This is a genomic window from Streptomyces kunmingensis, assembly GCF_039533535.1.
GTDB lineage: Bacteria > Actinomycetota > Actinomycetes > Streptomycetales > Streptomycetaceae > Streptomyces > Streptomyces kunmingensis.
In genome coordinates, this window is record NZ_BAAATS010000068.1 from 1 (window position 1) to 45,115 (window position 45,115).

A 45,115-nucleotide genomic window follows, 5' to 3' on the forward strand; every position below is an offset into this window, starting at 1 on the left:
GCCCAGCAGGATCCAGAGCATCGTCCGGACGTCCGGCGGAAAGTCGATCTCCTCCACTTAGTGCCTGCCGCCCCCGGTGGAATCCCCGCCCGGTCCGTCGAGGCGCGACTGCTGCTTCGCGATCTCCTCATTGGCGTAGGACTGCACGCCCTCGATCTCCCGCGCGTTGTTCAAGACCGCCTGCCGGAGCGACGAGAACACGAGACCCACAGAGTCGATAAATTCGAGGCACGCGTTGTTGTTCGCGTCGTACTTCGGCCGGACCTCGAGGGCGAAGTCGTCGTTGTAACCCGCCCAGGGCCGGTAGGTCTGCATGTCGGAGACGAAGTCGTCACGGATCTTGTTCGCCCGGTCGGGCAGATCCGCCATCATCTCACCACCCCGCCGCACACGGCCGGGGTCCGCTATGAACTTGCCCATGAATTACCTCCCTTGATCGCTCCGTGGAAAGGAAAAGTCAGTCGCTGTGGAAAGTCAGTCCTCATGAATCTCGTCGTGCAGACGCGACCTCGAGCGCCTGTCCCCGCCGTCCGGGCCGCCGAGTGCCGACCCGAAGGCCCGGTCCCAGTCGATGTCCACACCCCGGATGCCCGTCGGGCCGCCGCTCACCTGCGTCAACGGCGCGAAGACGTCCATCACTCTACGGGCCATCTGCTCACGCCCCTCCTGCACCGCTTCCATGACCGACGCCGCGAGTTGAGGGCCCGTCATGTTCCGGTACTTGTTGTCCGGGAACTTCAGACCCGTCAGCTCGCCCTGCGCGCCCACGGTGACCTCCACCGCGCGGTCCCGTGAACGGATCGTGGCCGATGCCTGGCCGAGTTCGTCCTCGGCGCGTGCCACGGCCTCCTGCACGGCCTCCAGCTCGGCCATGGCCTGGGACAGCTTGTTCTCCATCGACTCGCTCAACGGTCACCTCTCCACCTGCTCGTACGGGATTCTGCCGTACACGTGTGCGTCATGCGAACTCTTCCATGTGCGCCCGGTACGGGGGCGGTTCGAGTGCCGCCCCCGTACCGGCCGTCATCCGGTCGCCGCCGTGCCGGTCATCGTCCGATCACCGCGGGCGCGCCGCCCTCGTCCGTACCCCATACGTCGTCGTCCTCCGGCACCCAGGATTCGCGGGCGCGGTCGCCGCTCTGCGTCTGGGTCTGCTGGCCGGGCGCGCCGCCACCGCCGCCACCGGCCATCGGCGGGAGGAACGGCGTACCGCCCGCGGTGGGACCGCCGGCCGCCACGCGCACCTCGTCGTCCGCGTACCGGCCGTTCCTGGCGGGAGCGCCGGCGCCGGGCCTCGTGCGGCGGTTGTTGACCACGTTGCCGTCGATGACGTTACGGACGCGCTCGCCGGAGTCCGACTGGCCTCCGCCCGCGCCACCCATACCGCCCATGCCGCCACCCATGCCGCCGCCCATGCCACCGCCCATGCCACCGCCCATGCCGCCCGTTCCGGCGCCCGCGCCGGCCATGCCCGCACCCGCGCCGCCCATACCGGCACCCGCGCCGGCCATGCCGGCACCCCCCTCTCCGGGGAGGCCGGGGAACGGGCCGCTGTTCAGGAACGGGCGGTTGTGGCTCGGAGTGTTCGACTCGGCGGACGTCCCGCTACCGGCCAGGGGCGACTCGTAGGGGTTCTCGTCGAACAACTCCTCCTCGTAGGAGGGGAAGTCGTAGGAGGGGATGTCGTACGACGGAGGCGTGGGGAGCGAGCCGTTGTTGAGGTGGCCGGAGCCGAGGGAGGACGGGTTGTTGTCGTCGAGGTAGCCGGAGACGGACGAGCCGTCCGGGCGCGTGATCGTGGTGGTGCCGGTGTCCGGGTTGATCTTCTGGGTGGTGCCGTCCGGGTACTCCGTGACGACATTTCCGCCGTCGTCCAGGTGCGTGGTGCTGCCATCGGGGTTGGACAGCAGGTCACCGGGGTTGAGCGGGCCGGAGATGGTCGAGCCGTCGGGGCGGGACAGGGTCGAGGAGTGGGTCTCCGGGTCGATCGTGACAGTGGAGCCGTCGGGCAGGTCGGTGATCACCCGGCCGTTGGAGTCGATGCGCGACTCGCCGCCGCCGGGGACGTCCAGGAGGCCGTCGTTGACGGGGCCGGAGACGCGGTTGGACTGCAGATCGGACAGGTCGGGCAGGTCGCCGTTGCCGTTGCCGAAGAGGTCGCGACGGGTGGTGTCGAACTTGGCCTCCGCCTCGGCCTGCTTCTTCTCCTGCTCCTGCCGGAGTTCCTCCTGCTTGGCCTCGGCCTCGTTCTCCTTCTGCTCCTGCTTGGCCTCCTGCTCTGCCTGCTTCTGCTCGGCCTTGGCCTCCTGCTCCGCCTGCTTGGCCTCCTGCTCCGCCTGCTTGGCCTCCTGCTTCGCCTGCTTCTGCTCGGCCTTGGCCTCCTGCTCGGCCTGCTTCTTCTCCTGCTCGGCCTGCAGCTGCTCCTGGCGGTCTTCCGACTCGGTACGGATGCGGTCCTGCTTGGCCTCCTGTTCGGCCTGCTTCTGCTGCGCCTCCTTCTCCTTGGCCTCCTGCTCCGCCTTGGCCTCCGCCTCCTTCTGCTCCTGCTTGGCCTCCTGCTCGGCCTGCTTCTGCTGCGCCTCCTTCTCCTTGGCCTCCTGCTCCGCCTTGGCCTCCGCCTCCTTCTGCTCCTGCTCCTTCTTGGCCTGGTCCTGCTGAACCTTGGCCTGGTTCATCTGCATAACCTGCATGTTCTCGGCACGGGTCTGGGCCTCGGCCTGCTTCTTCTCCTGCTCGGCCTGCTTGGCCTCCTGCTCCTTGCGGATCTCCTCCTGCTTCTGTTCCTGTTCGGCCTGCTTCTGCTCCTGCTTGGCCTCCTGTTCGGCCTGCTTCTGCTGCGCCTCCTTCTCCTTGGCCTCCTGCTCCGCCTTGGCCTCCGCCTCCTTCTGCTCCTGCTCCTTCTTGGCCTCGGCCTCCTTTGCCTCCTGCTTGGCCTCCTGTTCGGCCTGCTTGGCCTCGGCCTCCTTCTCCTTCTCCGCCTGCTTGGCCTCGGCCTCCTTCTCCTTCTGCTCCGCCTCGGCCTTGGCCGCCGCCTCCTTGGCCTCGGCCTCCTTCTCCTTCTCCGCCTGCTTGGCCTCGGCCTCCTTCTCCTTCCGTTCCTGCTCGGCCTTGGCCTCCTTCTCCTTACGCTCCTGCTCTTCCTTCTCCTTCTGCCGCTCGGCCTCCGCCTTGGCCGCCTGGTCCTTCTGCCACTGGATGAACTCCTCCTGCTTCTTCGCGGCGTCCTCTGCGGCCTTCTTGGCGTCGTCCTCCTTCTTCTTCGCCTCCTCCTCCGCGACTTCGGCCTTGTCCTCCTTGTAATCCGACGCGAGGGTGCCGCTGGTGCCCCGGGATTTCACGGACCCCAGGTCGAAGTTGCTGTTGCTCCAGCTGTTCTTCACCTTTTCCATGGCCGAGATAGCGGCCGCGTCGAGATTGTCGACGACGGTCTGCCGCCACATCTCAACGGCCTTGTTACCGATATTCAGCCAGGTACCCAGATCCTTCAGGTCGCCGAACGACTGGGCCTCGGCGTGCAGGTCCTTCGCGTTGTCGCCCGAGATCTTGTCGATAGCGGCCTGGTTATTGAAATGCTCCTCCGCGATGTAGTTCGTGTAGTAGTACTCCCCAGCCCCCTCGATCTCATAAGTGATCTTCGTTATGTTGTTGTCCCACACATACTTCATCACCGCGGACAGCAGCTTGTGCAGCACAGTCAGCGGGTTTCCGTACTCCCACTCCCACTTCATCCACGCTTGATGGAGATCGACCACCGCCTCCCTGAAGTCCTTTTTCGCCTGCCGTATCTCGTCCCCCTGCTTCGAATAGCCGGACCTACCCGAACTCATGTCCTCCGCATAGTCCGTGTACTGCTTGTTGATCTTGTGGATGAGATCCCAGAAAACGCCCGCCGCCGTACCCCTCCACGCCTTGTCCTTCTCCTTGCCCAGCCTGCTCTGCCACTCCTCCACCACACCCTGCTGAGTGGCGAAGAACTTGGCGACCCGGTCGAAGGCGCCGGCCACCGTGTCGAAGTTGGCGAGGGTGACGGAATCGGCGTCCGCCACGTCCTTGCCGCTCCAACTGAAGCCGTAGGTCCCCTGCTTCTCGTCGTTGCGCAGCTTCTCCAGGGCCAGCCCGGTACCGAAGGCGTACTGGGTGAGCGGCGCGGTGTCCCAGGTGGGCTTGCCGTCCATTCCCAGGTGACCGTCGATGCTGCTGGAGAACTTCCCGCCCTCGAAGTACCCCTGGGTCGGGAGCCTGCCGTCGCCCTTGTTGCCGAGCAGTGTGATGCGCGCCTTGTGCATCGTCACATCGGAGCCCTCGGCACCGCTCTTCGAGTAGTAGAAGGGGATGACGAAGTCCGTGTTGTTGATCTCGGAACCGGCGTTCTCGTACAGCCAGTTCAGGTCCTCGGTGTCGACATAGTCGACATAGCCCACGTCGGAGATCTCCACCTTCATCAGCGGGATACCCTCGTTACCGACCAGGGTGTTGAAGATGTCAGCCCTGGGCGGCGCCTTGTACCCGGTGAAGAAGCCGACCGCCTCGGCCCACTTGTCATTACTGGTGAGTTTGTCGGTGATCTTGGTATCGTCGAGCGCCATGCCAGGATGCCTTTTCGGTCAGGGCGGATGGGGGAGAACGGCGGGGCCAGGGGGTATGGCGTTACGCGGCCGCGGAGGAACGGCGGCCGCGCGGGTGGGCCGACGGCCGCACCTGCTCAGTCCTCGTCCTCGTCTTCATCCTTGCTCTTCGAGCCGCCGCCGCTCTCGGAGAGCACGTCGTCCACGCCCTCGAAGAAGTTGACTATCTTCTTCCCGTCGATCTTCCCCAGGTTGTCCTCCTGCGTCGTGAAGATCTCTTCGATGGTGTCCTCGAGGTTGTCCTCGATCTCCTCGAAGAGCTCGACCTGAAGCTTGAGGATCTCGTCGACCTGATCCACCAGCGTGTTCAGTGACTTGATCAGGTAACCGCCGTTGGTCCGGCCCTCCTTGTCGAGCGCCATCGTCCCGATCGCGAGCGGCGTCTTCTGCCCGTCCTTGAAGCCCATCGCCTTGTTCGCGCCGTCCTCCCCGCCCTGCAGATTGGGGATGGCCGGTACGTCCGTCCCGTCCTCCCTCATCTTCTTGAGCACGGTGAGGAACCCGCCGACGTCATCGGTGAGGAAGTTCTGCAGCCAGGCCTTGTTGAGATTGAGCGTGGGGCCGTTGTCAGCCATTGCCTAATTCTCCTGCTTCCATGGGTTTTCGCCGGCTTCGGAGCGATCCAGGAGCCGGGCGGCGCGGAACGCGGGGTGAAACGCGGGCGGCGACGCGCCACCCTCACGACAGCGGGCGGCCGTTCGCGTGAGGCACACGCGGACGGCCGCCCGAGAAAAACAACGGGTGTGTCGCCTGCGGTCAGCTACCGACGCGCACGGACTGCCACAGCGACGTCAGCGACTTCTCGCTGTACTGGTAGCTGTCGGAGACATCCGTCAGCAGGGAGGAGTTCTCGGCGAGGATCCGCTTCATCTCCTCGACCGCGCCGTTCCAGGCCGCCTGCTTCTCGGCGTACACCTCCTTGTCCTCACCTTCCCAGGACTTCTTGAGCTCCTGGAGCTCCGCCTCCAGGTTGGTGAGGATGCTGTCGATCGCCTTGGTCTGCTGGACCATGTCGTCGGCGGCGTTCTGCATGTGGGAGTAGTCGACGTAGATCTGACCGTCGGTGAAGTCCAGAGGGGGGGTCATGGGGGTCCTCGTCTCGCGGCGGGTTCGGGGAGAAGGTTCGTTCGTTCCGCACCCGGATGCCGATCAGGGCTCCCGGGCCCGGTCCGGTCGTCAGCGACCGGCGGTGGAGCCCGCCAGCGAGTTGAAGATCTCGTCGGCGCGGTTGGACTGCTGCTGGATGGCCTCGTTCGACTGGGCCTGCTGGATGCCCTGGGCGCGCATGGTCTCCTCCAGCGTCGTGATCATGTCGCGGAGGTTCTTGGAGATGATCTCCGCCTGCTGGTCCCACCGGTCGAGCAGGTTCTGGAACGCGCCACCGTCGCTGCCCGCGTACCCGGAGGACAGGTTGTGCTTCATGTTCTCCACGTCCTGACGGCAGTTCTGGACGCCGTTGAAGGCCGAGTCCAGAGCTGTGACACCGTTCTGTGTCGCCGATGCCAGTGACTGCTGCCTTGCGCCTGCACCTGCCATATGCCTGTGCCTCCTGGTGTGTCGCGCCGCCGGCCCTCGGGTCCGGGCGGCGCGGTGCGTTGCCGGACGCGGCCAGAGGCCGACGCCCGGAAGGTATGGACAAACGGAGCCTAAAGAAAAGGGAGTTGACGATTCAATGGCCTGAGTCACCTTTTCGGCTCCGCCCGGTGATTCAGGCGTTTTCGTGGCGGAGGTTCAACTGACTTTCAGCCACACCCTTGCCTCTTCCGCGCTCCAGGACGCTCGGTCGTCACGTCCTCTTGCGATGACTCGCTCACTTTCCTTGGCGTCCCGCGTTCTTCACGTCACCTCCCGCCACGACGTGTTGTCACGGCGTCACTGTGCGGATTGCCCCCCGGCCACGACGCTCCGCGTTCCCTCGCTCTCACCCTGCGACGTCTTCTCTTCCGCCTTCTTTTCCGATCGCGGCGCAGAGTCCTCGTCGCGTCCGCCACAGCGCGGGGTCGTGTTCACGGTCCGGCCCAGGGCGGCGGCCTCCTTCGTCAGGTCCGGGCCCGTCGGCAGCATCGCCAGCAGCGGTGCCGGCAGTCCGCGCGCCTGGTCCGCCGAGTAGCCGAGCGCGGCGAGCGCCTCGGCCGTCCCCACCCGGTACTTCATCCCGGTGTCCGTCACCAGGTAGACGGTGGTGCCGACCTTGCTCCCGCTCGCTCCGAGCGCGCGCACCAGGGACCCGCCGCCCGGCCGTACGGCGACCGTGCCGACCGGCATACAGGCCGGGGTGAGCCCCTCGGGCGGCGCCTGGGCGGCCGGGCCCAAGGAGCCAAGCCCGGTCTGGGCCACGCTGATCCGCGGGCCGCGCTCGCCCGCCGCGACCCGTACGCAGACGGTGTGGCCCTCGCCGAGGGCCACCGCCTCCGGCGGCGCCGACGGCAGGTCCGGGTCCTCGGCCGTCTCGCCCGCGCCCGGGGCCAGGTGGCTGCTCAGCACGTCCGCGCCCAGGGAGGTCACCTTCGCCGCGCCGCCCCCGTACACCTTCTCGCGGGTCTCCGGGTCGCCGAGCACCAGCGCGGCACCGGTCGCCGTCAGCGGGGCCAGGCCCTCCTTGCGCAGCAGGTAGTAGCGCTCGGCGGAGCCCGGCACGGTGACCCGGAACACCTCGCCGATCCGGGACGCCCGGCCGCCCAGCGACGGCCCGTCCTGCCCCTTGCCCGGCACGTCGGGCGAGCGCAGGTCGGGCCCCGACGGCAGGGCGTTCAGGAAGGGCGCCGAGACGGGGAGGAGCGGGGTGGAGCCGTAGCCGAGGGCCTCGCGGGCGCGGCTGTCCTTGTCGAGCCGGAGCTTGCTGCCCCGCCACACCAGGTATCCGGCCTTGTCCGGGCCCGTCACCAGCATCCCCTGGTCGGTGGGCAGCCCGGAGGCGTCGGCCGGCGCGCCCACCGCGACGACAGTGCCGGTCGAGCCCGTCTCGCTGCCCGAACAGACCTGCCAGGGACCCGTGTCCAGGTCCCCGCTCCCGGGCAGCGCGTCCGGCGCGCCGCTGATGCCGATGGGCGCCCCGTGCGGCGTACCGCGCAGGGAGCCGGAGCCGACCGCCTTCGCCTTCATGTCGGCGCCCGCGAGCAGCCGCGCCGAGGCGTAGTTGCGCACCGGGCGCAGCCGCCCGTCCAGGTAGAGGTAGCGGGATCCGGTGTCCTTGTTCACGACGAGGGTCCCGGCCGTCCGCCAGGAGTCCTTGGCGCCGGGCTTGAGCAGACCGAGGACGAAGGAACCGGCTGACAGCAGGACGGCGATCACGATGCCGATCACCACGCCCCGGTTGGTCCGGCCCTGGGGGCTCTCCGGGGCGTCCGGATCCGCGCGCAGCATCCCCGAGGTCAGCCTGCCCATGACGAACATGTGCGCCTGGACCTGATCGCGTTTGGACTGCATGGCAGCGTGTTTCCCTTCCGGTCAGCCGTTGATGGACCGCAGGGCGCTGTACACACCGAGCACCCAGAGCGCGAGCGGCAGCATGCTGATCGCCAGTGCCGAGTGCAGCAGTTCCCCCGCGCGGCCCCAGTACGGCACGAGTCGGCGCCCGGGGACGGTCCAGGCGGCGATCGCGACCGCCGCCGTGGCCGCGAGCAGGCCCGCGGCCGTCACCAGCCGGTAGCCCGGTGAGGCGGCCGGGGCGGCGACCAGCACCAGCAGGAGCAGCCCCGCCACCCCCGGGACGACCAGCGACATGCGCTGCCAGATGTTGCCCAGTCCCCGCGCGTGCAGGATGAGCAGCAGGGACAGCGCCACGGTCGTGATGATCTCGGCGAGTTCGCGTTCCCGGCCCAGTACCGCGATGCACCCGGCGGCGACGATGCCCACCGCCCCGTACAGCGAGGTCATCCAGCCGTCGGCGAGGATGGCGCGGGCCGAGACCACGGAGGTGGCGTGCGGTTCGATGCCCTCCTGCAACTGCTGCGCGTTGGTCGGCAGGGGCGGCATCCGCATCCCGGACATCCGGAACGCCAGCGAGGGGACGAAGGCGCCCAGGACGACCGCCAGGACGGCGATGATCCCGGCGGCGTGCACGGGCGCCAGGTCCGTCGTGATGAGCAGGACGGCGGCGAGCGCACCGAACACCGAGATGACGGCGACGCCCAGGAAGAGCGCGGCGAACGCGGCCACGATGGCGAGCGCGAGCACCGCCCCGCCCGCCGCCGCGGCGCTGGCGGCGAGCAGCCGCGCGCCCAGGGTCTCGTACGCGTGCGGCCCGCTGAGCTCGCCGCCCGGCAGCAGCCAGCCTGCGAGCGCCAGGTACGGCGCCACCATGAAGCCCAGCGCGGCGCCGGCACCGGCGTCCCCGACCGCCCGGCTCGCCGCGCCCGCGCCCGCGAGCAGCAGCAGACCGGTCGCGGTGGCGAACGCGGCCCGGGGCAGCCCGGAGCCGCCGGGCCACGCGATCACCACCATGCCGCCGACGAGGACCGCGACCGCGACGCCGAGCAGCACCCACCGGCTGACCGTCGGGGTCCAGCCGTAGGGGTGGTCCCGCATCGTGGTGGAGATGCCGTCGACGAGGTCGTCGAGGTGCACCTCGGGCAGGGCTTCGGCGCGCGGTCTGAGGTAGAGGGTGTCGCCGTCGCGCAGGCCGTAGGAGTCGAGGGTGCGTTCCTCGTCCAGTGGTGCGCCGCCGAGCCGCTGGAGCACCCAGCCGCCGTGGTCGATACCGGCTTCTTCGAGGTTGTCGCCGGCATAGCCGAGCACCGCCGGCAGCAGGTCCGCCACGGGGACGTCGGCGGGGACGGCGAGATCGATGCTCTTGGCAGGGGCTCGTACCGTCAGACGGCACAGATCGGCCACCTGAGTGTCAGTCATCGCGATGGCTCACGCTTCTCCGGGTTACTGCTGAGTACGGGCAGGGGAACGCGAACTGACGCACCGCCGGACGTCAGGCTTCTCCGGTCGCGTTCCTGAACCCCAGGACAGGGCCGGTCGTTGGCGGTCGGCGCGATGATCGTAGTATCAGCAACCTACTCTGGACGATGTGGCCCGTGACACAGAGGGAGAGGTGACCGCCGACGCACGAGGTGGCGCGGCGCGGAAGCCGACTCCGAGTCGTGGCGCGGGAGTTCGAGCGCTACGGATCGTGACGTGGCGCGCACTGCGGCGTACCGGCGATCCTGCCGTGTGGCGGACATGTGAACGTGATGGCGAGGTGACGTAGCGGGAAGGTGACACGGCGATGCCGTGCTGTTGCAGGACTGTGACAGGGCGACACGGCGAGGACGGTCACACCCCGCCGGTTCCCGGGCGGGCGGTCGTCGTGGACCGGCGCGCGGCGTATGGTCGTGCGACAGCGAGGTCTTGTCCGGTGTCCTGACCCGGCACCGACGACGACGCGCGGCGCCCCGGCGACGACGTCGACGTCGTTCCGCCCGCTCTCTCCCCCCCCTTGCCCCGTAAGGAGACGGCTCCTTGAGTGTGGTCCTGTTCCGCCGCCCGGCCCGACGCCGGGGCCCGGAGATGCCCGACGGAGAGCTGAATCTCCAGGAACCGCCGGTCCTCCCCGAGACGGTGCCCGATACCTCCGCCGTGTGGACGTACCTCCCCATGGCGATGATGTCGGTCTCCATGATGTTCATGTTCATGCGGCCCGGTATGACCCGGGGCACCGGCGGGTTCATCTACCTCGCCCTGGGCATGATGGTGCTCGGCGCCGCCGCCATGTTCATCGGCCAGTTCATGCGCAAGGCCGCCGAACGCAAGCAGAAGCTGAAGGGCGAGCGCCGGGACTACCTGCGCTACCTCACCCAGATCCGACGCAAGGTGCGCGGCGCCGTCGTGGACCAGCAGCTGGCCCTGGCCTGGCGTCACCCCGAGCCCGCCGCCCTGTGGTCGATGACGGGCACCACCCGGCTGTGGGAACGCAGGCCGAAGGACGAGGACTTCGGCGAGGTCCGGATCGCGGTCGGCGAGCAGAAGCTGAGCCTGAAGCTCACCCCGAACTCCACCAACCCCGTCGAGGACCTGGAGCCGCTCAGCGCGCACGCGCTGCGCAGCTTCATCCGCGCCTACTCGACGGTGCCGGACCAGCCCATCGCGATCTACCTGCGGGCCTGGGCCCGGGTGCTGTTCCGGGGCGACGAGGAGCGGATACGGTCCGTGGCCCGGGCCCTGGTCGCCCAGCTGGCCACCTTCCACTCGCCGGACGACGTGTGGATCGTGTTCTGCGTCTCCGACGAGCGGCGCGCGGACTGGGAGTGGGCCAAGTGGCTCCCGCACAGCCTCCACCCGCACGACACGGACGGCGCGGGCCCGACCCGGATGACCGTCTCCGCGATGGGCGAGCTGGAGGACCTGCTCGGCGCCGAGTTCATGGAGCGGCCGCAGTTCGACCCGGACGCCCTGCCCGGGCGTGAGGAGCCGTTCACCCTGATCGTGGTGGACGGGGTCACCGTCCCGGCCGGCCACCGCCTGGACGGCCCCGGCTTCCGCAACACCGTCGTACTGGACCTGAGCGGCGCGCTCACCTGGCGGCCCGGCAGGATCACGCTGCGCTTCGAGGTCTCCGAGGACGACCTCGGGCTGGTGCGCACCGACCGCGAGCGCAAGGAGCGGACCACCCGGCTCGGCAGGCCCGACACCTTGGGGCTGGCGGGCGCCGTGTCTCTCGCGCGGCGGCTCGCCCCGTACCGCATGGGCCTGGGCACGGCGTCGGACTCGTCCGAACCGCTCTCCGCGAACACGGAACTGACCACGCTGCTGGGCATTCCCGACCTGTACCGCCACGACCCGGAAACGCTGTGGCAGCAGCACACCGGTTCCTCCCGGCTGAAGGTGCCGATCGCGGTCGGCGCGGACGGCGAGCCGGTCGAGCTCGACATCAAGGAGTCCGCCCAGGGCGGTACCGGACCACACGGCATGCTGATCGGCGCCACCGGCTCCGGCAAGAGCGAGCTGCTGCGCACCCTCGTCCTCTCGCTCGCCCTGACGAACTCCTCGGAGACGCTCAACTTCGTCCTCGTGGACTTCAAGGGTGGTGCCACCTTCCTGGGTCTGGACGAACTCCCGCACACCTCCGCCGTCATCACCAACCTCGCCGGTGAGGCCGCGCTCGTCTCCCGCATGCAGGACGCCCTGCACGGCGAGATGATGCGCCGTCAGGAGCTACTGCGATCGGCGGGCAACTACACCTCGGCACTGGACTACGAGAAGGCCCGCGCCTCCGGCGTCCCGCTGGAACCGCTGCCCAGCCTCTTCGTCGTCGTCGACGAGTTCAGCGAACTGCTCGCCGCGCACCGCGAGTTCATGGAGCTGTTCGTGATGATCGGCCGTCTCGGCCGGTCCCTCGGAGTGCATCTGCTGCTCGCCTCGCAGCGCCTGGACGAAGGCCGGATGCACCAGCTGGAGAGCCACCTGTCGTACCGGATCGGTCTGCGCACGTTCTCCGCGATGGAGAGCCGCGGCGTCCTCGGCGTTCCGGACGCGTACCAGCTGCCCTCGCAGCCCGGCAGCGGCTTCCTGAAGTCGGGCGTGGAGGCGCTGACCCGCTTCCGCGCCGCGTACGTCTCAGGCCCGTACCACCAGCGACGGGGCAGCGCCAACCAGGCGCGGGTGGCCAGCCAGACCGTCCCGTGGACCAACAGTTACGTCGTGCCGCGCCAGCTTCCGGACACCCCGGAGCCCGAGCCCACCGCCGAGCAGGAGGAGACCGGCGACACCCTGCTGTCCGTGGCCGTGGAGCGCCTGCTGACCGCCGGGCCGCCGGCCCACCAGGTGTGGCTGCCGCCGCTGGACCTCCCCGCCACCCTCGACCAGGTGCTGCCGCCGCTCACCCCGGACCCCGGACTCGGGCTGACGACCGTCGGCTCGGCGAACCGGGGCCGGCTCACCATCCCCATCGGCATCGTCGACCGCCCCTTCGACCAGCTCCGTGACCTGCTGACCCTCGACCTCTCCGGTGCGGGCGGGCACGTCGCCATCGCGGGCGGCCCGCAGAGCGGCAAGAGCACGATGGTGCGCACGATCATGACCGCGCTGGCGCTCACCCACACCCCCCGCGAGGTGCAGTTCTACTGCCTCGACTTCGGCGGTGGCACGCTCGCCGGGCTGGCCGACCTGCCGCACGTCAGCGGGGTCGCGGCACGCCTGGACACCGAGCGGGTCGGCCGCACGATCTCCGAGGTCAACACGCTGCTGGCGGAGCGCGAGCGGTTCTTCCTGGACAACGGCATCGACTCCATGGCGAGCTTCCGCCGCCGCCTGGCCGCCGGGGAGTTCCCCGAGCACCGGCACGGCGACGTGTTCCTGGTGATCGACGGCTGGTCGACGGTGCGCCAGGACTTCGACCGGTACATCCAGACCTTCGGCGCGATCGCCGCCCGCGGCCTCAACTACGGCATCCACCTGATCGTCACCACCGCCCGCTGGGTGGAGCTGACCTCGTCCATCCGGGACCAGGCCGCAACCCACCTGGAGCTGCGGATGGGTGACCCCATGGACTCCGAGATCGACATGCGGCGGGCCGCGACCGTGCCCCGGCTGCCGGGCCGCGGCCTGACGCGCGACGCCAAGCTGCACTACCTCACCGCGCTCCCGCGAATCGACGGGGTGGAGTCGGCGGACGACCTGTCCGAGGGCGTGGCGGGTCTGGTGGCGGCGGTCCGGGAGAGCTGGCAGGGCCCGCCGGCCCCGCCGGTCCGGATGCTGCCGACCAAGCTCATGGCGTCCGAACTCCCGGCTCCGAAGGGGGACTTCAAGATGCCCATCGGCCTGGAGGAGGAACGTCTCTCCACGGTGTGGCACGACTTCTCCGAGACCCCGCACATGATCGTGGTCGGCGACACGGAGAGCGGCAAGACCAACATGCTGCGGCTGGCGGCCAAGGCCATCATGGACCGCTACTCACCGGCCGAGGCGCGGATCATGGTCGTGGACTACCGGCGTACGCTGGTGGAGGCGATCCCGGACGAGTACCGCCTCGGCCACGCGGTGGCAATGGACGCGCTCAAGGAGCTGATCGCGGGCGCCGCCAGGGCGGTCGCGGCCCGCGTACCGGGCCCGGAGATCACACCGGCCCGGATGCGCACGTGCGACTGGTGGGACGGCCCGCGGCTGTTCATCCTCGTGGACGACTACGACATGCTGGGCACCAGCGCGATGAACGCCCCCTTCGACCCGCTGCTGAACCACCTCGCCCTCGGTTACGAGGTCGGCCTGCACATGATCGTCTCCCGCTCCGCCGCCGGCGCGGGCCGGGGCCTGGGCGAGCCGATGCTGCGGCGCATGCAGGAGGTCAACACGCCGACGCTGCTGCTGTCGTGCCCGCCGTCGGAGGGCTTCATCATGGGCAGCATCAAGGGCCGCAACCTGCCGCCGGGCCGGGGTACGCGGGTGACGCGCCGCAAGCAGACGCAGATGCAGACGGCGATGCTGGAGGTCGAGAAGTCCTAGGGCCTGTCGACTCCCCGCTCGCGTGTGTCCCCCGTCGCGTACCGCGACGGGGGACACACGCGTCAGGGCGCCGCGCCGACCTCGACTCAGGCGCTGCCGTCCTCGGACAGGAACGACGCCGGCGCCCGCCCCTCCTCCGCGACGGCGGCGCGCTCGGACCGGGAGGAGCCGCGCAGCGGGGCGGTCCTCACGGTGCCGTCCTCGACGGCCCAGGTCGCGGCGGTCCGGCCGTCGACCAGGACCAGGCGGGCGCGAAGTCCCAGCGCCGCACCTGGTCGACCGGCACCTGTGGGGCGACTGGGCCGCCGGCTTGCGCCCGTGGGGGGAGATCCTGGACCGCCTGCGGTCCTCTCGCGTCCGGTGTCGCGTGGAGAGCCCCTGCCCACGCCGGACGCCCCCGCTGCCGCAGGGCCCGCCACCACGAACAGGCCGCCGCCCCGGCCAGGCCCGTCAGCTGCCCGCCGGGCGCCAGTTGCGGGCCCGGCCGCGCGGGATCACCACCGCGCCCGCGGCCACCAGCAGCACCAGCCCGCCGCCCACGGCCGCCACCACCAGCGCGCGCGTGCGCGGCTCAGTCGCGGGCGGCGGCGGGACCACCGCCCGCTCAGGCCGGGGTGTCGCGCCCTTGGCGCCGGTCAGTACGGCCGTCAGGGCGGCGTACGGGTCGAGCCGGGGCGGTGACGCAGGATACGCCGCCTCCGTCAGCCGGCGCGAGACCTCGGCGGCCTTCAATTCCGGGTAGCGGGCCCGTACCTGCGCCGCCGCCCCCGCGACGTGCGCGGCGGCGAACGAGGAGCCCGAGCCGATGAAGTGGCCCGGGCCCTTGGGGCCGATGCTCACCACCGCGTCACCCGGGGCCGCCAGGTCCGCGCCGCTCACCCGCGGCGCGTTGGTCGGCCGTCCGTCGTCCGGGCCGTAGTCCATCACCGCCAGCACGCCCGGCGCCGCCGCCGGCCAGTACCAGGGCGCCGGTTCCGTGTTCCTCGGCAGCGCGTCCGGCGCCACCGGGGCCACCACCAGCGCGTCCTTGTCGCTCGCGTACTCGACCGCGTCCGTCAGCTGCGACTTGCCGTTGTCCAGGGCGACGGCGACGTAGATGACGGAGACGCCCTCGTCCGCAGCCTGGCGTATCGCGTCGGCGACCTGGCCCGCCGTGGTCCCGCCGCGCTCGTCCGTGCCCCGTACGGCCAGGATCCGGGCCTGCGGCGCCAGTCCCGCCGGGCCCCCGTCGTCGCCGGGTTTCGCCGCGATCAGGCCCGCCGCGAAGGTGCCGTGCCCGACGCAGTCCTCACCGGCCGCCCCGAGCGCGGTCACCCGCCCCGACAGCGCGGGCGCCTCCCGGGCGACTCCCGTGTCCACGACGGCGACCGTGGTCCCGGCGCCCTGGGAGAGCGGGCGGGAGCGCGACGCGCCCAGAGCCCCCAGGGTCCAGGGCTCGGCCTTGGCCGTCTCGCTGGAGACCGAGACGCAACTGTCGTCCTCCCCCAGGACGGAGGTCATGACGGGCAGTCCCACGGAATCGGCCGCGGCGGGCGCGACGGGCACGGCGCCGATGGCGCCCAGCGCGGTGGGGCTCAAGGTCATCAGCAGGGTGGCGGCCACAGCCGAGGCCCAGGGGCGGCGGCGGGAGCGAACTCGGACACGGGGCATGGCGCGCATGATAGGCGCCGCGCATGGCGACGCGTCGAGCGAGACGTGACCGCGGCCGACGAACGGGACGTACGAGAGGCGACGACCGGCACGTACAGGGCCTACGGGAGGTCACGGGCCGACCGCCCACGAGGCATCGCAAACGTCCGGAAGTGTGCGGCCGTCGGCCGGGCGCACGGCGGCCGTCCACGCGCGAACGCCCACCGGCCCGGCGTACGGTGACGTACGGTCACGCCATCCGGTACACGGCCCCGGCGGCCCCTGTGGACTCGTCGTGCACCCCTCGTGCACTGATTCCGCACACGTCCGATCTCAGCAGATCTCATCCGAACTCGGCCGTCCCTCCTGGAACATCGCCGTACGGGTCCCGTAGCCTTCACCGCGTGCGCACAGCCGTACGTACCCGGACGCGAACCAGTCCCCTGCCGGCCCCCTGGGCGGGAGAGGCACGCGGCGGCGGCACCAAAAAGAGGAGGATCGAGCGTGTCACGGCAGTTGCTCAGGGTCGGGTCGGAACAACCGGACAGCTTCCGGACGATCGGTGATGCCCTGGACAAGGCACGCACGGGTGCGGTGATCCGGGTCCACCCCGGCCGCTACCCGGAGAACCTCACGGTCAGGACCCGGGTCACCATCGTCGCCGACGGCGAGCCGGGCAGCGTCGAGATCTGCCCGCGGCGGGGCACCGCCGTCGTCCTCGTCGCCGACGCCGTCATGCTCACCGACCTGACCCTGCGCGGTGGGAGCGAGGATCTGCCGGTGGTCGACGCGCCGCGCGGCCAGGTCGCGATGGACGGCTGCACGGTCATCGGCTCCGGCTGGACGGCCGTCCTGGCCCGGGAGTCGGGCTCGGTGGCCATGCGCGACTGCCGGGTCAGCAACCCGAAGGGCGCCGGCGTCGTGGACTCCGCGCCCACGGGAAGCGTCATCGCCGGCTGCCTCATCGAGAACCTCGGCACCTCCGGCGTCGTCATCGGCGCGGAGGCCCGCTCGACCGTACGGGACTGCCGGATCCGCGACGCCCGCGCCAACGGTGTGCTGACCTCCGACGAGGCGCAGGGCCTGGTGGAGGACTGCGACATCTCCGGTACGGACAAGCCGTCCATCGCCCTGGAGGGCACCAGCGGCACCAGGGTCGTGCGCACCTCGGTGCACGACACCTCCGTCGGCGTCTACATCACCAGCACCGCCCGCCCGGTCCTGGAACACGTCACCGTCACCGACACCTCGGGCCCCGGCATCATGCTGGCCGCGAGCGCCGACCCCGAGTTCCTGCACTGCCGTACCTCACGCACCAAGGGCAGCGGCCTCGTCGTCACCGAACGCTCCCGGGGGACCTTCCAGGACTGCGAGTTCGACACCGCCGCTGCTCCCGCGATCCGGGTGATCAACTCCAGCGCGCCCCTCCTGACCGGCTGCGCGGTGCGCGACTGCGCGGACGCGAACAGCGCCGTGCTGCTTGAGGAGGAGTCGTCCGCGGAGTTCGACGACCTGCTGGTCACGGACGCGGCCGGCACCGCCGTCCGGATACGCACCGGCGCCAACCCCCTGCTGCGCCGCGCCCGCATCACCTCGCCGGGCGGCCACGGCGTCGAGGTGATCGAGGACGGCCGCGGCCGGCTGGAGCACTGCGAGATCGACCGGGCGGGCGGCGCCGCGGTACGGATCGCCTCGGGCGGCAACCCCGACATCCGCGACACGGTCATGCGGGCGGCGACCGACGCCACCGTCTCCGTCGGCTCGGAGGGGCGCGGCACCCTGCGGGACTGCCGGATCGAGTCCGCGACGGCGGGCGGCATCACGGTGGACAACGGCGGCGAACTCTCCGTCCTGCGCGCCCACATCACCGACTGCGGCGCCCACGGCGTCCTGCTCGCCAACGGCTCCCGCGCCACTCTCACCTCCTCCCAGGTCATCGGCAGCGTCGGCGACGGCATCCGGATCGACAGCGCCGAGCCCGTCACCGTCACCGGCTGCGCCGTACGCGACAACCGCGGCGCGGGCCTGAAGCAGACGAGGGTGAACGAACGGCTCACGGTGGAGGACCTGAACAGCACCGGCAACGTGGCCGAGGACGCGTGGGGCGACACCCTGCCGCTGGACGCCGCGAACGGCAAGGCCGGTGGCTCGTCCAAAGGGCCGCGGGGCCCGCTGGACGAGCTGGAGGCGCTGGTCGGCCTCGCCGAGGTCAAGAGCCAGGTGCGGACCCTCGTCAACCTCACCCAGCTCAACCAGCGCCGCGCCCAACTGGGCATGCCCGTCCCCCAGATGAGTCGTCACCTGGTCTTCTCCGGCCCGCCCGGAACCGGTAAGACCACGGTGGCCCGGCTGTACGGAGGCATCCTGGCCGACCTGGGCGTCCTGCGCTCCGGGCACCTGGTGGAGGTCTCCCGGGCCGACCTGGTCGCGCAGGTCATCGGTGGTACGGCCATCAAGACGACCGAGGCGTTCAACGAGGCGCTCGGCGGCGTGCTGTTCATCGACGAGGCCTACACGCTGCTCTCGGACAGCAAGGGTTCCGGAGCCGACTTCGGCCGGGAGGCCGTCGACACACTGCTGAAGCTGATGGAGGACCACCGCGACGACGTGGCCGTCATCGCCGCCGGTTACACCGGCGAGATGGACACCTTTCTCTCCTCCAACCCGGGCCTGGCCTCGCGTTTCACTCGCACCATCGATTTCGCCAACTACTCGGTCGACGAGCTGGTGACGATCACGGAGAACATGTGCGCGGGGCACCGCTACGAGCTCGACCCCCGGACCCTGGACGCCCTCGCCCAGCACTACGAGCGCATGCCGCGCGACGCCACGTTCGGCAACGGCCGTGCGGCCCGCCGGGTGTTCGAGGAGATGGTGGACCGGCAGGCGTCCCGGCTCGCCTCCATGACGAACCCGGCGGAGAGCGATCTCACCCTCCTGCTGCCCGAGGACGTGGCGGCGGACGCGGGCACGCCCGCGGACGACGGCCCCGGCTCCGAGGAACTGCTGGCCGAGTTGCACGCCATGATCGGCCTCACCGCGGTCAAGAACGAGGTGACCGCCCTGGTCAACCTGCTCACCGCGACCAAACAGCGCAAGGCCGCCGGGCTGCCCACCCCGAGGATCAGCAACCACCTCATCTTCTCGGGGCCCCCCGGTACGGGTAAGACCACGATCGCTCGCCTCTACGCGGACCTGCTGCGCTCCCTCGGCGTCCTGCCCAAGGGCCAGCTGGTCGAGGTCGCCCGCGCCGACCTGGTGGGCCGCTACGTGGGTCACACGGCGCAGCTCACCAAGGAGGCGTTCGAGCGCGCCATCGGCGGTGTGCTGTTCGTCGACGAGGCGTACACGCTCACCCCGGAGGGCGCGACCTCCGACTTCGGCCGGGAGGCCGTCGACACGCTGCTGAAGCTGATGGAGGACCACCGCGACGAGGTCGTCGTCATCGCCGCCGGCTACACGCGCGAGATGCGCCGCTTCCTCGACTCCAACCCGGGTCTGGCCTCGCGGTTCTCGCGGACGGTGAAGTTCGAGAACTACTCCACGGACGACCTGATGGAGATCCTGTCCAAGCAGGCCACCGGCTACGGCTACGACTGCTCCCCGGAGGCGATGACCGCGCTGCGCGGCTACCTGGACTCCCTGCCGCGCGACCACGCCTTCGGCAACGCGCGTACGGCCCGCCAGATCCTGGAGGGCATGATGACCCGCCAGGCGGGCCGCATCGGCGCGATGTCCGCGCCGGGCCTGGACGACCTGCGCCTGCTGCTCCCGGAGGACCTGCCCCCGGAGGCCGCGGCCCTGAGCCACTGACGAGCGGCCGGACCGGTCCGGCGACGGACTGGTCTCCGCCTGGCTTCAGCCGTGGTCGTGGGAGGACGACGTGTCGGCCGCCGGGATCGAGCGGCCGCCGTCCCGGCCCGTGAGGACGACGGCGAGGAGCCCGACGACGATGGCCGCCACGCCCAGGCGTCCCGCCAAGCGCAAGCTCCAGGCCCGCCACCCCGCCCCCGGGGTCGCGGGCACCGGCCGGGAGAGCCGCTCGGAGCGGCGCGCGGGGCGCGGCAGCCGACCCAGGGGAACGGAGCCGCCCGACCCCGCAGTCTCGGCCCACTCCGAAACGCCCGCCACCTATGAGACTGACGAAGCCGATAGCTCCATGCCCTCCCCCGAGGAACCACCAAGGCTTGAGACACTGGTGGCCCGGGTCGAGGAACGGATCCGTGCCCTGCACGCGGCCTCCACCGAAGTCGGCGAACTCCTCGGCCACCTCGCGGACCAGAGCCGGGCGGCGTCTGTCGCCCAACCCATCGGCCGACGCCAGGCCGATAGGACCGTGCGCCTCCTGAACCAGACGCTATCCAGGCTGCGCAGACTGCCCGAGCTCACCGCGAGGTCGTTGTCGATCAGTTAGGGCAGCCTGTCCCGGGCCCCGGCGGTGGCGAGCAGCGCGTGGAAGAACGAGGCGCCGTCGTGCGGTACGTCGTACACCTCGCGCACGGTGGTGCCGTCCGGCGAGGTGAGGGTGCGGGACGGGGAGCCGGCGGTACCGGTGTCCGTGCCCGTGCCCGTGCTGGGGGCGTCGGTGATCTTGTAGGGTTCCGGCGCCTCGGAGCGCCAGTCCGGCTCCTTGTACTCCTGGGGGCGGGCCGAGTACTTCTGGGGGCGGCCGGGGTCCGAGCCCGCGCTCTGATAGTGGGCGGTCATGCGGGCGGCCGCGAGGTGCAGGCGGTGGTGGTCCGCGGCGGCTGCGTCGGTGCGCTGCTGCCAGAGGTGGACCTCGTCGCGGGCGGCCGGCCAGGCGGTGACGGCCGGGGACGACGCGGTGCCGGCCGGGGGCGGGGATGTCTTCACGGCCGGGGGCGGGGATGTCGTCACGGCCGGGGACGGGGTTGTCGCCACGTTCGGTCGGGCGTCGCCGGGTTCGGCGCGCTCGGCCCGCTCCGCATCGCTCAGACCGAGCCACGTCTCGCGGGCCCGGGCCCGGGCGTCGTAGTAGCTCTTCTCCGCGGCGGCGAGGTCGGCCACCGACTTGGCCAGGTCGTCCCAGGCCGTGCGGACCTTGTCGGGGAACGTGGTGTCGTCGAGCAGGCCGTAGTCACGGGCGATGTCCTCGCGCAGCCGGACCAGGGCGGTGGTCTCCGCCTCGACGGCGCGCGGGCCGCGCACGGGCTTGCCGAGCGCTTGCATCGGGCGGCTGTCGGTGACCTGGTGGTCCACCTCGGACACCGAGAGCCAGCTGACGGGCACGGCGCACGGGGTTCTCGCGGGTGAGGTACCACGGCACGGGCGGCTCGGCGTCCGGGTTCGGGCCCGCCTGCCCGGGCGTACAGGCGTCCCGGCCCGCGAGCCGGCGCGCGTCCGCGGTGGAGATCCAGTCCAGGCTGACCACGCGCAACGGGCGGGCCGCGGACGGCGGTTCACCGGCGGCCCGCACCATCAGGGTGCGCTCCACCCGGTACAGCGCGACGGGGTGGTTGCGGACGCGGCCGGTGGTCTTGCGGGAGGTGTCGGTGCCGAAGTAGTGGCCGCGGCCGGTGCTGAGATCCGTGCGGACGAGCGGCCCGCCCTGCACCCGTACGTCGACCTGCGGGCCGACCTAGGTGTGGTTCGGCCCGGAGGTGATCTGGACACCCACGCGGGTGTCACGCACGTGGCCGCGCTGGTTCTGGTAAGTGACCTGGGCGATGTCGCGCAGCTCCGCCTTGACCGACTCGGCGACCAGCGTCGCCCGGTGCGCAACCGACCGCTCCACGACGAGGTGCCCCAGCGGGTGCTGGCCGCTTCCCCGGGTCGGCTCGGGGCCGCTGACCGGTGAGGAGAGCCGTCCGAACAGGGCGAGCAGACGTCCCGGCCGGACGAACGAGATCAGCGTCCGGTGGGCCGAACTGCCAGGCCGCGCACCGGAGATGGCGAGCGCCAGCTTCTCCGGCGGGTCGGTCAGGTGCAGCCCGGTGGTCTCGGTGATCCGCGGCTCGACGCCCTTCGGGAACGTCAGGGTCTCCGGCGCGCGCTTGGTCCCCGCGTAGGGCACGGTGAGGTCGTCCGGCAGCCGCCGGCTCAGTCCGTCCCGCACGGCGAACGCCGCGCTGTGCGCACGGCTGCGCTGCCAGTGGGGCGACGTGCGGGGCCCGCCGTCCGTGCCGGTGGCGGTGGTCTTCGGCGCCTCGGTGATCCGGTCCACTCGTACGCGGTAGTACACGTCGTCGAGGTGCAGGTGGGAGCCGTCGACGGCGCGGTACTCGGACTGGTTGAGCGCCTGCGTGCCCTGGACGTAGTCGGTCCTGCGGGTCCAGCCCAGCGAGACGCCGATCTTCAGCAGCCATTCGAGCGGCGGGCCCATGCTGAGCGCGCCGGCGATGCGGCGCCCGACGCTGCGCCCGCCGCCCGTACCGGCCTGGCCGTGCCGCATCGTGTCGACGCGGACCGTACTGCCGTCCACGTCGGAGAAGCGTTCCCACCGGTTGTACGGGACTGCCTCGACGGTCAGCTCGTGGCCGACGCCGGATTTCTCACGGCCTACGAAGCGGGCGCCGCGCGGGGCGGTGAAGGCGCCGGGCTGTTCGGTCAGCAGGCGCAGCAGTTCCGCCTCGTCGAACTGGCCGCGCAGCTTGGGCGGCAGCTTCCCGAGGATCTCGGCCGCCACCTCGTCGGGCGAGCGCAGGGTGAGCGTGCCGAGGCCGGTGAAGAGTCCGGTGGGCGGGGCCGGGCGCGTACGGTCGGCGCGGCCGTCCGGGCTCCCGGCTCCAGGATCGCTGTCGGGGTCGAGGAGGAGGGCGGGCAGGCGGCTGCCGTCGTCGAAGGTGATGCTGCCCGGCGCCGGGCCGGGCGGGCGGGCGTCCTGGCCTGTGAGCAGCCGGGCCGGGCGGTGCCGGTCGAGCTGGGTCTCCAGCGGTACCGGATCGCCCCGGTCGGGCGGAGCGCCGACCGCACGGCCTCGGGTATGTCGGCCCCGGATGCGCCGGCCTCGGCCGCATGCCCGCCCTCGTGCCGTCCTCCGGGCCGCATCTCCACCTGAACTCACGGGGTCCGTACGCGTTCTGGGTGCCGGAGGGCATGCGCTCACGCCGGCACTGATCAGATCAGGGAGCCAACAGGATGCCACACGCGCCTCTCTGACAGCGCGTGGGGATTGCTCCGTATCGGGCTCTCACGTGCCCGTTTGCCGCCCGAGTCGCGAACTTTCCAGGAGTTGTGAGACGAGAGCGGACAAAGTGACAGAACGGTCGGAAGTGATGGGCGGGAAGGGAGCGCTGTCGCCCCGCGACGGGCTAAGTTGGTTACGCCGTCGGCCACTTCGGCATACGACGCCATCCGGCCGGACGCCCGGACCGTAGCCACAGCCGTACGAGAAGTCCCCCGCGGCCGGCGAAGGCAGCGACCGGGCCACGGCCGTCACCACGCCCCCACGTATGGCTCCGCCACCGAGGAGGAGTACCGCATGTCCCCCGAGCCCCAGGCCGCCGGCGCGAACGCAGAGGCGGCCGCCGCCGCCCGCGCAGAGGAAGCCGGGTCCCCGGCACCGGAGGCGAAGACGCCGGATCCGGCGGCCACCGAAGGCCGCCGCGAAGGCGAGCCCGCACCGACGCCTACGCCCACCCCGGCGCCATCGCCGTCATCGTCACCGTCACCGTCACCGTCACCGTCACCGTCACCGTCACCGGATGCTGCGTCGACGCCCGAAACGGCTGAGAAGAGCGCTGCGGCGCCCAAGGAGACCGTCGCCGTGGCGGTGGCCGTCGCCACGGCGCCTCCGGGCACCAAGTCCGGTACCGGCGTGGTCGGCGGCCGCCCCAGCAAGCCGGTCCTGGCGGGAGCCGCCGTCGCGGGCGCCGTCCTGATCGCGATACCGCTGCTGCTGATCGGGAGCGCGGACGACGACGGGCGCGACGACACGGCGAAGAGCGCGGTCGCGGCGGGCTCCGACACCGTCCTGAACCCGGAGTCCGCTCTCGGCGCCCCGGGCGACTACGTGGCCGAGAAGCCCAGCGCGTCCCCGCGCAAGGACAAGCCGAAGAAGAGCGAGCCGCCGAAGGTCGCTCTCGCGAAGCCCCCGGCCGCCGCGCCCACCCCGCAGAAGACGGCGACGAGCGCGCCGCCCAAGAAGAAGAAGAAGCCCACCCCCAAGGCGACCCCGACACCGCACTGGACCTCGGCGACCGTCTCCGCGCCCAGCGTCCTGGAGGTCAACCAGGCCTGGACGACCAACCGCATCCGGATGGTCATGCAGTCCGACGGCAACCTCGTCGTCTACAACGAGAAGGACAAGCCCATCTGGGCGGCCATGACCTTCGGCCCCAACCACCGGGCCATCTTCCAGAGCGACGGCAACCTCGTCATCCACAACGGCGACGACCGCCCCATCTGGGCCTCCAAGAGCCACGGCCACGCGGGCGCGCAGCTGGTCCTGCGGGCCGACGGCAAGGTCGTCATCGTGCAGAACGGCGGCGTCATCTGGTCGACCTGACGACCTCGGCGCCGGCGCGGGGCCCGGCGCTCAGGGGTGCGTCATCGAGACCACGAAGACCATGGGGTGGTCCGGGTTGGAGCGGTTCACCACGATGGTCTGGGTCGGGGACGGGTCCTTCTGGCTGCGCGTCAGGCCGTACCAGGGGCCGGGGCCGGTGAACTCCCAGCCGGCCACGTTCCGGTCGCGGTCGCTGATCGCGAGGTCGCCCTTCTTGAGCTCGTCCGTGTCGCTGCCGGCCCTCTTCAGGAACGTGTCCAGGCCGGCGTTGCTGGTGAGGAACTGCGCGTACAGGCGGCTGACCTTGTAGTTGTTCGTCTCGTAGTAGGCGACGTTGCGGGAGTACCCGGGGATCGGGGTCTCGTAGAGGCGACGCTGCACCTTGGACGGCCAGCCGATGGTGAGGCCGGTCGCCGAGTACTTGGCCTCCTTGTCCTTGCCGCTGTTGCGGCTCTGGTTCGCGGAGATCACCAGGTAGCCGGCGGGGATCCCGATGAGCAGCACGATGGTCAGGAGGGTGAGGGCGCGGCGGCGGATGACGCGCCCCCGGTCCGGGGCCTGGCGCGGCTCCTCGTCCGGGGACGAGGGCTGACGGGGCACGGTCGTCATGGCTGGCATTTCCTGTCGCTCTGGTCTCACTGGCCCTCGGCGCCGGTGCGCGTACGCGCGTACCTCTCGTAACGCTCGTAGCGTTCCACGCGGCGGCGCTTGGCGCGGCGGAAGCGGCGGGCGACGAGGCGGGCGAGGTCCGCGGCGCCGACCATGCCGGCCTCGGGGCCGAGCTGGGCGCGGGCGATACGGGCCTCGGGGCGGTAGCCGCGGCCGGTGAGGTGGCGCTTGAAGGCGTCGCGGGCGGGTCCGATGAGGAGGTCGTCGGCGGCGGAGACGCCACCGCCGATGACGAAGCAGGACGGGTCGAGGGCGGCGGCGAGGTTGGCGATGCCGACGCCGAGCCACTGGCCGATGTCCTGGAGCAGTTCGACGCACATGGCGTCGCCCTCGCGGGCCAGCTGGGTGATGAGGGGGCCGGTGATGTCGGGGACGCTGCCCTGGACCCGGTCGATGATGTTGTACGCGACCGGGGAGTCGGCGGCGGCGAGCTCGCGGGCCTCGCGGACCAGCGCGTTGCCCGAGCTGTACTGCTCCCAGCAGCCGCGGTTGCCGCACGGGCAGCGGTGGCCGCCGGGGACGACCTGCATATGGCCGAACTCGCCGGCCACACCGAACTTGCCGCGCTTGACCTGGCCGTCCTCCAGGATCGCGCCGCCGATACCGGTACCCAGCGTGATCATGACGAGGTGGTCCTCGCCGCGGCCCGCGCCGAACCGCCATTCGGCCCAGGCGGCGGTGTTCGCGTCGTTGTCGACCAGGACCGGGACCGAGAGGCGGCCCGCGAGGCGGTCGCGCAGCGGCTCGTTGCGCCAGGACAGGTGCGGGGCGAACAGGACGCGGTTGCGGTCCGCGTCGACCCAGCCGGCCGCGCCGATGCCGACCGCGTGGACGTCGTGCCGGTCGGAGAGGTCCAGGACCAGCTCCGTGATGGTGTCCTCGACGACCTTCGGGCTCTTCGACTTGTCGGGCGTCTCGGCCCGCAGCGTCTCCAGGATGGCGCCGTCCGCGTCGACGACGCCCGCCATCACCTTGGTGCCGCCGATGTCGATGCCTACGGTGGGGACGCGCGGGGCCGTCAGGTGCGAGCGGCGCTCCCTGGTGCCGACCGTCCGCAGGACGGTGGCCCGGGCGCTGCCCCGGTGGGCGAGGTCGCGGTAGGTGCTCATTGCGGCGATTCTGCCTCACGCGTCGGCTCCGCCGCGATCCGGGTTTCTGGTCCGGCGGGGTGCCCCGCGCCCCGGGAGGTTTTACGGCTGCGGGCCGGTGGGGGCTTCTTGCGCCGTTCCCCGCGCCCCTTCCAAGACCGAACTTCGCCCGCGGGCCGGTGGGGGCTTCTCGCGCCGTTCCCCGCGCCCCTGAGATGCGCACTGCGTGCGCCATCTCAGGCCTGGGGCTGCGGCGGAGCCGCATGCTCCAGGGGCGCGGGGAACTGCGCGACCAGCCCCCACCGGCCCGCGGACGAAAACGCTCCTCCCAGGGGCGCGGGGAACTGCGCGACCAGCCACGACGCGGCCCGCACCCGCCGACGAACAGCTCAGCGCTACAGCGAACCCGCCGACGAACAGCTCAGCGCTACAGCGGACCCGCCGACGAACAGCTCAGCGCTACAGCGGACCCGGGTTACTTCTCGACCCCGCCCGCCCCATGCCCGCCCAAATGCGTAGGCACAGGCGCCCGCTCCAGCTCATGGCGGAGATCGTCCAGCTCGTTGCCGCCGGCCATCTGCCGGGTCAGCTCGTCCAGCGAGATCTCGTCACGGGTATGGCTGCCGAACATCGCCCCGCGCTTGAGCAGCACGAACCGGTCGCCGACGAGATACGCGTGGTGCGGGTTGTGCGTGATGAGGACCACGCCGAGCCCCGCGTCCCGCGCCGCCGCGACGTACTTGAGGACGACACCCGACTGCTTGACGCCGAGCGCCGCGGTCGGCTCGTCGAGGACGAGGACCTTCGCGCCGAAGTACACGGCACGGGCGATGGCCACGCACTGCCGCTCACCGCCGGACAGCGTGCCGACGGGCTGGTCGACGTCGCGCAGGTCGATGCCCATGCGCAGGAGTTCCTCGCGGGTCGTCCGGCGCATGAGGTCGACGTCCAGGCGCTTGAAAGGGCCCTTGCCCTTCGTCGGCTCGGAACCGAGGAAGAAGTTGCGCCACACCGGCATCAGCGGAACGACGGCGAGGTTCTGGTACACCGTGGCGATACCGCGGTCCAGGGCCTCCCGCGGGTTGGCCAGTTTCGCCTCCTCGCCCTCGATCGAGAAGGAGCCCGCGTCGTGCCGGTGCAACCCCGCGATGATCTTGATGAGGGTGGACTTGCCGGCGCCGTTGTCACCGAGGACGCAGGAGATCTCACCCGCGTTCACGACGAGCGACACGTCTTCAAGGGCCCGGATGTTCCCGTAGTACTTGCTGACGCCGTCGAGCTCGACCAGGGGCGTACGCGCCTCGGGGGCCACGTGGTCCGTACTCACGTGCTCCGTACTCACTTGATCGCCTCCGCGCGCTTACGGACCCACGCGTTGAGCAGGGTCGCGAGGAGCAGCATCGCTCCGAGGAAGAACTTGAACCAGTCCGAGTTCCACTCGGCGAACACGATGCCCTTGCTGGTCATGCCGAAGATCAGGGCGCCGATGGCCGCGCCGACCGCCGAGCCGTAGCCGCCGGTGATCAGACAGCCGCCGATGACGGCCGCGACGATGTAGATCAGCTCGTTGCCGACGCCTTCGCCGGACTGCACGACGTCGTACGAGAAGAGCAGGTGCTGGCCGGAGATCCAGGCGCCGAACGCGACACCCATGTACAGGCCGATCTTGGTCTTGTTGACCGGGACGCCGACCGCGCGGGCCGCGTCCAGGTCGCCGCCGACGGCGAAGATCCAGTTTCCGGCGCGGGTGCGCAGCAGGATCCAGGTGGCGACCAGGATCAGGGCGAGCCACCAGAGAATCGTGATCTTGAAGTCGACGCCGCCGATGGTGAACGTCGAGGCGAAGACGGACTTCGCGGAGGAGAAGCCCTCCATGTCTGAGATCGACTTCGTCGAGACGGTGCCGCTGATCAGCTTGGTGAAGCCGAGGTTCATGCCGGTCAGCATCAGGAACGTGCCCAGCGTGATGATGAAGCTGGGCAGTTTGGTGCGGGTCAGCATCACACCGTTGAAGACGCCGATGGCGAGGGTGACCAGCAGGGAGACGAGGACGCCGACCCAGGTGTTCGCCGTCATCTGGTAGCTGAACATCGACGAGATCAGCGCTGACGAGGTCACGAGGACGCCCGCCGACAGGTCGAATTCGCCGCCGATCATCAGCAGCGCGACCGGCACGGCCATGATGCCGAGGGTGGAGGCCGCGTAGAGGACGGTCGCGAGGCTGGTGGCCCGCAGGAAGCTGTCCGCGAAGATCGCGAAGAAGATGAAGACGGCGACGGCACCGACCACCGAGCCGAGCTCGGGGCGGCCGAGCAGCTTCTTCCAGGGTGAGGCCCGCAGCATTCTCTCGTCGAGCTGCGGTTCAGGAGTCGTGGTCGTCATCGTGTCCCCCGCTTCGCGTACTGCGCGAGCTCGGCGGCCTGGTCCTTGGTGACGACCTGCGGTCCGGTGAGGACCGGCTGGCCGCCGCCGAGCACGTTGGCGTTGTACCGGTAGAGCCACAGCAGGTCCACGGCCTGGTAGCCCTGGAGGTAGGGCTGCTGGTCGACGGCGAAGCCGAGCGAATCGTCCTGGAGGCCCTGCGCGACCTTCTCGTTCAGGTCGAACGTGTCGATCTCGGCCTTGCTGCCCGCGTCCTCCTTGGCCTTCACGGCGGTGGCGGCGAAGGGGGCGCCGAGCGTGACGACCGCGTCGACGGAACGGTCGGACTGGAGCTTGGCCTCGATGGAGGACTGCACGTCGGGCATGTTGGTGCCTTCGACGTACAGGTTCGTCATCGTGCCCTCGAAGGTCTCCTTCGCACCCTCGCAGCGCTGCTCGTGGCCCACGTTGCCCTGCTCGTGCAGGATGCACAGCGCCTTCTTCTTGCCGCGCTTGTTGAGCTCCTCGCCGACGGCCTCGCCCGCGATCTTCTCGTCCTGCCCGATGTGCGTGAGCGCGCCGAACTCCTTGGACTCCGCGGAGCCGGAGTTCACCGTGATGACCGGGATGCCGGCCTTCTCGGCGCGGGCCACGGCCGCCTTCATCGCGGCCGGCTTGGCGAGCGTGACGATGATGCCGTCGACCTTCTTGTCGATCGCGGCGTCGACGAGCTGCGCCTGCTGGTTGGCCTCGTCGTTGTGCGAGTAGAGGAAGTTGATGTTGTCCTTGCGGGCGGCCTGCTCGGCACCGCTCTGGACGATGTCCCAGAACGTGTCGCCATCGCCCGAGTGGGTGATCATCGCGAAGGTCCAGCGCGGGGTGTTCACCGCGGCCTTGCCCTGGGCGGTCTGCGCCTTCCTGGCGTCCTCCGCCCGCTTGCCGCCGGTGCTGCTGCATCCCGCCAGCGTGAGGCCGAGCGCCCCCGCAACGGCGAAGCTCACCCAGGTCCGAAACCGTGCCACGAGGCCGTGCCCTTCTTGGTCTGCTGCGTCGTACACCGGGACCGGCGACGGGCCGGCCCCGGCGGACCGTCGACCGGTCCTAGAGGACCACTTTGCGGTCCCAAACGCACAAGTATGGGTCACGGGGATCATCCAACGGTTCACCGGGTACCGCGCGCGGTGTACTTCTCCAGCTGGGGTACGTCCTTCTCGGTGACGAGCGCGGGCCCGGTGAAGACGGGTTTCCCGCCGCCCAGCACGTTGCCGTTGGTCTTGTAGAGCCACAGCTCGTCGACGGCCAGGTAACCCTGCAGGTACGGCTGCTGGTCGACGGCGAAGGTGACCTCCTCGGCCTTGAGCCGCCGGACGACCTCGGCGTTCAGGTCGAAGGTGGCGATCTCCGCCTTGCTGCCGGCGCCGTCCTTGGCCTTCACCGCGAGGGCCGCGATCGGGGCGCCGAGCGCGACGATCGCGTCGATGGACTTGTCGGCCTGGAGCTTGGCCTCGATGGAGGACTGGGAGTTCGGGGCGTTCGTGCCGTCGACGTTGAGGTTCTCGACGGTGCCCTTGAAGGTCTTCTTGACGCCGGCGCAGCGCTGCTCGAGGGAGACGTTGCCCTGCTCGTGGATGACGCACAGCGTCTTCTTGCGGCCCTCTTCCGCCAGCCTCGTACCGACGGCCTCGCCGGCCACGGACTCCTCCTGGCCGATGTGGCTGAGCGCGCCGTACTTCTGCGAGAACTCGGAGCCCGAGTTGATGGAGACCACCGGGATGCCCGCCGCCTTCGCCTTGCCGAGCACCGCCTGCATGGCCTCCGGCTTGGCGAGGGTGACGACGATCCCGTCGACCTTCTTGTCGATCGCGGCCTGGACGAGCTCGGCCTGCCCCTTGGCTTCTTTGTCGTTCGAGTAGAGGAAGTCGACGTTGTCCTTGGCGGCGGCCTGCTTGGCGCCGCTGCGCACGATGTCCCAGAAGGTGTCGCCCTCACCGGAGTGCGTGATCATCGCGATCTTGAGGCGGGGCGTGGACACCCCCTTGCCGCTCTGCGAGTCGTCCGCCTTGTCCTCGGAATCCTTGCCGCCCGATCCACTGCAACCGGCGGCGAGGGCGAGCACCGCGACGAGGGCCGCGGCCGTGCGAGCTGTGCGGGTCGTGCGCGCCGTTCTCGTCGTGCGCATCGTGGAGCCACCTCTCCTCCGGCCGCGCGGTGCGGCTGGAGGAGTTTGTAGCGGGGCCCCCTCGCAGCGTCAATGAATTTGTCAGAACATTCGGACCACGGTCGCGGCCCGCCGCCCTGTCAGCCGCCTTCAGGACCGTACGAGGAGCTGGAACTCGAAGGAGTAGCGCGAGGCCCGGTACGTGTGCGAGCCGAACTCGACCGCGCGGCCCTTGTCGTCGAACGTCGTGCGCTTCATCGTCAGCAGCGGCGCCCCCGTCGGCTCGCCGAGGCGCTCGCCCTCGACGGCGGTGGCGGCGCGCGCGCCGACGGACTGGCGGGCGCTGTGCAGCGTGATGCCCGCGGCGCGCATCAGCCGGTACAGGCCGGTGGCCTCCAGGCGCGCGTCCTCCAGCGCGAGCAGGCCGGTGGGCAGGTGGTTGCACAGGTACGCGACCGGTTCACCGTGGGCGAGGCGCAGCCGCTCGACGCGGTGCACCTCGTCGCCCTCGCCGAGCGCGAGCGCGGCGGCGATCTCGGCGGAGGCGGGCACGAGGGTGTTGGCCAGGACCCTGGTCTCGGGGCGCTGGCCCGCGGCCTCCAGGTCGTCGTAGAGGCTGGACAGCTCCAGGGGGCGTTTGACCTGGCTGTGCACGACCTGGGTGCCGACGCCGCGCCGCCGCACGAGCAGTCCCTTGTCGACGAGGGACTGGATGGCCTGGCGGACGGTGGGCCGGGAGAGGCCCAGGCGGCCGGCCAGCTCGATCTCGTTGCCGAGCAGGCTGCCGGGGGTCAGGGCGCCGCGCTCGATCGCCGACTCCAGCTGCTGGGAGAGCTGGAAGTACAGCGGGACGGGGCTGCTGCGGTCGACGCTGAGTTCGAGCGGGACGGTCGGGTCGGCTACGGGTTTGGCCACGGGCCGAGCGTAGCGGCGGGAGATGTTGACGGGAAGTCCTGAAGTTCGATTGTCCGGACAAATGGAGGGGCCGGGAACGCGTGTTTGTCAGGACAAAGGATTGACAGTATGTGGGCGGGACGGCACGTTGGGTCCATGCGCATCGGACTCATCGGAACGGGCCGGATCGGAACCTTTCACGCGGGTGTGCTGGAGCGGTACCGGGAGGTCGGCTCGCTCGTCGTCACCGACGCCGAGCCCGCGCGGGCCGCGGCGCTGGCCGACCGGATCGGGGCGACCGCGGCGCCGAGCGTCGACGAACTCTTCACGTGGGGCGTTGACGCCCTGGTGATCACCGCGGCCACCGCCGCGCACGCCGAGCTGATCGGGCGGGCGGCGCGGGCCGGACTGCCCGTCTTCTGCGAGAAGCCGATCGCCCTCGACCTGCCCGGGACGCTGGCCGCCCTGCGTGAGGTCGAGGCGGCGGGCACGATCCTCCAGCTCGGCTTCCAGCGGCGCTTCGACGCCGGGTACACGGCCGCGCGGGACGCCGTGCGGGCGGGGTCGCTCGGGCGGTTGCACACCGTGCGGGCCATGACCTCCGACCCGGCGCCGCCGCCCGCCGCGTATCTGCCGCTCTCCGGCGGCCTCTACCGGGACTGCCTCGTCCACGACTTCGACATCCTGCGGTGGGTGACCGGACGCGAGATCGTCGAGGTGTACGCGGCCGGGTCCGACGCGGGGCCCTCCATGTTCCGGGAGGCGGGAGACGTCGACACGGCGGCTGTCGTCCTGACCCTGGACGACGGGACCCTTGCCACGGCTACGGCTACGCGGTGCAACGGGGCCGGGTACGACGTGCGGATGGAGCTCTCCGGTGAGCGGGACACGGTGGTCGTGGGCCTCGACGACCGGACGCCGATCGCCTCCACGGAGCCGGAGGGGCCGCCGGCCGCCGCGAAGCCGTGGCCCGGGTTCCTGGAGCGGTTCGCTGCCGCGTACGAGGCCGAACTGAAGGCGTTCGTGGATGTGGCGCGCGGGGAGCGGGTCAATCCCTGCGACGGGTTCGAGGCGTTGGCGGCGTTGCGGGTGGCGGAGGCTTGTGAGGTGTCGCGGGCCGAGCGGAGGGTTGTGCGGGTGGAGGAGGTACCCGGGGTCTGATCGGCTCGGGCCCCTTCTTTTTGCGCAGTTCCCCGCGCCCCTGGCAGGGCTGGTCGCGCCCCGCGGCGGAGCCGCTGATCGACACAGTCCCGCGCCCCTGGCAGGGCTGGTCGCGCCCCGCGGCGGAGCCGCTGATCGGCACAGTCCCGCGCCCCTGGCAGGGCTGGTCGCGCCCCGCGGCGGAGCCGCTGATCGGCACAGTCCCGCGCCCCTGGCGGGGTTGGGCTACCAGTGCACCGGCAATGTGCGCGTGCCTCGCATCAGCAGGCCGGGGAGCCAGGCGTTCGGGGCGTCGGAAAGGGTCAGGCCGGGGCAGCGGGTCAGGAGGGAGCGGATGGCCGTGCGGCCCTCTATGCGGGCCAGGGGGGCGCCCAGGCAGAAGTGGATGCCGTGGCCGAACGCCATGTGCCCGCGGGCGTCGCGGCGGATGTCGAAACGGTCCGGCTCCGCGAAGCGGCCGGGGTCGCGGTCGGCCGAGCCGATGCCGATCAGGACGGGCGCGCCCGCCGGGATCACCCGGCCGTCGATCTCGACCGGCTCCGCGGCGAAGCGGTGCGTCGCCGTCTCCACCGGGCCGTCGTAGCGCAGCATCTCCTCCACCGCGCCGTCGAGAAGGCTCATGTCCGCGCGCAGAGCCGCGAGTTGCTCAGGGTGCGAGAGCAGAGCCCGCACCCCGTTACCGATCAGGTTGACCGTCGTCTCGTGGCCGGCGACCAGCAACAGGAAGGCCATGGCGCGCAGCTCGTCCGGGGAGAGCCGGTCGCCGTCCTCCGCCGTGGTCCTGATGAGCGCGCTCAGCAGATCGTCGGCGGGATCGGAGGCCCGCTTGTCCTCGATCAACGCGTCCAGGAACTCGGCGAGTTCGACGTAGACGCTGCTCTCTTCGTCGACGCTCGTCGGCGCGACCACCTGCGTCGACATCCGGCGGAAGCGCTCCCGGTCGATGTCGGGGACGCCGAGCAGCTCGCAGATGACGATGAGAGGGAGCGGGAAGGCCAGCACCGCGATCAGGTCGGCGGAGCCGCGGGGCACCATGTCGTCGAGCAGCTCGTCGGTGATCTTCTGGATGCGGGGTGCGAGTCCGGCGACCCGGCGCGGGGTGAACTCCCGGGTGACCAGGGAGCGCAGCCTGCCGTGCTCGGGCGGGTCCGCGAACAGCAGATGGCGCCCGATGAGGGCGTCGTCGAAGCCCCAGGGCGGGGACTTGACCAGGCGCGGATCGGTGAACGCGGCCCGGGACGCCTCGTGCCCGACGATGAGCCACAGCTCCTCGCGGGGCCCCGGCCCCGGCGTACGCACATGGTGCAGGGCGCCGCGCCTGCGCAGCGCGTCGTACACGGGGTAGGGGTCGGCGTAGAACGATCGCGCGCCGTCCGCGAACTCGTCGAGGTCGACGGTCTCGCCCAGGTCTGCCATCGCGTGCTCCCCGCTCTCGTCCCGGCCGCCGGCCGGCGCCGTCCGCTCACCCCATCCAACTCGCGCCGCTCACGATCCGTTCCCGCTCGGCCCCGCCCGTCTCCAGGAACCGGGCGAGCGGCAGCGTCGCCGCGCCGACCGTGACCGCGTCGGCGCCGAGGCGGCCCAGTTCGACGGTGGTCTGCGCGAAGGGGTGGCGCAGCGCGTACGAGGCGGCCGCGCGGCGCACCGGTTCGATGAGGCGCGGGCCGAGCAGCAGTCCGGCCCAGCCGCCGACGACGATCCGCTCGGGGTTGAAGAGGTTGACGAGGTCGGCGATGCCCGCGCCGAGGAACTCGGCTGTTTCGTCCAGGAGTTGACCGGTGTCGGGGGCGGCCAGGAGTTCGGCGAGCGCGCCCTCCTCGTCCTGCGCGGTCCAGCTGCCGCCCGCCTCCCGCCACCGCTCGAGGAGCGCCTCCGCGCCGACGTACGCCTCCAGGCAGCCGCGCGAGCCGCACCGGCAGAGGCGGCCGCCGACCTGGAGGACGGTGTGGCCCCACTCCCCCGCGCTGCTGGAGGAGCCCTGGTAGGGCACGCCGTCGGCGATGACGCAGGCGCCGACGCCGGAGCCGATGAGGGTGATCACCGCGTTCCGGGCGCCGCGGCCCGCGCCGAACCACATCTCGGCGCGGCCGAGGGTCTTGGCGCCGTTGTCGACGAACAGCGGGATCTGGGGCGGGAGTTCGCCGGGGGCGCGCAGCATCGCTTCCAGGGGTACGGCTTCCCAGCCGATGGTCTGGCCGTGCACGACCGCGCCGGAGGCGCCGGAGGCGTCCACTATGCCGGGCACCCCGATGCCGACGCCGATGAGCGAGGCGGGCGTCACGCCGGTCCCGGCCAGGACCTCGGTGAGGCCGCCCGCGATGAGACGTACGATCTCGTGCGCGTCGTACGTGCCGTCGGGTGCGGCGAGGGGCAGCGGGGCGTCCACGCGCGCGAGTTCGCTCAGGGACAGGTCGAACAGCTCCACGCGGACCCGGGTCTCGCCGACGTCCACCCCGACGACGTGCCCGCTGCCCGGCGCGACGCGCAGCAGGGTGCGCGGACGGCCGCCGTCGGAGTCGACGGAGCCCGCCTCCTCCACGAGCCCGTCGGCGACCAGCTCCGCGACGACGTTGCTGATGGAGCCCGAGCTGAGAGCCGTGAGCGGGCCCAGCTCCTGTCTGCTGAGCGGTCCGTCGAAGTAGAGCTTGCTCAGTACGGTGGCCCGGTTGTTGCGGCGCAGATCGCGCACCGTCCGCCGACGTGGTCCTGCCATTCTTCGCTCCACCCCTTCACCCCTGCACCCCACACTTAGATCACGGTGTGAAATTTACCGTGACACATCACCCGTGCCCCGCCCGCTGTCGGCTGTCAGCCGTCGAGCAGGCCCGCGTCGTGCACCAGCAGTGCGATCTGTACGCGGTTGTTGAGGTCGAGCTTGGTCATGATGCGGGAGACGTGGGCCTTGACGGTGGGGACGCTGAGATAGAGGGTCGCGGCGATCTCCGCGTTGGACCTGCCGTGGCCGATCCCGACGGCGACGTCGCGTTCCCGGTCGGCGAGGCAGGCGAGGCGGCGGCGGGCGCCCGCGGTGCGGACGTCGCGCTCGGAGGCCGCGGCGTGGGTCATCAGCTGACGGGTCACGGCGGGCGAGAGCACGGGGTCGCCGGCCACGACGCTGCGCACGGCGTCGAGGATCTCGGCGGGGGTGGCGTCCTTGAGCACGAAGCCGGCCGCGCCCGCGCGCAGCGCCCGCAGCACCTGCTCGTCCGCGTGGAACGTGGTGAGGACGACGACCTCGGGGGCGTCCGTCCGCGCCCGCAGCCGCTCGGTGGCCGTGAGGCCGTCCATGTTCGGCATGCGGATGTCCATGAGGACGACATCGGGCCGGACCGTCCCGGCGACCGCGAGGGCCTGTTCGCCGTCGGCCGCCTCGCCGACGATGACGACGTCCTCGGCCCCGCCCAGCATGAGGGTCAGACCGGAGCGGACCAGCGGGTCGTCGTCGACGAGCAGCAAACGGATCGCGTTCATGGGGTCACCGTAGCCAAGCGGGGACCGGCGTCGTGCGGATCGCTCATCCGGTCCACGGCAGCCAGGCCCGGACGACGAAACCGCCGTCGGGCCCCGGCCCGTGGTCGAGGCGGCCACCGGCGAGGGTGGCCCGTTCGGTCAGACCGATCAGGCCCTGCCCGGAGCCGGGGACGTGCGGTACGGCGCCGGGCGGGGGCGGGTTGCTGACCGTGATGGTGAGGCCGTCGCCGGGGGCACCGCCGACCGCGACCGTGACCTCGGCGCCGGGGGCGTGCTTACGGGCGTTGGTCAGACCCTCCTGGGCGATGCGGTAGGCGGTGCGGCCGACGGAGGCGGGGACGGCCTCAGGGTCGGTGACGTCCAGGACGAGGCCGACCTTCATACCGGCTTCGCGGGACTCGGCGATCAGCGTGTCCAGCGCCTTCAGCGTGGGCTGGGGGCGGCCGGAATCCTCGCCGTGGTCGGCGGCGCGCAGCACACCGATGATCTCGCGCAGGTCCTGCAGTGCTTCGTGCGCGCTCTCCCGGATGACGCCGGCGGCGCGGGCGATCTCCGCCTGGGGTGCGTCGGGCCGGAACTCCAGGGCGCCCGCGTGCACGCTCAGCAGCGTCAGCCGGTGGGCCAGGACGTCGTGCATCTCCCGGGCGATGGCCTCACGGGCCAGCCGCTGGGCCTGCTCGGCGCGGAGCGCCGCCTCGGTCTCGGCGCGGTGGGCGCGGTCGCGCAGGGAGAGCAGGAGCTGGCGCCGGGAGCGGACGAACATGCCCCAGCCGACGACGGTGACCGTGACGACCACCGTCCACGCGACAGCGGACAGGTACGACGAGTTCGGGTCGGGCCGCAGCCAGAAGAAGAACGGGACGACCACGAGGGAGGCGCCCGCGGTCCAGCCCACGTAGCGGAACGGGCGGTGCACGGCGAGCGTGAAGAACGCGATCATGGCCGCGCCGCCGGAGGAGTTGGACAGGAAGCCGACCGGGATCATCGCGACGGCCAGGCCGAGCGGCCAGCGTCTGCGCAGCCAGAGCGCGGCACAGGCCAGGGCGCCGAGCAGCTGGTCGACGCCGGCCAGGGCGTGCGGGGTGTTCGGGTCGTCCCAGACCTGCTCGGCGAAGATCAGTCCGCAGAAGACGGCGATCAGGAAGCAGCTGAAGTCGACGATCCAGTCCCGCACGGTGCGCCGCCGGCGGCCCGGGTGCCCGTCCGCGTCCAGGTCCATCTCGTCCATGACGGCCGAGGGCAGCAGCCGGCGGCGCCACGGCAGCGGCGGCCCGTCCGCCGGCGGTGGGGTCACGGTCTGCTGCGAGGGCTCCATGGTCGACAAATCTACGCACGCCGGATGCGGCACGCCGCCTGTTGCGCCCGGTGCGCGACCAAAGTCGTACGGCCAAGGACTTCGGTCGCACGGAAGCGGTCCGGAAAGCTACTCATGCCGAACGTGCCTCGCCCCGCGGCCGATGTGCGTGGGAGGTCCGCGGGGCGAGAGTTCCTGGCATGAACAAGAAGCAGCTCTGGGAATTGGTCGAGGTCATTGCCGCGTGTGTACTGATCCAGGCGGCGGTCGGCCTGCTTCACGCGTGCACGGGGTGGCTGGACTGGGGGCTGGTCCAGCACATCGGCTTCCTCGACGGCCGCGAGGTGTACGGGAGCATCGCGCTGGTCGTGCTCGCGTTCGCCCTGATCGCGGTCGCCGAGAGCCGGAAGAAGAGCTAGGGACTCAGCGCTTCAGCAGTCGTGGTCGACCAGGTCGAACGACGCGTAGTGGTCGGACGTGTAGTAGTCCTCCTGGTTCGACTCGCCGGTGACGATGCGGCGGGCACCGCGGTCGGAGGAGCCCGGCGTGATGACCGTGTACTCGTGGTAGTAGCCGGTGGACTGGGACGGCAGGACGCCCTCGCGGTTCTGGAAGACGGTGCCGTCCTGGTCGTACGGGTACGGGCCGCCCTGCGCGATGAGGTCCAGGGTGTCGTGCGCCTGGGACGGCAGCGCGGAGTAGCAGATGTCGCCGACGGCTGCGGCGGAGAGCGAGGCGGAGGCGGTGACGGGGGCCGGGGCCGCCTGGGCGGCGACGGTGGCGGGGCCGCCGACGAAGAGGGCGGCGGCGAGGGCGGCGACGCTGATGAAGCGTGGGGGAATCTTCATGCCGCTCAGCATGACGCGCGTAGACGGGTACACGTCAACAACAACTGCCGCATGTTTTCCGGGTGTTCACAAGTGCCCCCTCTGCCGTCGGCCTTGCCGTCCGATTGCCGCCAGCTTTCGTCCTCGTACGCCGCTGTACTCGAAGTCACAGCGACAACCGATGACTTCAGGAGCATTCATGGACAGCAAGGTGGCTCTGGTGACCGGCGGCAGCCGTGGCATGGGCGCGGCGACGGCACTGCGGCTCGCGCAGGACGGCTTCGATGTGGCGGTCACCTACGTGCACGGCAAGGAGGCGGCCGACGAGGTCGTGCGGCGGGTCGAGGCCCTGGGGCGGCGCGGGTTCGCGGTACGCGCCGACTCGGCGGACGCGGGCGAGGCGGCCGGCGCGGTGGCCCTGACCGTGGAGCGGCTCGGCCGGCTCGACGTCCTCGTCAACAACGTCGGCGTCGGCGTCCTCGGCCCGCTGGAGAGTTTGAGCCTCGCCGACGTGGACCGGGTGCTCGCGGTGAACGTGCGCGGTGTCTTCCTCGCCTCGCAGGCCGCGGCACCGGTCCTGGGCGAGGGCGGCCGCATCGTCACGATCGGCACCTGCATGGCCAAGCACGTGCCGGGTCCGGGCGGCACGCTCTACGCGATGAGCAAGTCGGCCCTGATCGGTCTGACGAAGGCGCTGGCCAGGGAGCTCGGTGCCCGTGGCATCAACGCGAACATCGTCCACCCGGGGCCGATCGACACGGACATGAACCCGGCGGACGGCCCGTACGCGGCGGGCCAGGCGGAGGCCACGGCGCTCGGCCGGTTCGGCACGGCGGACGAGGTGGCCCGGACCGTGGCCTATCTCGCGGGTCCGGCCGCCACGTACATCACGGGCGCGGAGCTCGCGGTGGACGGCGGGCACGCCGCGTAGGAACAGCGCGGGCAACAGAATGCGGGGCACACCGGTGCTGTCGGGCCGGTGTGCCCCGCAGGCCTTGCGGGGTGCGTGCTACGCGCCCAACTCCGCGCGGCGGGCCGCCAGTTGCGCCGTGCCCTGCTCCGTGAGGGAGCCGAACAGGCGCAGGCGCGAGATGCCGCCGTCGGGGTAGATGTCGACACGGGCGTGGGTGCCGACCGCCGGGGTGTCGAGCACGAAGCGGTGGTTCGTGTCGGGCTGGAGGCGGGTACGGGGCAGTACCTCGACCCAGTCGCCGTCGGCACCGTCCTTGACGGAGACGGACGCCCACCCGGCGCTGTTCCCCTTCAGGTACGCCGTGTCGATCTCCAGGGCGCGGATCTGGGCTTGCGCGACGAGCTGGTAGCGGATCCAGTCGTTGCCGTTGTCGCGGCGGCGCCGGGTCTCCCAGCCGTCGTCCATCTTGCGGGAGTAGCCCGGCTGGATGGTGTTGGAGGCGGGCGAGTAGAAGAGGTTCGAGGCGTCCTCGGCGTGGCCGCCGTTGGCGAGGGCCACGACGTCGAAGGTGCCGAGCGTGGCGAGCCACTGCGGGTCGGGGACGACCTCGCCGTGCACGCGCAGGCGGGCGATGCCGCCGTCGGGGTGCTGGTTGACGCGCAGGTGCGTGAAGCGCTGCCGGACGTCGACCTCGAAACCGTTGGCCGCGTGGCCGCCGACCGCCGTACGCGGGACGAGCGTCGTCCACTTCACGTCCGGGGCGAGCAGCTCCTCGGGCGTGGGGGCGCCCGCCACCGAGGTCGCCTCGACGGAGACGGCCTGCGGGTAGTTGCCGCGGAAGTGGGCGGTGTCGACGACGATGCCGCGGATGACGCCGGGGGCGCCGAGCCGGACGAGCGCCCAGTCGTGGTCCTCGGCGGTGGGCCACGGGTGCTCGGGCCCGGTGCCGCGGCGACGGCGGGTCTCCCAGCCGTCCATGATCTTGCCCTTGTGACCGAAGTGCTCCGGGTCGAACTCGGCGCGCCCGGCGACGAGGAGGTTCTCGCGCTGCGCGAAGAACTCGTCGTTCGCGGCGATCACCCCGGCGCCGAGCGTGCGTGCCGCGAGGTCGGCGTACCGGGTGAAGGGGAAGTCCGCGGTGCGGTAGTCGGCGTACGGGTCGCCGCCGCCGTACGGGCTCGCGTCACCGGTGAAGCGGGGTATCTGAGAATTCTCGGAGGATGCGGCCACGGTGTTACTTGGTCCTTTCGAGCAGCTTGCCCTGCGGGGCGGTGAACTCGCCGTCGGCGACGATGCGCATCCCGCGCAGCCAGGTCGACTTGACGACGCCGTGCAGCGTCTTGCCCGCGTAGGCGGTGACGCGGTTGCGGTGCTGGAGCGCGGCCGGGTCGACGGTGAAGGTCTCGTCGGGGGCGAGCACCGCGAAGTCGGCGTCGCGGCCGACCGCGATGGCGCCCTTGCGGTCGTCGAGGCCGACCAGCTCCGAGGTGCGCGCGGACATCCAGCGGACCACGTCGTCGAGCGAGTACCCACGCGCGCGGGCGGCGGTCCAGATGGCGGAGAGGCTGAGCTGAAGCCCTGAGATGCCGCCCCACGCGGTGGCGAAGTCGTCGGTCTTCAGCTCGGCGGTGGACGGCGAGTGGTCGGTGACGACGCAGTCGATGGTGCCGTCGGCGAGGGCCTGCCAGAGCAGGTCCTGGTTGGCGGCCTCGCGGATCGGCGGGCAGCACTTGAACTCGCTGGCCCCGTCCGGGACTTCCTCGGCGGTGAGCGTGAGGTAGTGCGGACACGTCTCGACGGTCAGCTTGACGCCCTCGGCCTTGGCGGCGGCGATCAGCGGCAGCGCGTCGGAGGAGGACAGGTGCAGGATGTGGACGCGGGCGCCGATCCGCTTGGCGGTGTCGATGAGCCCCTTGATCGCGGTGTCCTCGGAGATGCGGGGCCGGGTCGCGAGGTAGTCGTCGTACTTGGGGCCGCTGGTGTGCGGGGCGGCGTCCAGCTCGTGCGGGTCCTCGGCGTGCACGATGAGCAGCCCGCCTTCAGCACCAAAACCGGCGATCTCCGCCATGGAGGCGGTGAGCCGCTCGTTGTCGAGGTGCGGGAACTCGTCGACGCCGGACGGCGACAGGAAGCACTTGAAGCCGAAGACGCCGGCGTCGTGCAGCGGGCGCAGGTCCTTGACGTTGTCGGGCAGGGCGCCGCCCCAGAAGCCGACGTCGATGTGGGCCTTGGCGGCGGCGACCTCCTGCTTGGTGCGCAGGTTGGCGACGCTGGTGGTCGGCGGCAGCGAGTTGAGCGGCATGTCGACGAGGGTCGTGATGCCACCGGCCGCGGCGGCGCGGGTGGCGGTCCAGAAGCCCTCCCACTCGGTGCGCCCCGGGTCGTTGACGTGGACGTGCGTGTCCACGATGCCTGGCAGCAGCGCGTCGTCGCCGAAGTCCTCGAGCCGGGCGCCCGCCGGTACCTCCGCGTCGTGCGCGAGCACCGCGACGATTCTGCCGGCGGCGACGGCGACCGACGCGGGCCGCGTACCGTCGGGGGTGATGACGCGGGTCGAGCGCAGCACCAGTTCGACTTCGGCTCCCGGCACCCCGGACCTCCTTGTACTCGTACGTCGACGTACTTGCGATTCAACGTTCTGTTGAAGCTTCCTCCGCAGGAGTTTTCCCTCCTGGTTCGCGGTCCGTCAAGGGTCCGCGGCATGCTCCGGGTGTCCTGAGCGAGCTTTGGACGTTTCCACAAAGTGAAATTATGATTCCGGTAGGCAGAATGTAGCTACGAACGAACTTCAGGGTCAAGGGATCACTGGTCAGGAAACCGCCGGTAGGCTGCACCCCCGCCCGCTTGTCCTCGAAAGGAACGCGCTGTGCCGACGTCCGACGCCAGCACCACTGATGCCGCCAAGTCCGCGCCCAGCGGCGGTGTCCAGTCCCTCGAGCGCGCCTTCGACCTCCTGGAGCGGATGGCCGACGCCGGCGGCGAGGTGGGCCTCAGCGAACTCTCCGCGAGCAGCGGCCTCCCCCTGCCCACGATCCACCGCCTGATGCGCACCCTGGTCGCCTGCGGCTACGTACGCCAGCAGCCCAACCGGCGCTACGCGCTCGGCCCGCGCCTGATCCGTCTCGGCGAGTCCGCGTCCCGGCTGCTCGGCACGTGGGCGCGGCCGTATCTCGCCCGGCTCGTCGAGGAGACCGGCGAGACGGCGAACATGGCGCTGCTCGACGGGGACGAGATCGTGTACGTCGCCCAGGTGCCTTCCAAGCACTCGATGCGGATGTTCACCGAGGTCGGGCGCCGGGTGCTGCCGCACTCCACGGGTGTGGGCAAGGCGCTGCTCGCGCACACGCCGGCCGGCGAGGTGCGGGCGCTGCTCGCGCGGACCGGGATGCCTGCGGCGACCGAGAAGACGATCACCACGGCCGACGGTTTCCTCGACGCGCTGGAGGAGGTGCGCCGCCTCGGGTACGCCGTCGACGACAACGAGCAGGAGATCGGTGTGCGCTGCCTCGCCGTGCCGGTGCCGAACTCGCCCACGGCGGCGGCCATCTCCATCTCCGGACCGGCGGGGCGGGTCACCGAGGCGGCCACGGACAAGATCGTGCCGGTGCTTCAGCAGGTGGCGCGGGAGCTCTCCGAGGCGCTGGCCAGTACGGGTTCGGCTTCTTAGGGGGCCTGGCGGGGTCCTGACCGGGGTCCTGACCGGGGGTCTGGCGGGCGGGTTGTCGGGTGCGGCTGCGTCGTGGGTGGTCGCGCAGTTCCCCGCGCCCCTCTGAGGTGCGGCTCCGCCGCGACCCGTCGTTGCTCGCCCGCAAGCCGGTGGGGACTTCTCGCGCCGTTCCCCGCGCCCCTGGGGCGCGCGGCTTCGCCGCTGGCACGCTCTTGAGGTGGTGCACGACGTGCGTGTCTCAGGGGCGCGTGGAACTGCGTGAGCAACCCACGACGAGCCGCGGGCGCGTCCGCTCCGGAACCACGCAGACGCAACCGCGGGTCGGACGGGCCTCAGCGCACAGCTCACGGCGCGCAGAAGTCGCCCGGGGTCATCCGGCGCAGGGTGCGCCGCTCCGCCCGACGGACCGAGCGGACCGGGACCGAGAGGACCGGGCACAGCGCGTGCCGCCGGACGTACCGGTGCACCGCGGCGCGACGGCCTCGTACGCCGATGACGAGCAGGTCCCCGGGGCGCGACGCCAGGGCGAGCAGGGCAGGGCCCGGCCGGTCGCGCACGACCCGCAGCGACAGGTCGAGGCCGCGGGGCGAGGGGCCCAGCGTCTCCGCGACGGCCCGGGTCAGCTCCTCCCGTGCGGCAGCGCACCAGTGCCGGGCCCACTGCGCGTCCGGGCGACGCCGGTACATGGCCTCACCCTCGGGCGGCTCCCAGGCGAGGACCGCGACCAGCGGCCGGGCGGAGCGCCGCGCCTCGTCCGCCGCGGAGCGCAACGCGGCTCGGCTCGCCGGGGACCCGCCGACGCCGGCCACCACCCGGCCGGGCCCGCGCTCCTCCTCGTACATGGCACTCCTCCTCGCCTCCACCGCCCAGGCCACTTCTCCTCGGCCACCGCCGAGTCTGTAGGCTGATTGGCCTGGACAGCAGGGCCAATATCGGGGATGTGGCATGGCGGTGGAGTCGGCGGTCCGCAGCGTGGGCGGCAGGCGGCTGGCCGAGCTGGTGACCGGCGTCGCCGGACAGCGGCCGGGCTACCGCGCGCTGGCGCAGGGCGTGCGGACGCTGCTGCTCGACGGGCGGATCGCGCTGCGTACGAGGCTGCCGGCGGAGCGCGAGTTCGCGGGGTCGCTCGGGGTGAGCCGGGCCACGGTGACGGCCGCGTACGACCTGCTGCGGGAGAGCGGGTACGCGCACAGCAGGCGGGGCGCCGGGACCTGGACCGAGCTGCCGGCGGGCGAGCGGCCGGTCAGTGTGGCGACGCCCGCGGCCGGCGACGGGGTGATCGATCTGGCGATCGCGGCGCCGGGCGCGCTGGCCGACGAGCTGTCCGCGGCGTACGCGGCCGCGGCCCCCGACGTGGCCCGGCACGCCGTGACACCCGGCTACCACCCGTACGGCCTGCCGGAGCTGCGGGCCGCGATCGCCGAGCGGTACACACGGCGCGGGCTGCCGACGATCCCGGACCAGATCCTCGTCACGTCCGGCGCCCAGCAGGCCGTGTCGCTCACTCTCACCCTGCTGGGCCGGCCCGGCGACCGGATCGTGGTGGAGAACCCGTCGTACGCCAACGCCCTTGCGGTGATACGCCAGTTGGGGCTGCGGGCGGCGCCGGTACCGGTGACGGAGGACGGCTGGGACGCGGAGCTGTTCGGGGCGACGCTGCGGCAGGCGGCGCCCCGGCTCGCCTATCTGATCCCGGACTTCCAGAACCCGACGGGCCGGGTGATGCCCCGGGAGCAGCGCCGGCGGCTGATCGCGGGGGCCCGGGCCACGGGGACCTGGCTGGTCGTGGACGAGACCGTGGCGGACATCGCGCTCGATGTGCCGACCCCGCCGCCGTTCGCCTCGCTGGCACCGCACGGCGGCGGTGAACAGATCGTCACCGTGGGCTCGTTGAGCAAGGGGCACTGGAGCGGGCTGCGGGTCGGCTGGGTGCGGGCGGGCACGCGGCTGATCACCGAACTGACGACGCTGCGGGTCACCGCGGACATGTCCGGTTCCGTCCTCGACCAGTTGGTGGCGGGCCGGCTGCTGGCCCGCGAGGCGGACATCCTGGGCCGTCGGCTGCCCGTGCTGCGCGCGCAGCGCGATCTGCTGACCGCCTCGCTCGGCCGCGAATTCCCCGACTGGCGCTGGCAGTTGCCGCCCGGCGGTCTTTCGCTGTGGATCGATCTGGGCCGGCCGATCGCCTCGGCGCTGGCCCGGGCGGCGCTGCGGCACGGGGTGCGGATCGAGGGCGGGTCACGGTTCGGCGCGGACCCCGGCACGTTCGAGCACCGGCTGCGCTGGCCCTACACTCAGCCGGCCGAGGTCGCCGAGGAGGCGGTGCGGCGAGTCGGCGCGGCCCTGGACAGCGACCTCACCACCACGACCGAGGACCCGGGCCGCCCCCACTGGGTGGCCTGAACCCGGGCGCGGCGCGGGCCGGGCGCGGCGCGGGCCGGGCGCAGCGCGAGGCCGGGCGCAGC

Annotated in this window: 37 protein-coding genes; 10 read left to right on the forward strand and 27 right to left on the reverse strand. The window is 71.4% G+C overall.

From position 1 onward, the window contains the following. Positions 1–57: 57 nt before the first annotated feature. The 8 genes from ABD366_RS42400 to eccD all read right to left on the reverse strand — a co-directional run bounded on the left by ABD366_RS42400 (position 58) and on the right by eccD (position 9,473). Positions 58–420 (reverse strand): hypothetical protein, encoded by a 363-nt coding sequence (locus tag ABD366_RS42400; RefSeq protein WP_324769839.1) that lies wholly within the window; start codon positions 418–420, stop codon positions 58–60. Positions 421–474: 54 nt separating this feature from the next. After that, positions 475–897 carry a YbaB/EbfC family nucleoid-associated protein gene (locus ABD366_RS42405; protein ID WP_411293727.1) on the reverse strand — a complete coding sequence of 141 codons (423 nt, stop codon included), beginning with the start codon at positions 895–897 and terminating at the stop codon, positions 475–477. A 149-nt stretch (positions 898–1,046) separates the two neighbouring features. Next, a complete protein-coding gene (locus tag ABD366_RS42410) occupies positions 1,047–4,586 on the reverse strand; it encodes an AAWKG family protein (protein WP_324769841.1) in 3,540 nt (1,179 codons plus the stop codon). Positions 4,587–4,702: 116 nt separating this feature from the next. Then, a complete protein-coding gene (locus ABD366_RS42415; protein WP_324769842.1) occupies positions 4,703–5,200 on the reverse strand; it encodes a type VII secretion system-associated protein in 498 nt (165 codons plus the stop codon). Between the two features lie 181 nt (positions 5,201–5,381). Further along, complete coding sequence (locus ABD366_RS42420; protein WP_324769844.1) at positions 5,382–5,711, reverse strand: WXG100 family type VII secretion target; 330 nt, start codon at positions 5,709–5,711, stop codon at positions 5,382–5,384. Between the two features lie 90 nt (positions 5,712–5,801). After that, positions 5,802–6,161: a WXG100 family type VII secretion target gene (locus ABD366_RS42425; protein WP_030999098.1), complete on the reverse strand. Its 360-nt coding sequence runs from the start codon at positions 6,159–6,161 to the stop codon at positions 5,802–5,804. A gap of 336 nt (positions 6,162–6,497) precedes the next feature. Next, complete coding sequence (eccB, locus tag ABD366_RS42430) at positions 6,498–8,051, reverse strand: type VII secretion protein EccB (protein ID WP_324769845.1); 1,554 nt, start codon at positions 8,049–8,051, stop codon at positions 6,498–6,500. A 21-nt stretch (positions 8,052–8,072) separates the two neighbouring features. Next, a complete protein-coding gene (gene eccD, locus ABD366_RS42435; protein WP_344443589.1) occupies positions 8,073–9,473 on the reverse strand; it encodes a type VII secretion integral membrane protein EccD in 1,401 nt (466 codons plus the stop codon). 606 nt (positions 9,474–10,079) lie between these two features. Here eccD and eccCa point away from each other — a divergent pair. Continuing rightward, positions 10,080–14,051 carry a type VII secretion protein EccCa gene (gene eccCa / locus ABD366_RS42440; protein ID WP_324768929.1) on the forward strand — a complete coding sequence of 1,324 codons (3,972 nt, stop codon included), beginning with the start codon at positions 10,080–10,082 and terminating at the stop codon, positions 14,049–14,051. A 450-nt stretch (positions 14,052–14,501) separates the two neighbouring features. On the opposite strand, the gene ABD366_RS42450 is transcribed toward eccCa, so the two are convergent. Then, positions 14,502–15,710, reverse strand: coding sequence for a S8 family serine peptidase (locus tag ABD366_RS42450; protein WP_344443592.1), 1,209 nt, complete (start codon positions 15,708–15,710; stop codon positions 14,502–14,504). Between the two features lie 474 nt (positions 15,711–16,184). On the opposite strand from ABD366_RS42450, the gene ABD366_RS42455 reads away from it, so the two are divergent. Then, positions 16,185–19,493 carry a right-handed parallel beta-helix repeat-containing protein gene (locus tag ABD366_RS42455; RefSeq protein ID WP_324767977.1) on the forward strand — a complete coding sequence of 1,103 codons (3,309 nt, stop codon included), beginning with the start codon at positions 16,185–16,187 and terminating at the stop codon, positions 19,491–19,493. A 45-nt stretch (positions 19,494–19,538) separates the two neighbouring features. On the opposite strand, the gene ABD366_RS42460 is transcribed toward ABD366_RS42455, so the two are convergent. Beyond that, on the reverse strand, positions 19,539–19,661 hold the full coding sequence (locus ABD366_RS42460) for a hypothetical protein (protein ID WP_324767975.1): 123 nt from the start codon (positions 19,659–19,661) through the stop codon (positions 19,539–19,541). Between the two features lie 178 nt (positions 19,662–19,839). Here ABD366_RS42460 and ABD366_RS42465 point away from each other — a divergent pair, with 178 nt between their 5' ends. Further along, complete coding sequence (locus tag ABD366_RS42465) at positions 19,840–20,094, forward strand: hypothetical protein (RefSeq protein ID WP_324767974.1); 255 nt, start codon at positions 19,840–19,842, stop codon at positions 20,092–20,094. On the opposite strand, the gene ABD366_RS42470 is transcribed toward ABD366_RS42465, so the two are convergent. Continuing rightward, positions 20,091–20,930 carry a hypothetical protein gene (locus tag ABD366_RS42470; protein WP_324767972.1) on the reverse strand — a complete coding sequence of 280 codons (840 nt, stop codon included), beginning with the start codon at positions 20,928–20,930 and terminating at the stop codon, positions 20,091–20,093. The genes ABD366_RS42465 and ABD366_RS42470 overlap by 4 nt on opposite strands. Positions 20,931–20,950: 20 nt before the next feature. Here ABD366_RS42470 and ABD366_RS42475 point away from each other — a divergent pair, with 20 nt between their 5' ends. Continuing rightward, positions 20,951–21,205, forward strand: a complete 255-nt coding sequence (locus tag ABD366_RS42475; RefSeq protein WP_324767970.1) for a hypothetical protein — start codon at positions 20,951–20,953, stop codon at positions 21,203–21,205. Between the two features lie 74 nt (positions 21,206–21,279). Here ABD366_RS42475 and ABD366_RS42480 read toward each other — a convergent pair whose 3' ends face one another. Beyond that, the gene (locus ABD366_RS42480; protein WP_324767969.1) at positions 21,280–22,704 is read right to left on the reverse strand and encodes a hypothetical protein; all 1,425 of its coding nucleotides are present in this window, start codon (positions 22,702–22,704) and stop codon (positions 21,280–21,282) included. 702 nt (positions 22,705–23,406) lie between these two features. On the opposite strand from ABD366_RS42480, the gene ABD366_RS42485 reads away from it, so the two are divergent. Next, on the forward strand, positions 23,407–24,147 hold the full coding sequence (locus ABD366_RS42485; RefSeq protein ID WP_324767968.1) for a mannose-binding protein: 741 nt from the start codon (positions 23,407–23,409) through the stop codon (positions 24,145–24,147). A gap of 30 nt (positions 24,148–24,177) precedes the next feature. Here ABD366_RS42485 and ABD366_RS42490 read toward each other — a convergent pair whose 3' ends face one another. From ABD366_RS42490 to ABD366_RS42520, 7 genes are all read right to left on the reverse strand, one after another. Next, the gene (locus ABD366_RS42490; RefSeq protein ID WP_324767967.1) at positions 24,178–24,756 is read right to left on the reverse strand and encodes a sugar kinase; all 579 of its coding nucleotides are present in this window, start codon (positions 24,754–24,756) and stop codon (positions 24,178–24,180) included. Between the two features lie 26 nt (positions 24,757–24,782). After that, positions 24,783–25,925 (reverse strand): ROK family glucokinase, encoded by a 1,143-nt coding sequence (locus ABD366_RS42495; protein WP_324767966.1) that lies wholly within the window; start codon positions 25,923–25,925, stop codon positions 24,783–24,785. A gap of 454 nt (positions 25,926–26,379) precedes the next feature. Then, positions 26,380–27,246, reverse strand: coding sequence for an ATP-binding cassette domain-containing protein (locus ABD366_RS42500; RefSeq protein WP_344443596.1), 867 nt, complete (start codon positions 27,244–27,246; stop codon positions 26,380–26,382). After that, complete coding sequence (locus ABD366_RS42505) at positions 27,243–28,286, reverse strand: ABC transporter permease (protein WP_324767964.1); 1,044 nt, start codon at positions 28,284–28,286, stop codon at positions 27,243–27,245. The genes ABD366_RS42500 and ABD366_RS42505 overlap by 4 nt, the downstream gene beginning before the upstream one ends. Then, the gene (locus ABD366_RS42510) at positions 28,283–29,287 is read right to left on the reverse strand and encodes a sugar ABC transporter substrate-binding protein (RefSeq protein ID WP_324767963.1); all 1,005 of its coding nucleotides are present in this window, start codon (positions 29,285–29,287) and stop codon (positions 28,283–28,285) included. Before ABD366_RS42510 ends, ABD366_RS42505 begins: the two co-directional genes overlap by 4 nt. A gap of 140 nt (positions 29,288–29,427) precedes the next feature. Continuing rightward, complete coding sequence (locus ABD366_RS42515; RefSeq protein ID WP_324767962.1) at positions 29,428–30,444, reverse strand: sugar ABC transporter substrate-binding protein; 1,017 nt, start codon at positions 30,442–30,444, stop codon at positions 29,428–29,430. 129 nt (positions 30,445–30,573) lie between these two features. Beyond that, positions 30,574–31,338: a GntR family transcriptional regulator gene (locus tag ABD366_RS42520; RefSeq protein ID WP_324767960.1), complete on the reverse strand. Its 765-nt coding sequence runs from the start codon at positions 31,336–31,338 to the stop codon at positions 30,574–30,576. 135 nt (positions 31,339–31,473) lie between these two features. On the opposite strand from ABD366_RS42520, the gene ABD366_RS42525 reads away from it, so the two are divergent. Further along, entirely contained in the window at positions 31,474–32,478 is a 1,005-nt protein-coding gene (locus ABD366_RS42525) for a Gfo/Idh/MocA family protein (protein ID WP_324767959.1), read from the forward strand. A 225-nt stretch (positions 32,479–32,703) separates the two neighbouring features. Here the strand turns inward: ABD366_RS42525 and ABD366_RS42530 are convergent, their stop codons facing one another. The 4 genes from ABD366_RS42530 to ABD366_RS42545 form a co-directional block, all read right to left on the reverse strand. Beyond that, the gene (locus ABD366_RS42530) at positions 32,704–33,894 is read right to left on the reverse strand and encodes a cytochrome P450 family protein (protein ID WP_324768976.1); all 1,191 of its coding nucleotides are present in this window, start codon (positions 33,892–33,894) and stop codon (positions 32,704–32,706) included. A 46-nt stretch (positions 33,895–33,940) separates the two neighbouring features. Further along, a complete protein-coding gene (locus tag ABD366_RS42535; RefSeq protein WP_324768975.1) occupies positions 33,941–35,191 on the reverse strand; it encodes an ROK family transcriptional regulator in 1,251 nt (416 codons plus the stop codon). 95 nt (positions 35,192–35,286) lie between these two features. Beyond that, a complete protein-coding gene (locus ABD366_RS42540; protein WP_324768973.1) occupies positions 35,287–35,949 on the reverse strand; it encodes a response regulator transcription factor in 663 nt (220 codons plus the stop codon). Between the two features lie 43 nt (positions 35,950–35,992). Further along, positions 35,993–37,264 (reverse strand): sensor histidine kinase, encoded by a 1,272-nt coding sequence (locus ABD366_RS42545; protein WP_324768972.1) that lies wholly within the window; start codon positions 37,262–37,264, stop codon positions 35,993–35,995. A 179-nt stretch (positions 37,265–37,443) separates the two neighbouring features. Between ABD366_RS42545 and ABD366_RS42550 the strand changes: the two genes are divergently transcribed. Beyond that, positions 37,444–37,662 carry a hypothetical protein gene (locus ABD366_RS42550; RefSeq protein WP_324768970.1) on the forward strand — a complete coding sequence of 73 codons (219 nt, stop codon included), beginning with the start codon at positions 37,444–37,446 and terminating at the stop codon, positions 37,660–37,662. A 12-nt stretch (positions 37,663–37,674) separates the two neighbouring features. Here ABD366_RS42550 and ABD366_RS42555 read toward each other — a convergent pair whose 3' ends face one another. Further along, a complete protein-coding gene (locus tag ABD366_RS42555) occupies positions 37,675–38,091 on the reverse strand; it encodes a ribonuclease (RefSeq protein ID WP_324768968.1) in 417 nt (138 codons plus the stop codon). A gap of 178 nt (positions 38,092–38,269) precedes the next feature. On the opposite strand from ABD366_RS42555, the gene ABD366_RS42560 reads away from it, so the two are divergent. Continuing rightward, the gene (locus ABD366_RS42560) at positions 38,270–39,001 is read left to right on the forward strand and encodes an SDR family oxidoreductase (protein WP_324768967.1); all 732 of its coding nucleotides are present in this window, start codon (positions 38,270–38,272) and stop codon (positions 38,999–39,001) included. Positions 39,002–39,079: 78 nt separating this feature from the next. Here the strand turns inward: ABD366_RS42560 and alc are convergent, their stop codons facing one another. Both alc and allB read right to left on the reverse strand, forming a co-directional pair. Further along, on the reverse strand, positions 39,080–40,213 hold the full coding sequence (gene alc / locus ABD366_RS42565; RefSeq protein WP_324768966.1) for an allantoicase: 1,134 nt from the start codon (positions 40,211–40,213) through the stop codon (positions 39,080–39,082). Between the two features lie 4 nt (positions 40,214–40,217). Continuing rightward, the gene (gene allB, locus ABD366_RS42570) at positions 40,218–41,573 is read right to left on the reverse strand and encodes an allantoinase AllB (RefSeq protein ID WP_324768964.1); all 1,356 of its coding nucleotides are present in this window, start codon (positions 41,571–41,573) and stop codon (positions 40,218–40,220) included. Positions 41,574–41,849: 276 nt separating this feature from the next. On the opposite strand from allB, the gene ABD366_RS42575 reads away from it, so the two are divergent. Further along, entirely contained in the window at positions 41,850–42,650 is an 801-nt protein-coding gene (locus tag ABD366_RS42575) for an IclR family transcriptional regulator (protein WP_324768963.1), read from the forward strand. Between the two features lie 344 nt (positions 42,651–42,994). On the opposite strand, the gene ABD366_RS42580 is transcribed toward ABD366_RS42575, so the two are convergent. Beyond that, complete coding sequence (locus ABD366_RS42580; protein WP_324768961.1) at positions 42,995–43,492, reverse strand: universal stress protein; 498 nt, start codon at positions 43,490–43,492, stop codon at positions 42,995–42,997. 103 nt (positions 43,493–43,595) lie between these two features. Between ABD366_RS42580 and yczR the strand changes: the two genes are divergently transcribed. Continuing rightward, positions 43,596–45,053 carry a MocR-like transcription factor YczR gene (gene yczR / locus ABD366_RS42585; protein ID WP_344443601.1) on the forward strand — a complete coding sequence of 486 codons (1,458 nt, stop codon included), beginning with the start codon at positions 43,596–43,598 and terminating at the stop codon, positions 45,051–45,053. Positions 45,054–45,115: the final 62 nt, after the last annotated feature.

Excerpts from the sequence above, each read along its gene's own strand:
- ABD366_RS42400 (WP_324769839.1), bottom strand. The coding sequence starts at position 420 with ATGGGCAAGTTCATAGCGGACCCCGGCCGTGTGCGGCGGGGTGGTGAG.
- ABD366_RS42405 (WP_411293727.1), bottom strand. The coding sequence starts at position 897 with ATGGAGAACAAGCTGTCCCAGGCCATGGCCGAGCTGGAGGCCGTGCAG.
- ABD366_RS42410 (WP_324769841.1), bottom strand. The coding sequence starts at position 4,586 with ATGGCGCTCGACGATACCAAGATCACCGACAAACTCACCAGTAATGAC.
- ABD366_RS42415 (WP_324769842.1), bottom strand. The coding sequence starts at position 5,200 with ATGGCTGACAACGGCCCCACGCTCAATCTCAACAAGGCCTGGCTGCAG.
- ABD366_RS42420 (WP_324769844.1), bottom strand. The coding sequence starts at position 5,711 with ATGACCCCCCCTCTGGACTTCACCGACGGTCAGATCTACGTCGACTAC.
- ABD366_RS42425 (WP_030999098.1), bottom strand. The coding sequence starts at position 6,161 with ATGGCAGGTGCAGGCGCAAGGCAGCAGTCACTGGCATCGGCGACACAG.
- eccB (WP_324769845.1), bottom strand. The coding sequence starts at position 8,051 with ATGCAGTCCAAACGCGATCAGGTCCAGGCGCACATGTTCGTCATGGGC.
- eccD (WP_344443589.1), bottom strand. The coding sequence starts at position 9,473 with ATGACTGACACTCAGGTGGCCGATCTGTGCCGTCTGACGGTACGAGCC.
- ABD366_RS42450 (WP_344443592.1), bottom strand. The coding sequence starts at position 15,710 with ATGCGCGCCATGCCCCGTGTCCGAGTTCGCTCCCGCCGCCGCCCCTGG.
- ABD366_RS42465 (WP_324767974.1), top strand. The coding sequence starts at position 19,840 with ATGCCCTCCCCCGAGGAACCACCAAGGCTTGAGACACTGGTGGCCCGG.
- ABD366_RS42490 (WP_324767967.1), bottom strand. The coding sequence starts at position 24,756 with ATGACGACCGTGCCCCGTCAGCCCTCGTCCCCGGACGAGGAGCCGCGC.
- ABD366_RS42495 (WP_324767966.1), bottom strand. The coding sequence starts at position 25,925 with ATGAGCACCTACCGCGACCTCGCCCACCGGGGCAGCGCCCGGGCCACC.
- ABD366_RS42505 (WP_324767964.1), bottom strand. The coding sequence starts at position 28,286 with ATGACGACCACGACTCCTGAACCGCAGCTCGACGAGAGAATGCTGCGG.
- ABD366_RS42515 (WP_324767962.1), bottom strand. The coding sequence starts at position 30,444 with ATGCGCACGACGAGAACGGCGCGCACGACCCGCACAGCTCGCACGGCC.
- ABD366_RS42525 (WP_324767959.1), top strand. The coding sequence starts at position 31,474 with ATGCGCATCGGACTCATCGGAACGGGCCGGATCGGAACCTTTCACGCG.
- ABD366_RS42530 (WP_324768976.1), bottom strand. The coding sequence starts at position 33,894 with ATGGCAGACCTGGGCGAGACCGTCGACCTCGACGAGTTCGCGGACGGC.
- ABD366_RS42535 (WP_324768975.1), bottom strand. The coding sequence starts at position 35,191 with ATGGCAGGACCACGTCGGCGGACGGTGCGCGATCTGCGCCGCAACAAC.
- ABD366_RS42540 (WP_324768973.1), bottom strand. The coding sequence starts at position 35,949 with ATGAACGCGATCCGTTTGCTGCTCGTCGACGACGACCCGCTGGTCCGC.
- ABD366_RS42545 (WP_324768972.1), bottom strand. The coding sequence starts at position 37,264 with ATGGAGCCCTCGCAGCAGACCGTGACCCCACCGCCGGCGGACGGGCCG.
- ABD366_RS42550 (WP_324768970.1), top strand. The coding sequence starts at position 37,444 with ATGAACAAGAAGCAGCTCTGGGAATTGGTCGAGGTCATTGCCGCGTGT.
- ABD366_RS42555 (WP_324768968.1), bottom strand. The coding sequence starts at position 38,091 with ATGAAGATTCCCCCACGCTTCATCAGCGTCGCCGCCCTCGCCGCCGCC.
- ABD366_RS42560 (WP_324768967.1), top strand. The coding sequence starts at position 38,270 with ATGGACAGCAAGGTGGCTCTGGTGACCGGCGGCAGCCGTGGCATGGGC.
- ABD366_RS42580 (WP_324768961.1), bottom strand. The coding sequence starts at position 43,492 with ATGTACGAGGAGGAGCGCGGGCCCGGCCGGGTGGTGGCCGGCGTCGGC.
- yczR (WP_344443601.1), top strand. The coding sequence starts at position 43,596 with ATGGCGGTGGAGTCGGCGGTCCGCAGCGTGGGCGGCAGGCGGCTGGCC.